Annotated in this window: 46 protein-coding genes (2 of these 46 cut by a window edge); 15 read left to right on the forward strand and 31 right to left on the reverse strand. The window is 56.1% G+C overall.

Annotated elements, in window-relative coordinates:
- The 7 genes from rfbC to KORM41_RS14715 all read left to right on the forward strand — a co-directional run.
- On the forward strand, positions 1-467 hold the 3' portion of the coding sequence (rfbC, locus tag KORM41_RS14685) for a dTDP-4-dehydrorhamnose 3,5-epimerase (RefSeq protein ID WP_068149689.1). It extends 103 nt beyond the left edge of the window; 467 of the gene's 570 nt are visible here — the last part of the coding sequence; the start codon falls outside the window, past its left edge; it ends in the stop codon at positions 465-467.
- A 12-nt stretch (positions 468-479) separates the two neighbouring features.
- A complete protein-coding gene (gene rfbB, locus KORM41_RS14690; RefSeq protein ID WP_068149692.1) occupies positions 480-1,535 on the forward strand; it encodes a dTDP-glucose 4,6-dehydratase in 1,056 nt (351 codons plus the stop codon).
- Between the two features lie 4 nt (positions 1,536-1,539).
- Complete coding sequence (gene rfbD / locus KORM41_RS14695; protein WP_068149696.1) at positions 1,540-2,448, forward strand: dTDP-4-dehydrorhamnose reductase; 909 nt, start codon at positions 1,540-1,542, stop codon at positions 2,446-2,448.
- 54 nt (positions 2,449-2,502) lie between these two features.
- Positions 2,503-3,384, forward strand: coding sequence for a glucose-1-phosphate thymidylyltransferase RfbA (gene rfbA, locus KORM41_RS14700; RefSeq protein ID WP_068149699.1), 882 nt, complete (start codon positions 2,503-2,505; stop codon positions 3,382-3,384).
- A gap of 30 nt (positions 3,385-3,414) precedes the next feature.
- Positions 3,415-5,781: a glycosyltransferase family 2 protein gene (locus KORM41_RS14705; RefSeq protein WP_068149702.1), complete on the forward strand. Its 2,367-nt coding sequence runs from the start codon at positions 3,415-3,417 to the stop codon at positions 5,779-5,781.
- Positions 5,782-5,857: 76 nt separating this feature from the next.
- Complete coding sequence (locus KORM41_RS14710) at positions 5,858-8,794, forward strand: rhamnosyltransferase WsaF family glycosyltransferase (protein ID WP_068149705.1); 2,937 nt, start codon at positions 5,858-5,860, stop codon at positions 8,792-8,794.
- A 23-nt stretch (positions 8,795-8,817) separates the two neighbouring features.
- The gene (locus tag KORM41_RS14715) at positions 8,818-9,648 is read left to right on the forward strand and encodes a sulfotransferase family 2 domain-containing protein (protein WP_068149707.1); all 831 of its coding nucleotides are present in this window, start codon (positions 8,818-8,820) and stop codon (positions 9,646-9,648) included.
- 23 nt (positions 9,649-9,671) lie between these two features.
- Here the strand turns inward: KORM41_RS14715 and KORM41_RS14720 are convergent, their stop codons facing one another.
- Positions 9,672-10,343, reverse strand: coding sequence for a sulfotransferase (locus tag KORM41_RS14720; protein ID WP_068149712.1), 672 nt, complete (start codon positions 10,341-10,343; stop codon positions 9,672-9,674).
- Between the two features lie 189 nt (positions 10,344-10,532).
- On the opposite strand from KORM41_RS14720, the gene KORM41_RS14725 reads away from it, so the two are divergent.
- Entirely contained in the window at positions 10,533-11,375 is an 843-nt protein-coding gene (locus KORM41_RS14725; RefSeq protein WP_082719960.1) for a sulfotransferase family protein, read from the forward strand.
- Here the strand turns inward: KORM41_RS14725 and KORM41_RS14730 are convergent.
- The 11 genes from KORM41_RS14730 to KORM41_RS14785 all read right to left on the reverse strand — a co-directional run bounded on the left by KORM41_RS14730 (position 11,372) and on the right by KORM41_RS14785 (position 28,192).
- Positions 11,372-12,052: a PglD-related sugar-binding protein gene (locus KORM41_RS14730; protein ID WP_068149718.1), complete on the reverse strand. Its 681-nt coding sequence runs from the start codon at positions 12,050-12,052 to the stop codon at positions 11,372-11,374. The two genes, KORM41_RS14725 and KORM41_RS14730, sit on opposite strands and share 4 nt — an antisense overlap.
- Positions 12,045-12,920, reverse strand: coding sequence for an HpcH/HpaI aldolase/citrate lyase family protein (locus KORM41_RS14735; RefSeq protein WP_068149721.1), 876 nt, complete (start codon positions 12,918-12,920; stop codon positions 12,045-12,047). The genes KORM41_RS14730 and KORM41_RS14735 overlap by 8 nt, the downstream gene beginning before the upstream one ends.
- A gap of 23 nt (positions 12,921-12,943) precedes the next feature.
- Positions 12,944-13,381, reverse strand: coding sequence for a MaoC family dehydratase (locus KORM41_RS14740; RefSeq protein ID WP_068149724.1), 438 nt, complete (start codon positions 13,379-13,381; stop codon positions 12,944-12,946).
- Between the two features lie 80 nt (positions 13,382-13,461).
- The gene (locus KORM41_RS14745) at positions 13,462-15,351 is read right to left on the reverse strand and encodes a tetratricopeptide repeat protein (protein WP_068149727.1); all 1,890 of its coding nucleotides are present in this window, start codon (positions 15,349-15,351) and stop codon (positions 13,462-13,464) included.
- The gene (locus KORM41_RS14750) at positions 15,348-16,475 is read right to left on the reverse strand and encodes a DegT/DnrJ/EryC1/StrS family aminotransferase (RefSeq protein WP_156431996.1); all 1,128 of its coding nucleotides are present in this window, start codon (positions 16,473-16,475) and stop codon (positions 15,348-15,350) included. Before KORM41_RS14750 ends, KORM41_RS14745 begins: the two co-directional genes overlap by 4 nt.
- Positions 16,476-16,584: 109 nt before the next feature.
- The gene (locus KORM41_RS14755) at positions 16,585-18,612 is read right to left on the reverse strand and encodes a glycosyltransferase family A protein (RefSeq protein WP_068149734.1); all 2,028 of its coding nucleotides are present in this window, start codon (positions 18,610-18,612) and stop codon (positions 16,585-16,587) included.
- The gene (locus KORM41_RS14760) at positions 18,605-20,743 is read right to left on the reverse strand and encodes a DUF6212 domain-containing protein (protein WP_231727285.1); all 2,139 of its coding nucleotides are present in this window, start codon (positions 20,741-20,743) and stop codon (positions 18,605-18,607) included. The genes KORM41_RS14755 and KORM41_RS14760 overlap by 8 nt, the downstream gene beginning before the upstream one ends.
- A 29-nt stretch (positions 20,744-20,772) precedes the next feature.
- On the reverse strand, positions 20,773-22,143 hold the full coding sequence (locus KORM41_RS14765) for an HlyD family type I secretion periplasmic adaptor subunit (protein ID WP_068149743.1): 1,371 nt from the start codon (positions 22,141-22,143) through the stop codon (positions 20,773-20,775).
- Positions 22,144-24,012 (reverse strand): type I secretion system permease/ATPase, encoded by a 1,869-nt coding sequence (locus KORM41_RS14770; RefSeq protein ID WP_068149744.1) that lies wholly within the window; start codon positions 24,010-24,012, stop codon positions 22,144-22,146.
- A 333-nt stretch (positions 24,013-24,345) separates the two neighbouring features.
- On the reverse strand, positions 24,346-26,724 hold the full coding sequence (locus tag KORM41_RS14780; protein ID WP_068149750.1) for a beta strand repeat-containing protein: 2,379 nt from the start codon (positions 26,722-26,724) through the stop codon (positions 24,346-24,348).
- A 250-nt stretch (positions 26,725-26,974) separates the two neighbouring features.
- Positions 26,975-28,192, reverse strand: coding sequence for a glycosyltransferase (locus tag KORM41_RS14785; protein ID WP_068149753.1), 1,218 nt, complete (start codon positions 28,190-28,192; stop codon positions 26,975-26,977).
- A 220-nt stretch (positions 28,193-28,412) separates the two neighbouring features.
- Here KORM41_RS14785 and galE point away from each other — a divergent pair, with 220 nt between their 5' ends.
- The 5 genes from galE to KORM41_RS14810 all read left to right on the forward strand — a co-directional run bounded on the left by galE (position 28,413) and on the right by KORM41_RS14810 (position 33,901).
- Positions 28,413-29,411 (forward strand): UDP-glucose 4-epimerase GalE, encoded by a 999-nt coding sequence (gene galE / locus KORM41_RS14790; RefSeq protein ID WP_068149756.1) that lies wholly within the window; start codon positions 28,413-28,415, stop codon positions 29,409-29,411.
- Positions 29,412-29,486: 75 nt separating this feature from the next.
- Entirely contained in the window at positions 29,487-30,308 is an 822-nt protein-coding gene (locus KORM41_RS14795; RefSeq protein ID WP_068149759.1) for a sulfotransferase, read from the forward strand.
- 19 nt (positions 30,309-30,327) lie between these two features.
- The gene (locus tag KORM41_RS14800; protein WP_068149762.1) at positions 30,328-31,470 is read left to right on the forward strand and encodes a glycosyltransferase; all 1,143 of its coding nucleotides are present in this window, start codon (positions 30,328-30,330) and stop codon (positions 31,468-31,470) included.
- On the forward strand, positions 31,467-33,314 hold the full coding sequence (locus KORM41_RS14805; RefSeq protein WP_068149765.1) for a hypothetical protein: 1,848 nt from the start codon (positions 31,467-31,469) through the stop codon (positions 33,312-33,314). Before KORM41_RS14800 ends, KORM41_RS14805 begins: the two co-directional genes overlap by 4 nt.
- Positions 33,311-33,901: a hypothetical protein gene (locus KORM41_RS14810; RefSeq protein WP_068149768.1), complete on the forward strand. Its 591-nt coding sequence runs from the start codon at positions 33,311-33,313 to the stop codon at positions 33,899-33,901. The genes KORM41_RS14805 and KORM41_RS14810 overlap by 4 nt, the downstream gene beginning before the upstream one ends.
- Positions 33,902-33,904: 3 nt before the next feature.
- Here KORM41_RS14810 and KORM41_RS14815 read toward each other — a convergent pair whose 3' ends face one another.
- The 7 genes from KORM41_RS14815 to KORM41_RS14845 are packed head-to-tail and all read right to left on the reverse strand — an operon-like array spanning position 33,905 to position 41,460.
- On the reverse strand, positions 33,905-35,059 hold the full coding sequence (locus tag KORM41_RS14815) for a hypothetical protein (protein WP_068149770.1): 1,155 nt from the start codon (positions 35,057-35,059) through the stop codon (positions 33,905-33,907).
- A 2-nt stretch (positions 35,060-35,061) separates the two neighbouring features.
- Complete coding sequence (locus KORM41_RS14820; protein WP_068149774.1) at positions 35,062-36,075, reverse strand: glycosyltransferase family 2 protein; 1,014 nt, start codon at positions 36,073-36,075, stop codon at positions 35,062-35,064.
- Between the two features lie 18 nt (positions 36,076-36,093).
- Positions 36,094-37,740: a polysaccharide biosynthesis/export family protein gene (locus tag KORM41_RS14825; RefSeq protein WP_231727286.1), complete on the reverse strand. Its 1,647-nt coding sequence runs from the start codon at positions 37,738-37,740 to the stop codon at positions 36,094-36,096.
- A gap of 7 nt (positions 37,741-37,747) precedes the next feature.
- The gene (locus tag KORM41_RS14830) at positions 37,748-38,944 is read right to left on the reverse strand and encodes a hypothetical protein (protein WP_068149776.1); all 1,197 of its coding nucleotides are present in this window, start codon (positions 38,942-38,944) and stop codon (positions 37,748-37,750) included.
- Positions 38,945-38,967: 23 nt separating this feature from the next.
- A complete protein-coding gene (locus KORM41_RS14835; protein ID WP_068149779.1) occupies positions 38,968-39,618 on the reverse strand; it encodes an ABC transporter ATP-binding protein in 651 nt (216 codons plus the stop codon).
- Positions 39,615-40,397 carry an ABC transporter permease gene (locus tag KORM41_RS14840; RefSeq protein WP_068149782.1) on the reverse strand — a complete coding sequence of 261 codons (783 nt, stop codon included), beginning with the start codon at positions 40,395-40,397 and terminating at the stop codon, positions 39,615-39,617. The genes KORM41_RS14835 and KORM41_RS14840 overlap by 4 nt, the downstream gene beginning before the upstream one ends.
- 43 nt (positions 40,398-40,440) lie before the next feature.
- Positions 40,441-41,460: a KpsF/GutQ family sugar-phosphate isomerase gene (locus KORM41_RS14845; protein WP_068149784.1), complete on the reverse strand. Its 1,020-nt coding sequence runs from the start codon at positions 41,458-41,460 to the stop codon at positions 40,441-40,443.
- A gap of 601 nt (positions 41,461-42,061) precedes the next feature.
- Between KORM41_RS14845 and KORM41_RS14850 the strand changes: the two genes are divergently transcribed.
- Entirely contained in the window at positions 42,062-43,357 is a 1,296-nt protein-coding gene (locus KORM41_RS14850; RefSeq protein WP_068149790.1) for a capsule biosynthesis protein, read from the forward strand.
- 67 nt (positions 43,358-43,424) lie between these two features.
- Entirely contained in the window at positions 43,425-44,993 is a 1,569-nt protein-coding gene (locus tag KORM41_RS14855) for an LTA synthase family protein (protein WP_068149793.1), read from the forward strand.
- Here KORM41_RS14855 and KORM41_RS14860 read toward each other — a convergent pair.
- The 12 genes from KORM41_RS14860 to KORM41_RS14915 all read right to left on the reverse strand — a co-directional run.
- Positions 44,965-45,864: an alpha/beta hydrolase gene (locus tag KORM41_RS14860; RefSeq protein ID WP_068149796.1), complete on the reverse strand. Its 900-nt coding sequence runs from the start codon at positions 45,862-45,864 to the stop codon at positions 44,965-44,967. The genes KORM41_RS14855 and KORM41_RS14860 overlap by 29 nt on opposite strands.
- A 58-nt stretch (positions 45,865-45,922) precedes the next feature.
- Positions 45,923-46,387, reverse strand: coding sequence for a DUF805 domain-containing protein (locus KORM41_RS14865; RefSeq protein WP_068149799.1), 465 nt, complete (start codon positions 46,385-46,387; stop codon positions 45,923-45,925).
- A gap of 193 nt (positions 46,388-46,580) precedes the next feature.
- The gene (gene cysN, locus KORM41_RS14870) at positions 46,581-48,503 is read right to left on the reverse strand and encodes a sulfate adenylyltransferase subunit CysN (protein WP_068149802.1); all 1,923 of its coding nucleotides are present in this window, start codon (positions 48,501-48,503) and stop codon (positions 46,581-46,583) included.
- Positions 48,503-49,408 carry a sulfate adenylyltransferase subunit CysD gene (cysD, locus tag KORM41_RS14875; protein WP_068149807.1) on the reverse strand — a complete coding sequence of 302 codons (906 nt, stop codon included), beginning with the start codon at positions 49,406-49,408 and terminating at the stop codon, positions 48,503-48,505. Before cysD ends, cysN begins: the two co-directional genes overlap by 1 nt.
- 194 nt (positions 49,409-49,602) lie before the next feature.
- A complete protein-coding gene (locus tag KORM41_RS14880) occupies positions 49,603-51,183 on the reverse strand; it encodes a sulfotransferase family 2 domain-containing protein (protein ID WP_068149810.1) in 1,581 nt (526 codons plus the stop codon).
- A 126-nt stretch (positions 51,184-51,309) separates the two neighbouring features.
- On the reverse strand, positions 51,310-53,403 hold the full coding sequence (locus tag KORM41_RS14885; protein ID WP_068149813.1) for a capsular polysaccharide biosynthesis protein: 2,094 nt from the start codon (positions 53,401-53,403) through the stop codon (positions 51,310-51,312).
- Complete coding sequence (gene kdsB, locus KORM41_RS14890; RefSeq protein ID WP_068149816.1) at positions 53,400-54,152, reverse strand: 3-deoxy-manno-octulosonate cytidylyltransferase; 753 nt, start codon at positions 54,150-54,152, stop codon at positions 53,400-53,402. The genes KORM41_RS14885 and kdsB overlap by 4 nt, the downstream gene beginning before the upstream one ends.
- Positions 54,153-54,155: 3 nt before the next feature.
- The gene (locus KORM41_RS14895; protein ID WP_068149819.1) at positions 54,156-54,662 is read right to left on the reverse strand and encodes a KdsC family phosphatase; all 507 of its coding nucleotides are present in this window, start codon (positions 54,660-54,662) and stop codon (positions 54,156-54,158) included.
- A gap of 6 nt (positions 54,663-54,668) precedes the next feature.
- The gene (gene kdsA / locus KORM41_RS14900; RefSeq protein ID WP_068149822.1) at positions 54,669-55,511 is read right to left on the reverse strand and encodes a 3-deoxy-8-phosphooctulonate synthase; all 843 of its coding nucleotides are present in this window, start codon (positions 55,509-55,511) and stop codon (positions 54,669-54,671) included.
- Between the two features lie 93 nt (positions 55,512-55,604).
- Positions 55,605-56,429, reverse strand: a complete 825-nt coding sequence (locus KORM41_RS14905) for a flagellin (protein ID WP_068149825.1) — start codon at positions 56,427-56,429, stop codon at positions 55,605-55,607.
- A 99-nt stretch (positions 56,430-56,528) separates the two neighbouring features.
- On the reverse strand, positions 56,529-57,356 hold the full coding sequence (locus KORM41_RS14910) for a flagellin (RefSeq protein ID WP_068149828.1): 828 nt from the start codon (positions 57,354-57,356) through the stop codon (positions 56,529-56,531).
- Positions 57,357-57,534: 178 nt separating this feature from the next.
- A protein-coding gene (locus KORM41_RS14915) for a 4'-phosphopantetheinyl transferase family protein (RefSeq protein WP_197421183.1) crosses the window boundary here: on the reverse strand, positions 57,535-57,671 show its final stretch. 613 nt of this gene lie beyond the right edge of the window; only the last 137 of its 750 coding nucleotides appear in the window; its start codon lies beyond the right edge, outside the window — the gene reads right to left on this strand; the stop codon is at positions 57,535-57,537.

The following is a 57,671-nucleotide window of genomic DNA, read 5'->3' on the forward strand; positions in this document are numbered from 1 at the left end:
TTGAAGAAGTGGTGCCTGGCATCACCTTTGTGCAGGACAATCATTCCCTTTCACGCGACCCGGGTGTGATCCGCGGCCTGCATTTTCAGAACCCACCCCATGCGCAGGGCAAGCTGGTGCGCGTCACCCGCGGCCGTGTGCTGGATGTAGCCGTGGATCTCCGCAAGGGATCCCCCACGTATGGGAGCCATGTGGCTGTGGAACTGAGCGCCGAGAACTGGAAACAATTCTGGGTACCCGCAGGTTTCGCCCACGGTTTCTGCACGCTCGAGCCGGACACAGAATTCCTTTATAAGGTGACCGACTATTACGCACCGGATTGCGACAGCGGCATCGCCTTTGACGACCCGGACCTAGGCATCGACTGGCCGTTTGATCGCGCAAGCGCCACCCTTTCCGGCAAGGATGCGGTTCTTCAGCCGTTCCGTGAATTCGATTCGCCCTTCACATATGACGACAAGGCATAAGGCAGCATTTCCATGAAAGTATTGGTAACAGGCGGCGCAGGTTTTATTGGTTCGGCGGTTTGCCGCTATCTGGTGGGCGAGCTGGGGCACACGGCGATCAATGTGGACAAGCTGACCTATGCGGGCAACCTTTCCACGCTCAAGGAAATTGAGGACAGCCCTAACTATCATTTCGAGAAAGTGGACATCTGTGACCGCGCAGCTTTGGATGACGTATTCAAGCGTCACAAGCCAGACGCTGTGATGCACCTGGCGGCGGAAAGCCATGTGGACCGGTCCATCACAGGCGCTGCAGACTTTATCCAGACCAATATCGTTGGCACTTTCCAGATGTTGGAGGCCGCGCGCGACCACTATGGGTCGCTGGATGACGCCGGCAAGAAAGCCTTCCGTTTCCTGCATGTATCGACAGATGAAGTTTATGGCTCGCTCGGCGCTGATGGCCTGTTTGAGGAAACCACGCCTTATGATCCGTCTTCGCCTTATTCAGCCTCCAAGGCATCGGCCGACCATCTGGCAAACGCCTGGTTTGAAACCTATGGTCTGCCGGTTGTGATTTCCAACTGTTCGAACAACTACGGACCTTACCACCTGCCTGAAAAGCTGATCCCGCTGATGATCCTGAACGCGCTGGACGGCAAACCATTGCCTGTCTATGGCGATGGCTCGAACGTGCGCGACTGGCTCTATGTGGATGACCACGCCAAGGCCCTGTTCACCATCATGACCACCGGACGGCTGGGCGAAAAATATAACGTGGGCGGCAGGAACGAGCGCACCAACCTGGAAGTAGTTGAGCGCATCTGCGATATTCTTGAAGAACTCCGCCCCAAGAACACGCCTTACAGCGAACAGATCACCTTCGTGACCGACCGCCCGGGCCATGATGCGCGCTATGCCATCGATGCCACCAAACTTGAGGACGAACTGGGCTGGAAGGCTGAAGAAAACTTCGAGAGCGGCATCAAGAAAACCATCCAGTGGTATCTTGATAACGAATGGTGGTGGGCGCCGCTTCGCGAGCACGCAGGCGAACGCAAGGGTGTGCTGGCTGCAAAGAAAGACTAAAGCTGTGGACCGTAAAGAACGCATATTTGTTATCGGCAGCGACGGACAGCTTGCCCTGTCGCTACTTGAGGCCGCATCGGCCCGTAACATAACGCTGGAGGCTTTCGGGCCGCCGTCGGTCGATCTGACAAATCCTTCTTCACTTGAAGCACCCATTCGAAACTTCAAGCCAACGGTGATCGTCAATGCCGCGGCCTACACGGCCGTGGATGCCGCGGAAGATAACGAAGACCTTGCCCGAAGCATCAACGCCACAGGACCGGAGGTTGCGGCACAAATCGCAGATGAGCTGGACATTCCTTTCATTCAGGTATCGACAGACTATGTTTTCGACGGAACCAAAAAGGACGCCTATGTCGAGGATGATCCGACCGGTCCTCAAGGCGCCTATGGCCGTACCAAACTTGAAGGTGAAGACCTGGTCCTGTCAGCAGCCAACAAGGCCATAGTTCTGCGCACTTCATGGGTCTACAGCCCGTTCGGGAAAAACTTCCTCAAGACCATGCTGATGCTCGCCAAGACGCGTGATGAGCTGGGCGTTGTCGCGGATCAGGTGGGCAACCCCACCTATGCCCCCGATATCGCGGAGGCTATTCTGGCGATTGTGGAACAAATTGCCCAAACCGGCTGGCGTGATGAGTTTCGCGGGGTGTTTCACCTTGCTGGGACCGGCACAGCCAGTTGGCATGAATTCGCGGAAGCGATTTTTGAGGCGGGTACAGCACATGGCCTGAAGCGCCCGCACGTGAAGGCGCTGACCACCGCAGACTATCCCACGCCTGCCAAGCGGCCAGCCAACTCGCGCCTCGACTGCAGCAAGCTGGCCGAGACATTTGGCGTACATCTGCCCTCGTGGGAGCAGAGCATGGTCATGTGCGTTAACAGGCTTTCCGAAGCCGGGGAACTGGGCTAGGCTCAGCGGGAAATACCCCGGCGCGGGGTAATGAGTAAAACACTGGGGGAAACCATGAAGGGTATCATTCTGGCAGGTGGCTTGGGCACACGCCTTTATCCAATCACCAAAGCTATCAGCAAGCAGCTGCTGCCGGTTTATGACAAGCCGATGATCTATTATCCGCTGACCACGCTGATGCTTTCTGGCATCCGCGAGATTCTGATCATCTCCAGCCCTGAACACTTGCCCCTATATAAAAGCCTTTTGGGCGATGGGTCGCAGTGGGGCATTGAGCTTCACTATGCCGAACAACCGGACCCAGGCGGGCTGGCCCAGGCCTTCCTGATTGGTGAAGACTTTGTGGGCGGGCAGCCATCCGCGCTGGCGCTGGGTGACAACATCTATTATGCCGCCGGTTTCTCCACTTACCTGAAGCAAGCAGGCAAAGTGGAAAAAGGCGCCTATGTGTTTGCCTACCCTGTGGGCAACCCGGAAGCCTTCGGTGTCGTGGAAATGAGCAAGGATGGCCGCGCGCTATCGATTGAGGAAAAGCCGGAAAACCCCAAAAGCAACCTGGCGGTTACGGGGCTTTACTTCTACGACAAGGATGTGGTGGATATCGCGAAATCCATCGAGCCTTCCGCCCGCGGCGAGCTGGAGATCACCAGCGTCAATGACGTGTACCTGCAGCGCGGGGACCTGAATGTTATCAAGCTGCAGCGCGGCACCGCCTGGCTTGACACCGGCACAGTGGACAGCCTGTTGCAGGCCAGCCATTTCGTGCAAACCATTGAAGCGCGCCAGGGCCTGAAAATCGCCTGCCCCGAAGAAGTGGCATGGCGTGGTGGCTTCATCACGGACGCGCAGCTTGAGGAAGTCGCCTCCGGCTACAAAAACAGTTACGGCACTTACCTAAAGGGTATCCTGAAATATGGTGCCGACGGCTATCTGTAGACCAGGGCCAACCTTTAACGGGAAACAATAATGGTGCGGCGCTGGTTCAAGAAAAAACCTGAGAAATGCAACAGGGAGGATGTGCGTTTCTTCCTTTTGCTGTGTAACGGCTGCGACCCGGACACCGACACAGACATTTCCCTGAGAGTGGGTGCCAGCCCCTTCACCCTGTGCAGAACATTGCTGTCCCTGGAGAGCTTTGGCCGAGATATTATCGAACCCCTGCTATTGGGCAGGCTTCCCGCTTTCTCGCCGTTCAGCACCGAACAACAGGCCACCCTGAAGCTGGGTTTCAAGCGTCACTTCGGCATATCGGCCGCTTCGCCAGAATTGGCGGACCGCCTTTCATGTATGCGGGTTGCAGTAAAAAGCGATCGCTTCCTGCGAGCCGTTGAGGGCTCAAGCATAGCCGTCTCTGGGTCATGGCTGCGCGAAAAGCTTGCAGACATTCCAGCCGCTCCAACCGCGACGCTTGTTGGTGCTGTTGAGAGCATCTCGGCTGGGCACGTGGCAGGATATGCCTTCAGCAAGGCAGATATCAACAAACGGCTGACCATCGAGATTTTTGTCAATGGTGAGTTCGTAGGAACCACCAGAACCGAAACGCAGCGCCGCGACATTCAGGAAGTTTTCGGGGGTGATGGCCTGTCGGGATTTCGTCTGGATTTTGACCTGCCCCAGCACCTTGCCAGTCAAGACAGCCTGAAGGTTCATGCGTTTGACTATGATAGCAAGGTCGCAATATGCAAGGGTCAGACGCTCCACAATTTCAGCGTACGGCACGAACACTATCTGAGCAGGCTGCTGGGAGAACTTGCCGCCATTCGCGCTAATCCTGAAGCAGGAACGGACTCTATCCTGTCCTGCCTGGATCGAATTGAGCAGCAACTGCCCAAGATAAAGCAGTTCGCAGCGCTTCCAATCGAAGACTACAGCCTTCATGCTCGTCTGTTCCGCCCCTCCACACAACCGCAATTGAACCAGCCCGCGCCAGTTGCCCTTGAAGTTGACCCGGCCGAAATTCAAGCACCAGTCGACGCCGATATCCTGGTATTTTCCGGGCCGGACGAAGAACTCGCCGATCATGCTGTGGAGCATATCAAGGCGGCTGCCCTTGCAGCCCCCGAGGCTGTCATATTTTTTGCCGACCATGACATCCGCACGCCGGCAGGGGATGTTGAAAACCCGACCTTCAAGGCAGCCTTTGACTATGACCTGTTGCTTGCCTGCCCGGGATATGCCGGTGCGTATGCCATCAAACGGGACGCTTTCGAAAAACTGGGGGGCTTTACCCTTGAAGCCGGTACAGCCATGCATCAAGACCTGTGGCTTCGCACGTATGAGGCATACGGGGCGCAAGGCTTTAGCCATGTCGACATGGTTCTGTGGCATCAGACACCGGGCCGATCTGCCCCGTCCATCACTGACTCCCAGGGTGTACTGGAACACCATTTCCGGCGGCTAAACATCCCTGCATTGGCCAGCCCCCATCAAGACCGCTGGGGCGGAGATGCAGCCGGGTTAATGCAGATCAATTGGCCAAAGGCTGAACCAACACCCAAACTGGCAGTGATCATTCCAACCCGGGATGCTTATGACCTTACAAGAAATTGCGTCGAAAGCCTGCATGCGACTCTCGCGTTCCCGGACCAGACCGAGATAATTGTGGTGGACAATGGCAGTACGGATGACGCCTTGCTGCAATGGCTGGATCGAGCCGATGCTGCTGGCGAAATCACCGTGATCCGGAGCGACATGGCTTTCAACTGGTCTGCTTTGAACAATCTTGCTGCCCGCCAGACCGATGCTGAATATCTGCTGTTCCTGAACAACGATACAGAAGCAACCGACGCGGGCTGGGACGCGGTTCTCAGGGGGCAATTGGCACGCGAAGGAGTTGGCACTGTTGGCGCCCGCCTGTTCTTCGAAGATGGCACAATCCAGTTCAGCGGCTATGTCTTTGAGCCAGACCGGATTGCGGTGAAGAAAAACTATGGCGAAAGCCCTCGAAGCGGCGGATACCTGCACCTTAGCCAACTTACCCATGAGTGTTCGGCCCTGATCGGCGCATTTCTCGCTTGCCGGCGGGCCACCTTTGACCAACTTGGCGGCTTCGATGAAGCTTTGGGTGTGGCTTTCAACGATATCGAATTTACAATTAGAACCAGTTCGCTGGGCCTGCGCAATCTCTACTGCCCTGAGATCAATTTCTACCACTATGAATCAAAGACACGCGGGTATGACGCAATGGACCCGGAAAAAAAGATGCGCGAGCAAAAAGAACGCGCGCTCCTGCTGGAGAAACATGGCGAGAAACTGGCGCGAGACCTTCATTATCCGAGAGCATTCATTTCTTGCGAACCCACATATACTCTGTTAGCACCTCCGAAAGAATAACCGATATTAACGTTGATCATTGGCCTGCAGGCGTCATCCAAATATTTCGCCTTCAATAGGATTTGCCGGTAGCGGAATGTTAAAGAAACTCAAATTCCTGCCTCGTACAGTAAAAGGCGATATCAAAGCGCTTCGAGAAACCGGTCTTTTCCAGGCTGACTGGTATGTCGCCACTTATGAAGATGTCGCAACATCCGGCTATTCGCCAATTGAGCATTTTGTTCGTGTTGGAGAAAAGAAGGGCTACAACCCAAACCCATATTTCGATCAGCTCTGGTACACGGGACGCTCACCTGCCGCAAGGCGATTTCCGGGCCCTGCCGCCGTCCACTATGCCAGGCACGCCTGGCGGAAAGACCGCAGTCCGTCCAAAGAGTTCTCGGTACCGCTTTATCTCAAATTCAATCCGGACGTAGCCAAGGCCAAGCGCGAACCCCTTCGGGAATTCCTTGAAGAAGGCCAGCAAAAAGGCCGTGTCGCCATGCCCCGCAGGTTCGAGCAGGAAAAATTCGCCGATATGGCGGCAGACATGGACCTGATCGCAAAGTCGGGACTGTTTTGCAGCGACTGGTACAAAAACTTCCACACTGATCTGTGGCACCAGCATCAGGACGCATTGATGCACTTCATGCTCCAGGGCGCAAAACAGGGCCGGAACCCCAACCCCTGTTTCCATACACGCTGGTATATGGACAATTACGGCGACCTTGTCGGCAAGGAAAACCCCCTGGCTTTCTATATTCGCAAGGGCGTGGCCATGGGCCATTGGCCCGCGCAGGACTTTTCGCCGGAAATCTACTTTGCTGAAAATGAGGACATTGAGCCGCAAAAGGTAGATCCGCTGTGGCATTATCTGAATGTCGGCATAAAGGAAAAGCGGCGTTACCCGGCACCGAGCGGTACCGTGGCGATCTCCGGCACGCAGGCCAAGGACACCAAACTGCCGCTGCCAAAACAATTGCGCAACATGGTGGATTTCGAGCGCCGCGCGCTGGCGCCAGAAAGCCTGGAGTTCAACTCCAGGGAAATGAACATCCATTGGGTGATCCCGGATTTTGCCGCCGGAGCAGGTGGCCATATGACCATCTTCCGCATGGCCCATTACCTGGAACTCAAGGGGCACAAGCAAACCATCTGGATCAACAATCCGACCATGCACGAAACGGCTGAAAGTGCCTATGACGACATCGTCAAACACTTCCAGCATTTTGCTGGTGAGGTACGCCTTCTGGATGACAGCTTCAAGGATGCCAAGGGCGATGCCATTATCGCCACCGATTGCTGGACAGTATGGCCAACGCTGACGCCCACAAACTTCAAACGGCGCTTCTACTTCGTGCAGGATTATGAACCCAGCTTCCACCCCATGGGGTCGTCTTACCTGGCCGCTGAAGCTACCTACCACGAGGACATGGACTGCATCTGCGCCGGGCCATGGCTGTCCGGCCTGATGCAGGAAAAGTATGGCCGCTGGGCAAGCCATTTCTGGCTGGCCGCCGACAAGAATATATACACACCGCCCACCGCGCCCCGGCAAAATGATGTGCCGCGCATCGCCTTTTACGCCCGCCATTTCACAGCCCGGCGAGCAGTTGAACTGGCGATGCTGGCGCTGGAAGAACTGGCGAAACGGGATGTTGCCTTCGAAGTTGATTTCTTTGGCGCCAAGCTAACATTCAGCTCGGCCCCCTTCCCGTTTGTCGACCACGGTGTGGCAACGCACCGTGAACTTGCCGGCATTTTCCAACGCGCGGATATTGGTGTGGTCTTTTCCGCTACCAACTATTCTCTGGTACCGCAGGAAATGATGGCCTGCGGCCTGCCGATCGTGGAACTGAAGGGGGAGAACACAAGCTGCATATTCCCGGATGCTACCGTGTCTCTGGCGGACCCCGATCCGGTGAAGATTGCAGACAGCATCGAAGCCCTGCTACGCGATGAAACCAAGCGCAAGGCACAAGCCGAAGCGGCACAGGAGTGGGTGACGCAATTCTCCTGGCCTGCGTCTGCTGACCTTGTTGAGGAAGCGCTGGTTGATCGCCTGCGCGAACACGGAACAGACACGGCCGACAGTGCCGCAAAAGATGCAGATACCGCCACCAAGGCGTCGGTGGTAATCCCAACCCTGAACGCAGGACCAATCCTGGACCGGGTGCTGGCTGCCACGTGTGCCCAGCGGGCACCCTGGCCATATGAAATTCTGGTCATTGACAGTGGCTCAACCGATGAAACGCTTGATATCGTCAGCCGTTATCCGGATGTGAAGCTGCACCAGATCGACAAGAAGGATTTCAACCACGGGGACACGCGTAACCTAGGGGTGGAACTGACGTCCGGCGAGTTTATCGCCTTTCTAACGCACGACGCCCTGCCCGCAAACGACCGCTGGCTGTTCAACCTTGTGACTTCAATTGAGCATTTCCCGAATGCTGCTGGCGCCTTTGGCAAACATTTGCCCTGGCCTGACGCCAGCCCCTTCACAAAACGAGACCTGAACGCGCATTTCGATATGCTGACAAGCCAGCCAATTTACCTGTCGCGCGACACAAACCGCTCCCGGTTCAGTGACAAGGACCCGCAATGGATGCAGCTTCTGCATTTCTACAGCGACAACAACAGCTGCATGCGCCGATCAGTTTGGAAAGATATCCCCTACAGGCGCACTAAGTTTGGCGAAGATCAGCTGTGGGCCTATGACATTATCGAAGCAGGCTACGGCAAAGTCTATGCGGCGCAGGCAGTTGTCTTCCACTCCCACGATTTCGGCCCGGAAGAGACTTATGAGCGCAACATGACGGAAAGCGCCTTCTTCAATCACTTTTTCGGCTATGAACTGATCAAGAATGAAAAGCATCTTGCGAAGACACTGGCCGCCATCAATAAGAACGACAGCCGCTGGGGTAAGGCCAACGGTGTGCCACAGGAAGCCATTGAGGAACGCCAACGCCTGAACGAAGCCAGGCTGAAGGGCTTTCTGGCCGGTGTCGAGGCAGACACCTCCACCATGTTTTAACGGCAGGATCTGAAAGTACCGCCATGTCCCGTCAAGCGTATGTCGACCACAAGAAAAAGCTTATTCTATTCTGGTCTCCGAAGGTGGCATGTACCAGCCTGGTGCATTGGTTCACCCATGGGGCGCTTGGGCTTGAGCCAGGCTATGTAAAAGAAAAAACACCCTACAAGGATGCCCGTGCCTGGTTGAAAGGCGAAGGCTATCATGTGGACCATGTTGTCGCCAAAAACATGATCGAACGGGGCGGTTACAAGTCTGTCGTGGTATCCCGTCACCCGGCGACGCGGGCGCTGAGCGCCTATATCAACAAATTTGTCCGCTACCAGAACCGCCAAATTGACGCGCCGATGAAGCTGGAGCATTTCTCCAAACAGGCCTACAAAACCTGGAAAGGCATCCCGCCACGCGCTGCCATCAAGAATTACGAAGGCCTCAGCTTTATCGAGTTCCTGACCCACATCCGCGACGACGTGGCCGAAGCCCGCGAGACAAAAGGCGAGCCGCAACTGAACAACCACTGGAACACCCAGGTTCCTTTCAGGTTCCTTGACTGGGACTTTAAGTATGACCATGCATTCCAGTTGGAGAGCTTCGGCAAGGCTATTGAATGGCTGAACAGGGAGTATGGCATGGCCGCCCCGGAGGCACGCACCAACGTGACCAAATATGGCACCGAGGCCAAGCCTGACGCAGCGCATTTGTCGTCAGTGGAACTGAGCCAACACGCAGAATGGCTGACCCCGGAAAACTTCCTGACAGATGAAGCCTTAGCCCTGGTCGCCGAAGCCTATGCCATCGATTATGACTATTTCGGTTATGACCCGAAGGACGTGAAAGCTGCGCCCAAAACCTGAACGGACTGGCAAACGCCTGAAGCCTAGTGCTTGAGGCGCCGTTCCGAAATTGCCTGCATTTTCTCAAGGTCAAACGGCTCACCCAGGAATTCAAAGAGGCCTTCGAACTGCTCGGGCTTGCCCGAATAGTCCTCATACCGCATCAGGTAGGACCGCTCAGGATGTTCTTCCGCGTAAGCCAGGAATTGACGGTCGTTCTTTTCCACCTCGCGCCGCACTTTTTCGGGTTCATAGTCTTTCCACCACCCTGACTGGGATACATCCTCCCACCGGCGCATGTTAAAAATGAACTTGGCGGGCTTGAAATGCTCAGCCATGAAATTCAGCAAATCGACAAACTCGATGGGGCCGGTTTCGTTGAAGCGAATTTCCTTGAAGCCCACCACGCGGGCATCCTTGGGTGGCTGGATAACTTCCTCAAGGAACACCTGCAGAAGTTTCTGCGCGTAACGGTCTGGGTTGAACTTGTCAGCGCCGAACCAGGGGCCGTGCTCCGGTATTTCACGGTAGCCATGCTCCTCAAGGGCACCCTTCACACGCTTGAAGCTGCGGAACAGGGGCAGGATGGCGTTATTGTTTTCACCACGGAAGAAGTAGCCGTCGATCGACTGAAGGACCGTCTGCAGTAGCGTCGAGCCCGAACGCCCGTATGTCACAACAAACACATATCCGTCTTTTGGCTGCCAACCTGCCATGGTTCTTTCCCCAACATCTAAGCTGGCGCCCTTATCGCGTATTTTGGCATGCCTGCCAAGGGCCTAATGTGCGCACGCCACCCGTCTCCCAAACAAGACCGGTGACGCATCAATCAACCAACGCGCGACAGTTGCACGAGGGGGCTATCGCTGCTAAGGAACCGGAAACAACAAGTCAGGTGACTGTTAATGGCATATATCTTCGTCGGTGGTTCCCAGCGTTCTGGCACGTCTCTTCTTGCGACATCGCTCTGTTCAGGCGAGGAAACCAATATGTATATTGGTGAATGCCGAAGCCTGCGACAATTATTGCTCGCGGTCCAATTTATGGAGCAGAATTTCGACGGCGAAAATGAACTCAGCTTCGGTTCAAAAGCCGCCATGAAGGAATATCACTCTACCATCATTCGCAGCTATTTGAGCCACACACTCGCGACAAATGCGCCCGCCACGTCTCTGGTTCTAAAGCAGCCGCACCTGACATTGTTGTTCCCAACCCTTTGGAACCTTGTGCCGGAAAGCAAGTTCGTCATAGCAATCCGGGACCCAAGAGACACAATTGCCTCCATGCTTGAAGTCGGTAAAAAGATGGCCGCGCAAGGACAAAATCATCCATTCAATACCCATTCAGTTCCTGAAATAGCCAAACATATGCGTGGTTTCTACAGCCAGGTCCTCCTCGCAAGCGACCTCAGCGAAGAATTCAAGGCAGCAACCAAATGGGTTAGATATGAAGAGTTGGTCTCACAGCCTGCTGTTGTGATGGAAGAATTACGCGCCTTTACCGGACTGAATCTGGTCGATTTTGACCCCGAGAGCCCAACCAAGAGAATTCACCCGACCCTGATGGCCGCCAGGACCAAGGACGAAGCACCGGTCCAGCCGTGGGTGTCTGATCTGATGCGCGGGGCCCCCATCACCACCAAACGCACAGGCTCCTATAAAGACCTGCTCACAAATGAGCAAATCAGTCAAATTGACGAATGTCTGGCGGAATTTATGGAACGCATAGGTTACGAGCCTGCAAATTAGGCGTCACCAGCGCTGTTCTTCCTGATCACACGCGCTGGGTTCCCAACCATAACGGAATAGGGCTCCACGGACTTCAGAATGACGCTGCCTGCGCCAATCATGGAACAATCGCCAATAGTGACAAATTCGCGCGTGGTCGAATTAGACCCCATATGAACGCCTGAACCAATTTCATTGCTGGCGCCCGCAACTGCATTGGTGGCGAAATGAGTGAAGGAGCCAACTGACGTATCATGGCCCACGAAACTGCCGACCATAAGGCAAACATGCGGGGCCAGCGTCACATCAGCCGACAAGGCTGCATGAGCGCACACAAGGCTGCCATAACCGATCTTGCAATAGCCTTCTGGCACTTCTGCCAGCGGGTGAATGAAAGTTGGGAAACGGTCTTCCGGAATTTCCAACGACCGCAACAGCTCCCATGTCCCGGCGGGGTTGGACATACCAAATATGGCAAAGAAAAAATCCACATCCGGCTGGTTCAGGAAGCCGGCATAATCCGCAATGCCGCCCAACACCGGAAACTGCTTGTTCTTGCCAACAAGGGTACCCTTTTCAAGCTTGTCATTCAGAAAGCCCAGGATTTCGTATTCGTAGAAGCGCTCGGCAATAGAGGCGGCAATCATTCCCGCGCCATTCCCGCCGAAGATAACCAGCTTACGTTTTGCGTCAGCCATTTTTCGGGCCCTTGTATCTTTCATATTTTTCGATCACGCGCTTCGCCTGCAGAACAATTGGGGGGCCAATGAACTTTTTATCCGCCATTTTTACCGGCGTGCCGTCGCTGGTGTCTTCACCCGCTTTCAGAATGGTAAGCGCCGCGTCATATTCCTCATCGGAAGGCGTCAGGATGTCATTGGCAATCTGCACCTGCTGGGGATTCAGGCAGAGCACACCATCAAGGCCATATTCCTTGGTCTTTGTGACAACTGTTTTGAAGCCATCATAGTCATGCACGGCGATATAGACTGTGTCGATTGCGATAATGCCTGCAGCCCGGCAGGCCAACAGCATGGAAAAGCGCGCATGGTCAATTACGTTGTAATAATGTGGGGATGCCACAGCGCCAAGTGCCGCCAACAGGTCTTCTGATCCAAGCGCCAAGCCCGTAACCCTTTCAGAGGCTCGGGCAATTTCATGCACATTGACAACGGAATCTGCGGTCTCGATAAGAGGCATCAATGCATAGGGCCGATCACAGCCCTTCCGCCGCTCAAACGAGGTCAGCATCTTTGCCACGGTCTCAACATCTTCGGCCCGGTAGGACTTTGGCACCATGAAGCCGTCAACGGCCGTACCGACGAAAAATTCAAGCTCGTCGAACATCAAGTTGGAATCGATATCATTGATGCGCACATAGACCTGGCTCTGGATATCCTGGCCAGACTCCTTGAGCAGGCGTGCGATATTTTCCCGGGCGTCTATCTTGCTTTGGCCGGCAGGAACAGAGTCTTCCAAGTCGAATACGATAATGTCCGGCGCCGTGGCTATGGCCTTGGCAAAATAGTTGTAGCGATGAGCCGGAACAAACAGAACACTGCGCATGGCACCCCCCTTTTCTTTGGCTGCTAGCCCGCTTTGAAAAGCGCGCTACGCTCAAAACTCAATACCATCACATCGTCCTGGTTCAGGACTTCCGTCTTGACCGAAACCACTGCATTTTCGGGATTTGAGCTACTAACACGGTTACCCGTTACGGTGGTTCGAGCCCGCAATGTATCGCCGATGAAAACCGGCCCATGGTGGATCACCTTGTCATAGCCAAGGTTCGCGATGCAATGATAGCTGAATTCCGGGACAGTGAAACCGACACCGAGGCTGAACACAAGCGTTCCAACAACCAGCACCTTGCCAAAAGGCGAGGCCTCGGCATGCACCACGTTGGTATGAACCGGGTGGTTGTTCATGGTCAGCAGGCAGAAAAGATTATTGTCACTTTCGAAGATCGTCTTCGAATTCGCGTGCTCGATAACAAGCCCTTCTGGAAAGTCAGATGCGTTTTTCATGGGCGCTCCCGAGTCCTGTTCCGCAACTTCCACTTTGGGCGGAAGCGCACATCTGCAGCCAGCAAGGCTCTCTACCGGGCCTAATTCTCGGCGGAAAGGCTTGCTTTCAACCGTTCGAACGACCAGCTGTGATCGTTCGACTGCTGAATGGCTTCATGGTTTTTATAAGCCGCGTTCACGACAGTTGCAAACTCTTCACTATGATCGTCATCAGGCACCAGCAGGCCAGCCTCGTGGTCGAAATTGGCAATAGCTTCACTGATGGCCACTCGCTCTTCGTCGTTGGTCACCAGCCGCACAACCGCCTTGATATAGTCTTCAACGGAATCCGTGCTCAACCATTCAGGTTGTTCGAATTTGGCAACAATGTCGGAATCGTTCCTGGCGTGGACTTCATCGCCCTTCAGATTCACCACCGGCAGCCCCTGCAGCGCGGCATCAATGATGCCATTGGTGGCTCCAAACGGAAAGGAACTGAGGAAAATGTCACAGTTGTTCAGGCGAGCGATATATTTATTGTAGCCTGTCCGTGGCCAGACCTTGGCTGGCAGCATTTCTTGGATCCGACGAGCCACTGCCTGAAAAAGTGGTCCCACCCCGTTGGGAAAGAAGTGGAACTCAACCGACCGGCCTGCAGCTTCGGATCGCTTTTTGATCTCGCCACAAGCCGCAAGGAACCGCGGTGTCACCTTGCGCGACCAAGCAGGGACCGCAATCCGAACAGGGCTTGGCTTCTTGCGGATATTGGGCGCGATATCCTCAGCATCGCGACGACGATGCCATCGCGGCGCAGATGGCCGATACAATATCGTCTCATTGATAACGTCTTCGGCCCCCAACTGACCTTCCACTAGAATGCTATAGTCAATGTGCGGGGAGAAAGTCGTGGCCGGATGCCCGAAAGTCATCATCTGGATCGGAGCAATACGCACGTTCGAGGCAAGAATGCTGACCAGACGCATGCCAATGCTTGGATAATAGACAATATCAGGGCGGTAGGATTTCATCTTATTGATGAAAACTTCAGGCTTCTTAAGGTCGAACTTGGTGTCATCCACCTTGTCGAACATCTCATGTATTGCCTTGTCGCACTCGCCTGTCGGTGACATGTAGATGGTCTTGAAATCACGCTTAAGCGAACGGATGGCGCCACCATAACAGCGGTGCATGGCATGATGGGAATCATAAAGTTCCGCCATCACGATAACCGTCGGACGCCGTTTGACCGCGCGGCGCTCCGCTGGCAGGTCTGCATCTGTCACGCCCCGACTTTCAAGATAGCTGCGCGTAATGCGGTTCATGGCGCGCTTGATCTCGTGCTTATGACGGGCGTCAGCATAACTGCACCCCATATAGGCAGGACCTAGATTACGAACATTTTGCACGGACCCTGGCATATCTTTCCAGATATCGCTCCAAGTCAACATTTCCGAACGGGCATTTTCGGCCTTCATGTCCCACAGCAACTGCTCTGACAAATAGCCGATCACCAATGGCCAGGAAATGTCCGGACTTTGGCGCTTCAGCAGCTGCAACAGGGGCGGCGTCAGTGAGTTGATAGACAAACCTGCAAACAATTTAGGTAGCTCAAAACCCTTGAAGCTGAATTTGCCATCCTGGTCCTTTGTTCCGATGACCTCAAGCATATGATCGGTGCCGCGATAGCCGCTCACCTCAAACACCTGCATAAGCGCCCGCTTGAACTGGGTGAAGAAACGGAATGTCATGTTGGTCATTTTGAAGTCTGCGTCCGCCAAAAGGGAGGTCACAGCAGACGCCAGAATGGTCGCTTCACGTTCCATCAAGGGACCACTTGCCACAATATCGCCGCCAAAGCCTTCCGACCCGCGTTCGACAATCTGCAGGATGCCTTCAAGCGCCCTGACGGCTTGGTCGAATTCCTTGTTCCGTACATTGCGGTCAAACTTCTTGATCCGGTCAATCAACTTCGGCTCAGGCTTGGTACTCACGCAGCTACCTCCGCGACAAGGTCGCAAATCTCTTCAATATCTTCGTTACTTAGAAACGCATGGAATGGCAGCCCCACAAGGCCGTTCCGCAACTCTTCGCTGGCTGGAAACGGTGTATCCGTTTCCTTGTCGGCATATGGCAGATGCGCAAGCGCAGGATGGTCATAAAGGGGCGGCAGATACCAGCGCCGGGTCTGAATGCTCGCTTGGTTCATGCGGGCGACAAGGGCCTCTGCCTTACCCGGTACATATACCGGAAAAACTGCAGGAATGAAGTCCCCGGTTCCCTGCTGCAATGTCACTGTGTTGCCAACCTTTTTCAGGCCTTCCAGATACTGATCCAGCACAGCTTGACGACGGCCCGACACTTCCTTCCAGCGCGCCGTCTGCACAAGGCCTACTGCGGCGAAATATTCAGCGAACTTGGCATTAGTCCCTGTCTGTTGAACGACACCGGCGGACCCTTGGAACCCAAAATTGGAAAGCGACCGACTTAGGGTGATCAGCGCCTCATCGCCGCTGACAAGCAAGCCGCCCTCGCCCACACCAAAAGGCTTTGTGGCGTGCAGGCTGAAGCAATAGGTCAGGTCTTTGTGAATATCCTGCTGTCCCAATGCGGCGGCTACATCCAGAATGACAGGCACGCCCGTCTCTTTCTGGAAGGCGGACCATACAACAGATTCCACAGGGCGGCCAAACGCAGCAACTGGAATGACAGCCGCATAGTCATCCTGCGCCAGTGCCGCGTTTGCAATTGCTGGTGATAGTTCCCAGGTTTCCCTGTCGACATCGGCCAAGACCGGGGTAAGGCCAGCGTTAATCACCACAAGGGCGGTTGCAGGAAAAGTAATCGCAGGTACCAGAACATTGGAACCGGCTGGCAGGTTCATGGCCTTCAGCGCCAACTCAAGCGCGGTGGTGGCAGAAGAAAAAGTTGCCACATGGCAGCCTTCGGCACCGTTTTCACGCTCAAGGAATGCCGTCAGTTCAGCCTCAAAGCGTTTCACCAATGGCCCGAAGTTTGAGTACCAGCGGTTTTCATGCATTTCCTGCAAGAACGGCAGAACTTCTTGCGGGGCAGGAAGGTCAGGCACAAGGCAATTTATACGGAAAGGTGTCGACAATGAAGTACCCTAAAAAAATGCCACGCCGGGCAAATAAGACCGACTCTCTATAAAAGCTATAGAGTGGCTTTTCAACATATGCCGGTTCATCTGATACGTCACACTGGCCTCACTGGCTTTCCAACATATCAAAGAATTCCTGCGGCTTGACAAACTTGGCTGGTGGGAAGCCCTGAGCCGATAGTGCTCCTGACATCGCATCATTGTCGCAGACGACCAGCTCTTCCGCATGCTCAAATGCCAGAATTTTTGCACTGTCTTCTGAATCAAGCGGCCCGGCATCAGCAAAAATGCTGTCAAAAAACACATAACCTTTAACACCGTGCTGCCTTGCATCCCCCAACACCTCAAGAAATGCGGCCGCTCCTATGGTGATAACCCGGTCCACGGTACGAGCCAGAATGGCGCCGTCTTCCTTGGATTTAAGTGTAAACAGGCTATAAATACGGCGCCCCAGATAGATGCGGTATTCAAGGCCGCTCGGCACCCGGTCCAGCATGACCAGGTCCTCGATGAGCGGCATCCACAGGTCTGGGTGCAGGCTTTCAAGATCCCGTTTGGTGCCGCGTTCAATAACAAGAAGAATGCTGTCTGTCGTGTCTCTGAGGCGCTTGAGAAGTTCGGCGAAGTGACCACATTTCGCACTGTCCGCGAGGGTATCCTGATCGACCGCCACAAGCGTACGACTGCTGTTCGTGGCCGTAGGAAACGGCTTCCGCTGTTCTTCGGCGCAGATGTCATTCACAAGAACATTGCGGCAAGCTAGTGCGCTGGGCCCCGCAAAACGTCGGCCAGCATGGCGCACCCGCGCGCGTTGCGGTAGCGCCTCCGCCACCAGCGCCTTAAGGCAATCAAACAGGCTTGCGTAGGCTTCCTTGCTGCCACCGGACAAAAGCGCCTCTGGTGTCTGGAAAACAGCTGGAACAAATTCAGGCAGCGCCGCGCCCTCGTCTGCAGCCGCGTCGCGTAACAGGTCCGCCAATCCTTCAGCCGTTACATGCAGGATGCTGTTCACCATATCTGGCGTATCTGCAGGCAGGCCTTCGAAATAAGGCCGCGGTCTGCTTTCAAACAGCCAGCGATGGATTGTGCCTGGCAACTCCTTGAGCGCCCAGAATAGCCAGCGAATATATTGTGGCTGTGCCTGCAATTGCTGCCACTGCGCTTGGGTCAGCACCACGATGCTGGCCGGGAAGAAAAACTCTCTCCGGTCATGATGCCAACGGCGAACAAGGGCATAAAATTCATTCCGTGCCAGATAATGCCCCTCTCCAAGCGGGTCGCTCGTCAGTATCACATCATCTGAATCAGCAAACAGAAGCGCAAAATAAGGCGCCTCAGAGTGCTCCAGCCTCATCACATGGCGCGGGGTGAAAAGAGCCGCATGCTTGCGGCGCATTTTCGAAATCAATTCGTCTTCCTGGCGACGGGAATCCGCGAGCATGCTTTCTGGCCGACGCCGATACAGGAAACCGGCATGCTGCACCCGACGGCCGACATACCCGGCACCAAGCGCAGTCAACCAGAAGTCCCAGTCTTCAAAGCCAAAACGCATGGTCTCATCAAAGAAGACACCCTGACGGAACATATCGATACGCACCAAAGAGCCCGCTTCAGAGATATTGCCGAGTAGATGCTTGAGCTTGCTGTACTGAGGCGCGGTTTCGCGGGTATCGAAACCCTCTTCGCCCCAAGTCAGGCCCATGAAGGAAATATCAGGGTATGCCCAGCCAACCAGCGGATCATCACCCAGCACCTCTCGATAACGCCGCAACGAATAAGGCGACAGGCGATTGTCTGCATCAAGAAAGAAGATAGCGTCCAGGTCGGACACAATAGACATCAGAAACCGAACACCAGCGTTTCTTGCCCCAGGCAGGCGCGTATTCTCCTGCCGCAGGTAATAGAGCACACCTGGGAAGCGTTCCATCAGGTTGGCAACCACCTTTCCCGTTTCAGGGAACCGGCAGCCATCGTCCACCACCACAACCTGCACGGGCTGGTCGATATCTTGCGTACAGGCACTGATAATCGCTTCCGACAGGAACTGGGGGTGGCCATACCCGGGGATCACAACACCAATGGTGCCATGCCGTGCTGGCGCCTCCGCCACATTATCTGCCGTAATGTCAGCCATTGTCCGCTTGACCGATCACGACTTGCGCCTCGGGCGCGGTTGTGATGTTCAGCGAATACCAGCGGCACCAGCCATAACTGACAGATTCCCCAGCCGGCTTGACGGCGAAAACCACATCGCCTGGCGCGTCAAGTTCAAGCGCCAGTTCAATCTCGATAGTCGCTGCCTGGCGGGCATACAGCACCATCGCCTGCCACTGCACCGTCTTGCGACTGTTAACACCTTGCCAGGTTGAGGGGTCCTGCGCATCAATGCGGGACATGACATTGCGAATAGCTCGTGCTTTTTCGCTCACGCTCGGGGACACGACCGCCAAAACATAAAGAAAAGCTGGCGCAGCATCGTGCGCAGTTTCAACCTCGCTGGCCACGCGAATTGCAGTCGTCGGAACCCCGCCCTCCAGCATCGCAGCAGAAAGCTGGTCCTGAAGTGGATGTGTTTGCAGACTACCGGTTTCCTCACTGACAAGCAGCGGTGAAAAGCCAAGGCTTTTCGTCAGCTCATCCAGTTTTTTCGCACCGGATACAAATTCAATCCGTCCTGCGAGAGCCGGGAATTTCAGTGACCGCAGGCGCAGGGCCGTTGACCCGCCCCCAAGGGCCGGGGCTAGGTCGCTATCCTGTTCCGGCCAGGGCAGGCCAATCTCAAGATCAGACCAACGGCACCAGCCAAATGCTGGGTTGCCGTCCGGGATTTCAACCACCAGATAGAGATCTGCCCGCCGCTCAAGAGGGCGTTCAAGCTGCAGTGTCAGCGAGAGTGCCTGCATGGGCGCGACAAGACGCTGCACAGCATGCACACCTGCAAGGTCACCATCCCCTGATAGAAATTCAAGAACCTTGCGGCTGCGTGCCTGGGCGTCTTCTCCGTCCAGATGTTCCACTGCCAGCACGGAATAGACAGCGGCAGGCCCCCTTTCGTGCGCGGTCTGCGCAGAAACGCTTACTTCAGCGACCCCGGCCAACAATGCGCCCGCAAACCTGGCGCCTGAAGGCCCTTTTTCGTGTGGATGGGTTTGAAGCCATCCTTCCCTCATGCCCATGGAAAGCAATGAACCGTCTGTAGGCAATTCGGCGATCAGGTCATCAAAAGCCCATGCCGCGCGGCGCTGCAACTCAATAGCCGAAACTGAATGCCGCAAAAGAGGAGATAGGCTGTAACCGCCTTCGCTTTCCGCGCCGTCGACGGGATCCGCAAAACCTTTCATCAGCCTGAGGGCCAGGGTGCGGCCATTATCATCACCGAACCGGTCCGCGGTCACATCAGCCAGCGCCAATAGCGGCGCGCCTGCCTCATTGCCGCTCCATGACACCTCCAAAAAGGCGTCGCCCATGATGGTACTGCAGGCGTCGCTGAGATCAAACTGCAGCCAGCCTTCCATGATGGAGTAGGACTTTGTGTCATGCGCAAGGCATAACCCGTCGCTCGCGCGCACCACGCGCACCTCGAGGCTTCCATCAGTACCACGAGTACTTTCCACAGATGCAACAGCATAAAGGGATACAGCCCACAAGCCTGCCGAATCTGCCGGCAATAGCTGCGTGAAATGGGTAGTATCAATGGTACCACCCGGCCCGATTGTCTCGTCCCCTACGGGTAATTCGGCGGCAATGTGCTGTAAGCCAAAGCCTGCACCGCGGATCATCCTGCGGGCTTTCTCCATATTGAGAAGCAGGCCTTCATTCTTGCGTCGCAAGTAAGACATACCAGCTTCTTTCTGGGCCATTTGGGCCTGGAGGTCAGCACTTTCCCGCGTCTTACAATCCAGCATGAAACGTACGGCATCAAGCCTGATCCGTCCCTTCATGCCTGACAGGGTCTTAATGGGGGCGGGTTCGAACATTTTCTGCTTGTGGGCATGGTCATCCCACGCCTTGGCGGCAGCGATCGTGTCACGGCCTGCCAGGATGCCACGAAGCCCAATGGCCATACCCACAGGGGCCCGGCGCGTGTCAAGGCCGCTTGGGTGCTCATTGGCTTCATAAATGCAGCCATCCGCCCCAAGGACCACAAACCGAACATCTGTGCCCAACACGTCTCTAACGGTGGGAAGGACGTCCTCGCCCACCAGGAACAGCGACGTTCCGGAATAGACAGTCTTGAACGCTGCGAGCGTCAGCTCAATCTTCACCAAAATTCTCCCCCAGTGCTCGCGCCAGATTAGCCTTTGAACATGCGGAACGTAAAGCGTGTGAACGGCCGTGAAATATGTTCCAGGAATGTCTTTGGTTCAGTCTTGATATAGACCTCCGCAAAGTTACCTGGAAGCAGATCTGTTGTGTCTTCACCCGGGTTGATCGTGATGTGAGCCACATAGCTGCCCATCGGATTCTGCTCGGACACGACAGCGTCAGCAGACAGATAAACCAGATGGCCGGGGATTGGCGTCATGCTTTTTTCCCGGTCAGACGGAAAGACCACTTGAACTTCCTGGCCGACCTGAACCTGTTCGATATCCTTAAGCTGCACCGATGCCTCGATGGTCAGTGCATCATTGTGTGGGAATATCTCCAGCATGGTTTCACCGGGACGCACAACAGCCCCCAGGGTCCGCGTTGCGATCCGGAAAATGGTGCCATCCACCGGTGACTTGATATCGCTACGGGCCGCCATGTCGCGTAGGCGCGTGATCTGGGCTTCGGTTTGGTTGATACGCTGCTGAATCTGCACCAGAATCGAGTTGGCCTCCTTGAGGTAGGACAGTCTCGTCTGGCGTTTTTCCCGGGTCAGGTTGTCGATGTTATTTCGCGCGTTCTCGATTTCGAGCTTGGCGTTGGCAAGTTGCGCTTCCACCTCAGCGACCTTACGTTCGGTGGCAAATACCTGGGTCCGTTTGATCAGGCCTTGTGTCAACAACTCACGGAAGTCCTTGAGCTCAAGTCGGTAAGACACCAGCTGCCGTTCATAGGCCTCAAGAATAGCCTGCGTCCCCTGAATATTGACATTCTGTCCGGCGATCTTAGTTTCCAGAATATCCATTTTCGCAAGGTAGAAGCGGCGCTGTGCATCAAATTCCTGCCGCTCACTTTCCACGGTCTCTTGGTAGCGCTCTGTGTTGCGGATGTGCTCCGGCACGTCGGGCGGAAACGCGATTGTTTCGGCAAACTGCGTTTCGGCGCGCCGACGCGCAAGCTGTGCATCAAAGACAGCCCGTTGCAGCTCTGCAGCGTTAAGCTGGGCCTTTATTTGCGTATCGTCGAGACGGGCGATAATATCCCCTGCCTGAACACGGTCGCCTTCGCGGACCATGAGTTCATCCAGGATGCCGCCTTCCAGATGCTGGACAACGCGGTTACGGTCTTTTGCGATCACGCGGCCACTGGCAATCACCGCGCCCCCGATATCTACTGAAACAGACCACAGGCCACCAAAACCGAAAACAATGATCAGCACCCACATGGCGCGTTTGAGGATGGGGGTCGGGTCAGTGTCGACCTGCTCATGCCAGGCTTGAAGTGCTGCCCGTTCGAAACGGTCTTGCGCAAGTGCTGGAACCTGGGCTCCTTTTGTGGGCGTAAGCTCTTGTGACATTTACGCCTCCTTTTTCTTTGCGCTATTGGGGTCGATCTTGACATCGACCTTACGCGCTTGTTGGGGCTGTTCCTTCAGTTTTTCGCTGTCTGCTTGCGTCGCGGTGGTCGGCTTGGCATCAGCCTTTGCTGCAGGCTTAGCCGCCGGAGCAGCTTTTACTGTCTGAGCAGGTTTCGCTGCCGGCTTGGCTGCGCCTTTGCCTGGCACCGCTTTCACGATACCGCTTTTCATCACTTCTTCTTTGGGACCGAATTCCTTGATCGCGCCGTCCTGCATTACCATCACCTTGGATACATGCTGCAAGACAGATGGACGCTGGGTAACGACAACTGTTGTGATGCCGCTTCTGGTCGCGGTGTGCAGTGCCCGGTGGAATACCTGTTCACCGGCTGTATCCAGCGATGCGTTAGGTTCATCCAGAACAAGCACAGCCGGGTTGCCATAAAAGGCACGGGCCAGCGCAATAAGTTGGGCCTGGCCACCAGACGGATAGAAGCCGTTTTTCGAAATCACAGTGTCGTAGCCTTGCGGCAGCTTCATCAGAAGCTCATGGACACCGCAGCGCTTGGCAGCTTCAATGGCAAGCTCTTCCGGGTCATTCTTACGAAGTCGGGCGATGTTTTCCCGTACCGTTGCCTCGAAAAAGGTGCTCGTCTGCGGCATGTAGCCCATATGAAGGCCTTTGGCGATTGGATCCCACACCTTGAGATCCTGACCGTCAAGAGCGACAACGCCGGCACTTGGCAGAAGGTAGCCGACGATCAGTCGAGCCAGTGTCGATTTACCTGCACCAGACGGCCCGATGATAGCAATGCTATCGCCCGCCTGAATCGTGCCATTAACGCCTTTGATGATAGGCGGTACACCCGGTTGAGGAACGTAAACCACGCGCTCCAGCTGAATATGGCCCTTGGGTCGGGGCAACAGTGTCCGGTTTTCCGGCAGGTCCATTTCCTCCAGACGCGTCATAAGGCGGCTGCGAGTGCCGTAGGCCTGCTTCAGAACGCGCCAGCCACCGACAATTTGTTCAACAGGCGACAAGGCCCGGCCACCAATCATCGAGGTGGCAAAAATCACACCAGCCGTTGCCTGGTCCGCCAGCACCAAAAGTGCGCCGGTGCCGATCATGATAACCTGAATCACCTGCCGTGTCGCTTTGGACGCCGAGCTGAAATTGGTCATCTGAAGCGTGGAGTTGATATATTTGTCCAGTTGCTTGCCCTGGTGCTGGCCCCAATGCTCCACCACTTCGCGGTACATACCCTGGGCACGAATGATTTCCTGGGAATTCATATGCATGTCCAGCACCTGATGTGACTTCACAAGAGCTTGCATGTGTTCCTGGTTCTGCGCGGCTGTCGCACGATCACCCCAAACCCCCATAAAGGCAAGGATACCGGCGCCCAATACCACGACCACGCCGAGAACCGGGTGGATCAGGAAAATCAAAATCATGAAAACTGGCATAAAGGGCAGGTCGAAAAGCGCACCAAAAGCCGGAGACGCAACCGCTTGCCTGATCGCAGAAAGGTCGCGCAGGCTTTGGGCGCTAGCGCCATGCTGCCGCGAAAGCTCGCCAGCCAGCAGCAGCCCTGAAACCTTCGCCTCCAGCTCTACGCCCGCCTTGGCCAGCAGGCTATTACGAACGGAGTCGAAAACACCATACGCCAGCAGGACAACGATGGCGAATATGGCCATCGCGATCAATGTTTCAAAACTGCGTGACTGCAGCACACGGTCATATACCTGGAACAAAAACATCGGCACAGCCAGCATGGTAAAGCTGGCGAGTACGGAATAGAGGCCGGCCTTTTTCAGCGACTTTTTCAGAATCGCTTCTTCGGCCTTATAGTCTTCAATAAGTGACATTCAGCAAAAACCTTGCTCTGGTCAAAAACCCAATCAGGGAAAAATCCAAAATGGTCTAAATCTCGCCCCCGCGCAACAGGGGTAATCCCGCAAGACCCCCCTCAAGGGCGAAGTGGTAGCATATGGCTACGACTGTGTCGATATTTTGATCAAATTCCCCGCAAGTCGAAATGCCGCAGCATGGCGCCTTTCCAGCATTTATGTATCTGACACAATAAATGATGCAGCCTACACCGCAGGCGCAAGCAGCCGCACATCCAGGAAACAGGCGAAATACCAAAAGAAAAGGGAGGCCAAAGCCTCCCTTTCCAACATTCTTTTGTCGCAGTCGACTTAGAGATCGATATCCGCTTTTGCGAAGTCGCCGAGCTCAACATTCTGCAGGAACAGGGACTGACCGCCACCAAGGTCGATCAGGACACCGTTAACCCCACCCTGAGATGTCTGAGTGGAAACCTCAAACACGTCTGGGATGCTGCCGAGGAAGGCTTGCAGGTCAAGCGTATCGTTATCAACGTCGAAGTCTGTGATCACGATATCGCTACCAGCGATGTCGTCGATTACGAAGGTGTCAGCACCGTCGCCACCAGTCAGAACGTCGTTACCAGTACCGGCATTGAGCACGTCGTTGCCTTCGCCACCGTCGACAGTGTCGTCGCCATCGCTATCAGCAATGTCGTCGTTGCCTGCACCGCCGTCGATCACATCGTCGCCGAGACCGCCATCGATGTCGTCGTTGCCGTCTTGACCGAAGATCACGTCGTCGCCAGCGTCACCGTTCATGGTGTCGTCGCCGTCACCGCCGCGGATGGTATCTTCGTTGTTACCACCGTCGATCACGTCAGCACCAGTACCGCCGTAGATCTCGTCGTTGCCGTCGCCACCGTCCATGGTGTCGTCGTCAGCGCCGCCGAACATAACGTCGTCACCAGCACCGCCAGTGATGTCATCGTCGTTAGCACCACCGAAGATCAGGTCATCGCCTGCGCCACCGTCGATAGTTTCGTTACCGTCAGCACCGGAGTAGATGGTGTCGTCACCGCTGTTACCGTTGATGCTGTCGTTGTCAGCACCGCCGCCGATAACGTCGTTGCCGCCACCGCCGAAGATGATGTCATTGCCAGAACCGGCCCAGAGTTGGTCAGCACCGTCGAGAGTGCTGTCGGAAGTACCACCAACATCGAATTCATCACCGTAGATGATGTCAACGCCAGAGCCACCGAAGATCACGTCGTCACCGCGTGAAGTGCCAGTCGTGTCTTTCACGCTAAGCTGGTCAGAACCGTCACCAACGAGGATGTCGTTACCGTCGCCACCGGCGATAGTATCGTCACCAGCGTCACCGGAAGACTGGTCAGCACCGTCGCCACCAGACCAGATCGCATCGTTGCCAGCGCCACCATGGGAGAAGTCGTCGCCGTTACCGCCTGTCAGCGTATCGTCGCCGTCACCACCAAGAAGGGTGTCGTTGCCATCGTTTGCTTTAACGCGGTCATTACCGTCGCCGCCAGTCATGCTGTCAGCACCGGAAGTACCAGTCAGCGTAGCACCTTCGTCACCAGCGAACACATCGCCGTCACCATCGTCTGTGTCCAGAGAAATGGTGATTTCCATCTGCTTGCCGGCGCTGTCTTCAATAACAACAACAATGTCGTCATCGCCGTCGCCGTTCATGTTGTAACCAAGCGAAGCATCTGGCGCATACGTCAGGTGAGCAGCGATATCAGTGGATTCAATCACACTGTCGTTAACAGTGATAACAGAACCAGTTGCCAGCGCAACAGTGTCGCCGTCCGCAGCAATTGCTGTACCTGCAACCGATACGATCGTCCAACCATCGTTGTTGTTACCGTCGTTAGCTTCAACGATGGCACCGTCGTAGTTGAAGATGTTGTCGCTCAGGTCGATGTCAGCAGTAGCGCCTTCATCAGCATCCAGAACTGTAGCAGAATCAGAAGCCGTGAACTCTTGACCAGCAGAGCTGGTAAGATCCAGCGTCACGTTGTCAAACTGCACAGTTTCAACGTTTGTCAGCAAGTCAGTGCCAGCCACTTCAGAGGTAGACGCTACAGAGTTACCTGCAAAATCAGTAGTAGCTGCGATCTCACCGGAAATTACGGCAGTATCGTCGTTCAAACCACCTTCAATGAGGTCACTACCAGCGGAACCGTACAGCAAGTCATCGCCTGCACCACCATCGATATCGGCAGTCGCAGAACCAGTAGCGTCGATCGTATCGTCGCCAGCATCGCCGTCAGCCTGATCGTTACCAGTGCCGTTCACACCAGTTGTGATCATGTCGTCGCCGCCATCACCGCCGATAATGTCATCGCCGTTGCCGCCGGTGATCGTATCGTCGTTAGCGCCACCGTCGATTTGGTCGTTGCCGTCACCACCAGAGAGGTCGTCGTTGCCGTCGCCGCCAGTGAGTACGTCGTTGCCAATACCGCCACGAGCTACGTCGTCGCCGTCTTCGCCGTTAAGGCTGTCGTCACCATCGTTACCGATCAGCAAGTCGTCGCCGTTACCGCCATCAAGGATGTCGTTTGCTGTGTTACCGACACCGGTACCAACACCGACACCGCCATTCAGCGTATCGTCACCATCACCGCCAGAAACGGTATCCTGACCACCACCAGCATTGATGAAATCATCCTGCTCCGTGCCCGGGATCGTCTCCGCCGCAGATGTACCAAAAATCTTGTCTGCCATAGCTTTCCTCCTGAAAAAGCAAACACATTGTCTAATTGTGAGGCACGAACGTAGGTCTTATAGCCCCCTGAGACACTCTCTAGCGAGAGAATGCCAATAATGTCAACCGCATAATTGAGCTACGCGCTTATATAGTCAAGATAAATAACTAAGTTTTGTCCGTACCTTTAACACAGCCGACAGAACACCATCATGGCGCCTACAATTCAACCGTGCTTTTTGTGTCTCCGCAATAAAAGCAAAGATGGGGCTAAATCTGTGACCCGTTTGCAACACTTTCTATCAGCTGCCAATACTGCGGCAAAAGATCTTTTACCGAATATTTGGCAACAATGTGGTCGCGGGCCGCTTTTTTGAGCTCCGCATAGTCCTGGCGGTTGTCCAGAATCCGGTTCAGCTGCTCTGCAATTACCTCTGGCTCCTTGAAGGGCACCAGCACGCCATTTTGCCCGTCGGTGATCAGTTCGCGGACCGGATCCGTGTCTGACCCCACAATCAAGGCCCCTGCCCCCATGGCCTCCAACATAGACCAGGAAAGAACGAAGGGCACTGTAAGGTATACGTGGGCTGACGTGATCTGCATCAATGAACGAAACACCTTGAGCGGCTGCAGCCCAAGGAAATGAAGCCGGTCCATGTCCGGCTGGAATTCTTCAAGCGCCCATTCTTTATAGGACTTGCCGTCTGCGCGTTCTGATCCATAAGCGACCCTGTCGTTGCCCAGCACAACAGCATGGACATTCGGGCGCATCTTCTGCAACCGCGAGACAGTCTCTATGAACTGTGGGAAACCGCGATAGGGCTCCATACCACGCGCGACATAGGTGATAACCTCATCCTCCGCCGTGAACGTATGTTTTCCGACCGAAACCTTGGCGCTTGGGTTCGGCTGGAAGAAATCAGTATCCACGCCGTCGTGCAAGACACTGATCCTGTCTTTAAAGATGTCAGGAAACTTGCTGTGCTGGAAACGGGTTGGGCACTGGCCCCAGTCCATCGCCGCCAGGTCCTGCAGGATCGGCGTATTCTTCATGCGGATGCGAAGCTGGCCATTAGCATCATAAGGCTCACCACGCAGGAAATCGCCATCAGAGAAGCGGCTGTGGTAATACCACTCATAATAAGTCAGCAATTTCGAATCCGGGAACAGGTCCTTGAGGAACATGTTCGAGCCCCAGCCCGAATGCGACAGGATGATATCAGGGCGATATCCTTTTTTCTGAAGTGGCATCAATGCTTTGTAAGCAGCCTGCCCCATCAGCACAGCCTTCTCCGTGGAATGAATCGCCGGATGGATCTTGTTCGACGGTTCCCGGTGCGGCTTGAAGTTCACTCTCTTTGGCCGGAACTGCTGCTGATTACTCGCCAGTGTCGCTGCGACCATCTGCAGGCCAGGCTTGTCTTTAATATGGTCGACAATGCGCCGGTACTGCCCGGGAAAGTTATTGTGCATGAAAAGGATACGCATATGTATGACAAGTCCCCAAAAATACGATTTCACTGCTGTTAGCCAAAAAAAGAGGCAGATGCAAGAAAGCGTTCCCCGAACAAAAGAGCTTAGGCAGCAAGACACCCTATCGCTTGACACAAGCTGAGAAGACTTTAACAGAAAACGGTAAGAGCCGAGCACCGCACAGGCAGGGTCGGCACCATCAACAATGCCGGAGCATAGGCAATCGGGGGCAACCATGGCGAAAACAATCCTGGTACCAGGCGGCGCGGGTTTTATCGGCAGCCACACCCTGTTGGCTTTAAAAGCCGCAGGATACCAGCCGCTGGTGCTGGACAACCTGTCTAACGGGCACCGGGATGCGGTGCTGGAGGCCAGCTTCATCCAGGGCGACATCCGCGATGAGGCCCTTCTGGACCAACTGTTCCAGGACTATCCCATAGATGCCGTCGTGCATTTCGCCGCCTTTATCGAGGCTGGCGAAAGCGTGCGTGACCCGATGAAATTCTACGACAACAATGTCGCCGGCAGCTTGAACCTTATCAGGGCGATGGTCCGGCACGGTGTCCGCAAGATGGTATTTTCGTCCACTGCAGCGGTTTATGGCGATTCGACCGATGCGGCACTTACGGAAGACCTGCCCAAGGTCCCCATCAATCCCTATGGCCAGACCAAATGGGCTGTGGAATGCATGCTAAGGGACACGGCGGCGGCGGAAGGCCTTCAGGCCATCGCGCTCAGGTATTTCAACGCGGCAGGCGCTGACGCGGAAGGCCGCCTGGGCGAACGCCACGACCCAGAGACACACTTGATCCCACTGGTACTGCAGGCGGCAAGCGGCCAGCGCGATGCCATCAGCATCTTCGGGACCGACTACGGTACGCGTGACGGCACTTGCATTCGTGATTATATCCACGTCGCCGACCTTGCGACCGCCCATGTGAAAGCGCTGCAGCATCTTTTTGACATGGACGATTCGGACACGCCTTCCGAAGCCGGCTTTTACGATGCCTTCAACCTGGGGAACGGACAGGGATTTTCCGTCCGTGAAGTGGTTGAAGCCGCGAAACAGGTGACGGGTGTCGATTTTGCTGTAAAAGAAGAGGAAAGGCGCCCCGGTGACCCGGCTGTACTGGTTGCCGATGCAAGCAAGGCGCGCGATAGATTGGACTGGAAACCGGAAACGCCAGCCCTCATAGATATGGTGGCGCATGCCTGGCGCTTCATGAACAGGTAAAGCGAGATACAGCCACCTGGTGGCTAGCAGTAAAACTGCACTAGCAGTAAAACGCAGAAGAACAGAGACAGACTTATGAGCTTTCGGTGTAAAAAGATTTTTGTCGGTGGCTACACGAAAAGTGGCACTACATTTGTCGGCCGCGCTTTCGACATCATCAATGGTGTCTACGCCAAAGGTGAAGAGGACTATTTCCGGCTGATGTTTCACGGCGTGCATGACCTGGCACGCAGGTTCAACGCCAACATCGAAGTTGTGAACAAGGAAGTATATGACGGCTTCGGCAGTATTCCGCCGATAGACCGGAACTCGCTTCGGATTCTCCAGCAGAATATCTTCTATCACATCTTTTTTGGCAGCAAGCCGATGCCGGAAGACTGTGTGGTCACGGTGGAAAAATCACCTCACAATATCTTCCGCCTTAGGGAAATCAACTATACCTTCCCGGACGCAATCAATGTCTGTGTTTATCGTCCCGCGATTCCTGTCTTCTCATCGCTGATCCGCCATATGCGGGACCACCGCGACATCGGTTACGATGACCCAAAGAACCAGAACCGTATCAGTATACTGGAGAACTTCTGCAAACGCTGGCAGGAGTATGTGGAAATCATCGAACAAAATCGCGCGAAGCTGAAGATGGTGCAATATCAGTCGGTAGCAGACGACACCGCAGGTTTCCTGGACTTCGCCCAGTCGGACATTATTGGCCAAAAGCTTGGCCTTTCCGCGCCGGTCGAAACCCTGACCAAGGAACATTATCTATCCACCCTGCCGCCCGAAGCGCGGGAAAAAAGCCTGGTTCAAACCAGTGCCAACAAGGTCAAGCTGACGGACGCCGAGAAGAAAATGATTACTGATCATTGTCGCGATCCTGACATCACCTTTGATTTCTAGAAGGAAGCCATAGGCAGTCATGCATGCGCTTGTCACAGCCCCGATCCCCAGTCACCCGCAAAACCACGGCAACCGCGCCCGGGTTTACAGTGTGTGCCGGGAAATCCAGGCGCGGGGCTATCAGCTGCATTATGTCTATACCGGCCTGGAAGGCCTGAGCGAGGAACAGGAACAAGCCATGCGCGAGGCATGGGAGCATGTCTACATCCTGCCGCGTGAGAAGGTGATCAAGAAACGGTCCAGGCGCCGCCACCATCTGATTGATGACTGGCATTCGCCTGATGTGACCAAACTGACCAGCCGTATTCTCGACATCTGGGATATCAGGCTGTGCCTTGCCAACTATGTCTGGCAAAGCGCATGGCTTGAGGCTGTACCAAAGGATATCCCGCGTTATATCGATACCCACGACGTGTTCGGCAACAGGCACAAGACACTGAAGCGGGACGGCATTGAACCATCCTGGTTTTACACCACCCCTAAAGAGGAAGCGAAAGCCCTTGCCCGCGCAAGCCGCGTCATCGCCATCCAGGACGAAGAAGCCAAAACCTTCCGCGGCCTTACCGACACGCCTGTAAGCACCCTTGGCTTCTTTGATCCGCCACAGTTCCTGAAGGGGAGGAAGATGCCCGGCCAAGCCAAGCTGAAGGTGGGCTATATCGCCAGCGATAACCCGATCAATGTGAATGCCTTGAAGGGCCTCAGCATTGCCCTGAAGGAACGCCCGGCCCTTCATGACCAGTGCGAGTTGTTCCTGGCCGGGCCGATCTGTAACACAGCACCCGCGGATGAGCCCTTTTATGAGCGCCTGGGCTTTGTCCCCAGTGTGGAAGGCTTTTATTCAGACATGGATATCGTGCTGAACCCCAATGTGGGCGGCACAGGGCTTAAGATCAAATCGGTTGAGGCGCTCAGGTTTGGGCGCCCTCTTTTGGCAACCCGCGATGCGATGATCGGCATACCTACCGAACACCCGCTTCATGCCTGCGCCACCATCGGCGCATTGTGCGACGGCCTTGCCACACTGGCGGCAGACCGGAAAGAGTTGGATGTGCTGCAGCAGTCGGGCCAGGAAATATATGGTGCCTACCTCAAGGCACAATATGAAACACTGGATCTCCTCTTTCCGCGCCTGACGAAGGCGGAGGACAGCGCGGCATGACAAAAGAAAACGCCACCCTGATCATTGGCTCCTTGCCCCCGTTCCGGAGTGCGGCAGCAGCCCTTGGCCTGAGCACGGCGGAGACGCTGGCCGTCAGCCAGGATGTGACTTTCGTGATTGATGACATGGCGCCTGAACCACCTGAGGGGCTGCCGTTTGTCGTCATCCGCCTCAGGGACTTGCAGGCAAACTGGGGCACCTACCAAGGGCACCAAAGGCTTTATATTCCCGGGTCGGAAGGCGACAGCCTGTTCCCGCTGGAATTGCTGCACATGGCGCCGGGCGTGGTGATGCCTGCTACGCTGTCATTGTTTCCGCTGGCCGAATCGACCTGCCGCGCGGGCGGCACCTGGCCCGATGCCTATTGGCGATGGCTGAAGGACAGGACTGGCCAACATGCGAGCACGCTTTATACCGCGCGGGTGCATCACCGGCGGGAATCAAAGACACAGGCCGCCATCACCCCGGCGCTCGACCTACTGCTGTCACCCGCAACCGGGCTGATAGCTGCCAGCCCCGCCATGGCCCGCATGCTGACGGCATCCGGAATGACCCCAAACCTGGTACTGGACCAACCGCCCGTGATCGCTGAACCGCACACCAGCGACCACAAGCCACCGGCAGTTCTATATGTCGCGCAGGAAGGTGTCGCGGCGCAGGCCTGCCGCAAGAGCCTGTCCGTCTTCGATGCATTTAAGGACGTGTCGCACCTGAGCATCCACCCGGCAGCACGACATCTTTCAGCTGCCATTGCAGAGGCTGACATCGTTGCCTTCCTGGATGGCCATGACCAAGCCTGCAGCCCAGGCCTTGCATCTGCCATTCAGGCCCAAAAGCGGATCCTTACGGCGGGCCAACCCTGGACCCGACACTTGTCGGAGGGCAGTCACATCGCCCTGCCCCACGGCAAGGCCCATGCCACGCTGGCCACCAGTGTCGCAGCCGTCCTTTCTGACAAAATACTGGCAGCGCACCTGGCAAAGCATCAAACAACCAAAGGCGCGGACTCTGCCCATGCGCTGTCAACCTTGTTGCAGGCAACGGATATTGCGCAGGCAGACTTGTCCCAGCCCGCAGAGGAACCCGCAAGTGCGCCAACCGAAGCCGGCCCCAAGGTAGCAGCGAACATAAAGACCGCCGCACTGATCGGCGCGGTGCCACCGCCAGCGGTCCTCAGGGAGCTGTTACCAAGCCTTGACATTGAGCGGTCCCCGCATTTCTGCACCCCCGCCCTGGCAGCCCGGCTTGCGACACTGACCGGCGAAAAAGCTGCAAGCCTGCTGGCCAAAATCGGGTATGAGGCGCCCCTTATCCTTGATTCCGGGCACACACCCGGCAATCACCGGCAGCCAGTGACTTTCGAGAGCGTCAGGAAAGGCCTGAAAGCTCAGAAAGCCATCAGCTTCGGATGCAGCGTTGAAGGCGCGGCAGATGGCGACAGACTTCTTGAGGGCGCGGGCATCGCACCGAAACTAACCCTGCGAATCGATTTTGTTGAGACAGACAGAAACGCACCCACTGAGGGCTTCCTTCCAGACTGCGGGCTCTTTTGGCGCCACGACACGGTCCGGCATGCTTTGCAGTGCGTGCTGGTTGTCGGCCACAGGCGTGGCTCGTTCCTCCTGAAGGCCGGGGCGCCAGACGCCCGCTATATGATTGCAGGCACGGGCGTCAGCTGCGCCATCAGCGGCGGTACGGCTGCGACGCTTTCATCCGATTCTCTCGGGCTTCTGGAATTTCGCCTGATGGCCCTTGATAATACGGTCGGCACACCGCTTGGGTCCATTGACCTTCGAAAACAGCTTGCGCAAGCGGGCCTGATACTGGAATGGTCAGCACTATGACAAAGAAATCCACATCCAACACCCAATCCGACCTGCCGCTGAAGGGGCCGGAAAGCCGTTTTCCGAAAGCCGCTGTCGACTATATCGACGCGCTTTTGGACGTGGAGCGGATGCGGTTTGAAAAAGAACTGGCTGCACAGGGCTCCACAGGAGAGCAACCTTCCTGGCCCGCGCGGTCGCGCCAGTTGCAGCTTCTTGCTGAAGGCGATGAATTCGTGGGCTCTGGCTGGGGTAAGCTTGACCACACCAAAAAAGGCATCGGTCGTCGCTGGATGGCCCGCATCGGCACGCTCTTGCTGCCCGTAGACGCATCGGCTGGCGGAACACTCAAGCTCACAGGCACGGGATATTTGCGGCGACGCTTTGTGGACGAACTGACAGTTTGGCTGGACCATCTACCGGTTGAAGGCGTGGCTGTCAGGAAAGGCCTGAACGGCTGGACATTCGAAGGACGAGTGCCCGCACTGGCGGGGCGCCCGTTTCATATCCTGCGTTTGCAGTCAGGCGGCATTCGCCCTTTCGACAAAGGCCCGGACACGCATGCGAGCGTCGCTCTCAGTGACGTGAATTTCGTAGCGGCGGAATAAGGCCTATATCGCCTTCTTGCCATTTCCTTTGATCAGCGCGTCTGTATAAGTCACCAGCGATCCGGCTGCGTTCACATGCAGACCAAGGCGGTCAATAAGCTCGTGGCGGAATTTGACAGCATCAGACCAAAGTCTAGGCAGTGCTTGATAGGGCTCGCGGTAGTCAGGCACAGCAAAGGCGCTTGGGGTCTTTTCTTCCAGAAAGATCGTCAGCGCCTTAAGAACCTCAACCGGCCGCTCCACCAGTTCTTCAAGCGTTACAGACCGGAAATCTTCCACCTGATTCTGCAAGAAATCCTCTAGCGCAGCTTCCTGTGTCAGCGCGTTCTGAAGCCATGCGTTGCTTTCGGCAAATCCCAGGGTTGGCGGACTGAAGTTGCTACGCTGGGCTGGTGTCATGTCCCATACGGACCGAAATCGGGAATCGTCCAACGCACCAGCGAAACCGGCCTGGGCCATCTTGTCCCGTCGCGTGAAATAGATAACCCTGGCATCATGGCGCCGTATCCAGTCCAGGAGCGTTTTCCATCCCACCCTGCTGTTCTCAAACAAAGCCTGCATCACATCGGTGTGCAGGATCATGTCGAACACGCCGTCCTTGCGATAAAGCTTGTCGAGCAAATCCATATATCTGGCAGCCTGGAAATCTTTCTGAAGCATCAGCCAGCTCCCCAGCGTCCGGTCAAAATATTCCCTCGGGTTGCCGAAACCGTTCTGTCGGATAATTTCGGCCAGATATTCAGTATCGGAATATGGCGCACCCAGAATCACAATAGGCCGCTTCTTTTCAGCTGCATCAATTTCCAGCTTTTGCAGCAGTTTCGGGCGTTCGAACAGGCTTTTGGGCGCCAACTCGTAGGTCAGCGAAATGACCCGTTTGCGCGGAAAGGTTTTCTGCAACCGGCGGACCAGTGCCAGTTCCCCTTCGCGGCACAGAACAAAGATCCGCTTAACCGTCTTGTCGATTGCATTATCAACCGTTTTCGGAGTTGCTGTTGCGCACAGGAAGCCATCGATCTGCTTCTCGAACTCGCGCAACAGATCGCTATCCATCACGATCAGGGAGTTTTCCCGCAGCCCACGGAAAAAAGCTGGCCACGACCAATTTTTCGCCTGGCGCACGAAACGCTCGATCCGCACTTTCGACTGCGACTTCATGGCTATCCTCTCGCTGTCTGTGGCAGGCTGGCATCCAGCTCCACCACCTGGGTCAGGTCATCGTCGTTGCAGCCCTTCAACATCTCTGCGGGCACATCGAAAGGCCTTTTGATCGCAGGAAAGGAAACCGAGAGCTTGGTACGGTCGCCACCACAGGCGCTGTGCCAACTGGTGAAGGCATCATAATAGGCCGCGCGATTGCCGCCCACGGCCCGCTGGTGGCTGTTGCCCTTGCGCTGCCAGTCGAACCCGGAGCCTACATCGGTGGTCAGCGACCCATCGCGCAAAAGCCCAGTATATAGGCACTGGCGAAGGTGGCGCACCCCTTTCCAGCCGAAGATTTCCTTCAACCGGCGAATATATTCCGTGTCTGCGGCAATCCGCACGGTATCGAAGAAACCAGCCTGTTCCAGAACCGGCGCGCGGCGGATCATCAGGCTGATGGCAGCCATGCGTTCTTCCGCGCCGTCAATCAGTTGCAGGGCGCCGTCTTCATCCACCCGCCGCCAGCGGCATGTGCAGGCCATCAGTCCGGAATCGTCCAGAAGCGACCCCATCTGCACCACCAGCCGGTCAGGGTCGGAATAGTCGTCGCTGTCATGGAAGGCGACGAATTCCCCGGTGGCTTTGGTCAGGCACCAGTTTTTGGACCAATAGGTGCCGTGATTGGCCGGTGAAGAAAATACCCGAAGGCGTCCATCCTCTGCGGCCATGCGCGCTAGGATGGCCGCTGTGTCGTCACTGCTGGCATCATCGATCACCATCAGCTCGAGGTTCCTGTGGCTTTGCGCCAGCACGGACCGGACAGCACGCTCGATCAGATGGCCTGTATTAAAGGCCGTCATGATCACCGTGATCTTGCGGTCGGCAGCGGCTTGCCCAAGCTTCCGGAACCGATCAGTTTCTTTCGCGTAAAGCCGCTTCCCCAAGGCCCTCAAGGGGCCATGGGCACTATCCAGCAGATACCCGACCGGGTCCCTGCCTAGCTTGCGCATTCTGCGAATGAAAAGAGTCATCGGTGTCTCCTGCCAGCTCTAAAGCCGCAGTACCACGCCAGCAGACAGTGCAAGCTGATAGAAGATACTGATGATATCGGATGCGATCTGGATATGCTTGGTTGCCACACGTGGCAGCACGAAAATCTCATCACCTGGGCGCATCTGCACCCGCCTGCTGTCCAGATCGCCGCTCTTCACCTTTTGGAAGCTGCCGTCACGATGCAACAACAGCACGTTGGTGTTGCGGCGCGACTGGGTAAAGCCGCCAGCCTGCTCGATATATTCCTCAACCGTGCGACCGTCCTGGAAGGCCATCGCACTTGGGAAAAGTACATCGCCATGCACCATCACAAGCTTGCTGGTGCGTGGAATACGGATCACATCACCAGGCTCCAAGAGGATATCGTTCACGGACGAAGCGCCCGCAAGCGCTACCTGGCCGTTCGGCTCCACATTGCGAGCGCGCTCAACCCATTTCAGGATCAGCTCTGCCTCGCTTTTTCTGAGTTCCGCTTCCTTGGCGGTGTTCGACCGGGCGGTCAGCACGCTACTTTCCAGCGCCCGGAGCTGGGCATCCAGCATTTCTTTCTGCCTGAGCTTCACGCTCTTGCGCATCAGCTGGATGGCATCACGCTGGGCGTTCTGGCCGAAGTCGATCTGGGCAATCAGGTCCCCCAGCTTGGCGCCATACGGCAGGATAAACTCACGCGCGGAATCTGTTTCGCCTTCAACGCGCACCGAAATGGTGCCGTTTGTTTTGTCTGACATCACATGCAGCACGTCACCTGGAAATACCGGCACTTCAGCAGCTTCAGAAAGTGGGATATATTCAACTTCGGACTTGGCCTGGCTGTTGCGGCTGATGCGCACATGGGTTGCCTGTGGCTGCGGCCGGGCGAGCCCCAGCAGTTTCCCGGCTTCGACGGTATTGGTTGCAAACTCGAACAGGTTCCTGTTCTGCACGTCACCCAGAACACCAGCCTGAGCCTTAACCGGAGCAACCACAATGGTGTCCCCGTCCGACAACTGGAACACAGGCATGACGCCAGTCAGGATAAAGTCATACAGATTGACAGTGCGATAGACCTGGCCGCCACGCAGCACCTTGATTTCAAGGAACGAGCCACGGCGCTGGTCAACACCACCGGCCTGATCCAGGAAAAAGAGTACGCTGTCGGATGCATGACCGGCATAAAGGCCAGGCTGGTCAACAAAACCGGTGACGAAAATCTTGACTGGCTCTGCGCCGTCAAGGCTTGCGTAAACGCCCACATTCTTCTTGAATACGCGCTTAACCGCCTCGGTCACCACCTCATTGAGATCTTCATTCCTGACGCCCTGCACTTCAACGGGACCAACTTCCGGCAAGAAGACATTGCCTTGCGCATCAACGATCAGGTCACCCGTGAACTCGAACCCACCCCACATCTTGAGGCTGATCTTGTCGCCTACCGCGATCTCATAGGATGGGTTGAACCCAACGAATGACTGGTTGGCAAACTGACCACCAAAAATCCAGTTTCCGAACGCTTCCTGCCGATCGATAACCTCATTGGCGCTTTCATTCACAGGCTGTGCATTTTGTGCAAGCGGCGGAGCGGCCTGTGCGAAAACCCCACTTGAGACGCCCATGAGCGCAAGGGCCGCGAGCCCAGCTTTCAGCGCTTCGACTGGCTTGTTCATCAAAGCATTAAACATCGCGGTGCTCCCGAATGGTTGCGAGTGTCATGGTGACAATCCCGTAGGCCAGGCTCAACAAGACGAAGAGCGTGATCAGATTATATAGTTTTCGTGGCGCAAGCGCCTCATCAGGCAGCTTCGGCGCCTGCAACACCACCAGATGCTTCAGCTTGTGATAGCTGTCCACCCGCGCCTGTTCCAAGCCCTGAAGAGCAACCTGATAAAGCTTGGTGGCGAATTCGAATTCCAGCTTCATCTGCTCAAAGCGGGCATTCACATCATTGATTGCGTCTGTGTCCTGGTTGGCAATCTTCTTGCGTTCTTCATCCAGCTGCGCCTGCACGCTGTCAATCCGGCTCTGGACCGACACCAACTGGGGAGCGCTGCTATTCAGGTAGCTTGAAAGCACTTTCTTCTCGGTCTCCAGCTCCACCAGGCGGCGTTCCAGCTCGTTCACAACAGACTGCAGGGCCGCGCCAGAGGCGGCTGGGTCCAGAAGCTGGTTCTCATTCTGGAACGTCAGCATCCTGTCCCGGGCCTCATTCACCCGGTCGCGGGCATTTTCCAGTTCACTGCTCACGAACTTGATTTCTTCCGTGGCTATCTTCTGGCTGACGCTGTTGATGAAGCGTTCTGATTCAGTGAGGATCGCACCCACCATTCGTTGGGAATATTCCGGCGAGAATGCCTCGCCTGAAACAGTCAAAATCCCGGACTCCGGGTCGATGGAAACATGGACCTTGCCGCGGTAATAGCTCAGGAACTCCTCTTCCGTCGGTTCGCTGCCGAGCCGGGCGATCATGTCCCACTGGCTATCGATGAAATGGTCTTTCAGGGCAATTTCACTGTTGAGGTACCGCATCATATCCGATGAATGGATATAGGACTTGAGCAGCAAAGCATCGCGCGCCTCGCTGCCGCCGCCTGCCAGAAGCGACAGTTGCGTCAGCGCGCCGGCACCATTTTTGGTGGATTTCACATAGAGCTGGGCTTCGGTGATATAGCGGTCAGACGCAAACAGGCCATAATATACCGCTGCCAGAAACGTGATCACCAGCACCCACCGGTAGCTGCCGAAATTGACCGTCGCCGAGCGGACATCCGTGTACGCAACCGACAGCTTGCCTTGCTGCTGTGTGACCAGGTCTTTACGCTGGTCCAGGCGCCTGGATACTGCGCCCCTTAGTTTTTCCAAAATCTGTTTCATGCTTCCCCGAGCAACCGCTAACCCTATAGGCTTTGGTATCTAAAAATGGCGCGGTCCACACTTTCGTAAAATTCCGCCCGACCATATGCAAGCAAAATTGCGGCATTACAATGCTTTCTGATCGTGCTCATATTGTGTGAAACCAGAATGATATTTGCGTTTTCGCGTTTTTCTGAAATGGCCTTTTCGCACTTTTTCCGGAACCCTTCATCCCCCACCGACATGATCTCGTCGATCAGATAGGTATCGAAGTCGAAGCCCATGGAAACTGCGAAGGAGTATTTGGACCGCATCCCGCTTGAATAGCTGTTGACCGGCAACTCATACATGTCGCCAAGTTCACTGAATTCCTTGACGAAGTCCTCGATTTCACCGGTGCCGCGCACACCATGTATCCGGCAGATAAAGCGCACATTCTCGCGCCCAGTCATATTGCCCTGAAATCCGCTGGAGAGCGCCAGCGGCCAGGAAATAAACCGATCAGACCGGATGCGCCCGGATGACGGAAAATCGATCCCGCCGATTAGCCGCAGCAGTGTGGATTTGCCCGCCCCGTTCACGCCCAGCATGGCCACGTCGCGGTCATCCGGAATATCGATATTCAGGTTCTTCAGCGCGTATTTCGGGCCAAAACGCGTAGGATAATATTTTGATACATTCTCAAGCCGGATCATTGCGCCAGTATCCTCTGCCAGGACAGCCGGTAGCTTGAGATAGCCAGGGCCATGGCGCCAATCGCCCAAAGGAACAGGTAGAAACCGTCTGCGACTGGGCTCTCATAAACCGGGAACCAGGCTTCGCGGATCAGCTCCATCGCATGCACGAGCGGATTCCAGGCCAATATGCTGCGATAGGGTTCCGGGATGATGGTCATCGGAAAGAACACCGCTGATGTGAACAGCAGCGGCATCTGGATCATGTTGATGACTTTCTCGATCTCGCGCGCGAACTGGGACACCACACAAGCCAGGATGCCAACTGAAGCCGCAAAGAGCCACAAGATGGCACACCAGCCCAGGAGCAACAGCGGGTCACGTGGCGTTGCATCAAAGCCAAACCAGTAGAGTCCCAGGCCCATCAGCACGCCCACAACAAGGAACAGGCAACCTTCAAGGAAGCTATGGGCCAGAAAGATATCAAACAGCCTGACCTGCCGGAAGCCCATCAGCCCGCGAGCGCCGGCAAGCGCCGACATATTCCGCCGCATGGTCAGTTGCCATAGAATCTTGAACGGCAGAAAGCCCGCAAAAACGAAAATGGGTGGCGCAACATAGCCGAATTCGCCCCGGCCACGCAGGCCAAAAAGGATGATGAACATGACCATCATCAAGAGGGGCTCGAGCACCAGCCAGATGTTACCAAACGTGTAGGAGCTGAACCTGGCGTTCATCTCCCTCACGAGAATGGCAAAGATAACATCCTTCTGGATGGAAAATGCGGAACGGGCCCTCATGCGCCGGCTCTATCTCCTGTCGAGCGCCTGTGGCATCTGCCGCCTAGGCGTCCTCGTGTTTGTAGATCCCCGCGTAACGCCCTTCGCTGTCCACCGCAACCAGGAATTTTACCTCGTCACCGCGCATCATGCTTTCCGCCTCATCAACAATGACATCCTTGCGGATAACGGAAAATTCCTTGCTCATGCACTGGTGGGCCGAAACCTCACGGACACGGCGCGTCACCCGCAGGGCCACACCAAGCTGCCCTTTGGTGACAACACCGATCGGCTTCTTGTCTTCATCAACCACCACAGCAACACCTGCTGCACCGCCAGCCATTTCGGCTGCCAGTTCAAGGAGCACCATGTTGGGCGTTACCACCGGAACGCTGGAGGTCAGCATCACGTCGGACACTTTCATCAGCAGCCGACGGCCAAGCGAACCGCCAGGATGATAGCGCGCGAAATCGCGGGCATGGAAATTACGGAGCGTCATCAGCGAAATGGCAAGCGCATCGCCCATCGCAACGGTCACGACGATCGAGGTGGTCGGCACCAGATTGTTGGGGCAAACCTCTTCCGCGATCGGGATTTCCAGGACCACATCGGACGCGCGTCCAAGGGTCGAGGACTTCGCGCCTGTGATGGCGATGATCTTGTTACCGAAAGACTTCAGGGACGGCAAAAGCTGTACAATCTCCTGCGTCTCGCCGGAATAGGAAATAAGCAACAGCGTATCGCCCGGTGTCACCATACCAAGGTCACCGTGCGATGCCTCTGCCGGATGCAGGAAGAAAGACGGTGTGCCGGTGGATGCCAGCGTTGCCGAAATCTTGCGTGCCACGTGGCCCGATTTGCCCATACCTATGACAATCAGGTGCCCGCGGGTCTGAAGCGCAATTCGAATAGCTTCAGCATAGGCATCATGGTCATAGGTTTGGGAAAGTCGTTCCAGCGCCTGCCCCTGCTTGAGGAAGCTGCTGCCAATATTCTCTAAAGTCTCACTTAGGTCGGCCTTCACACTGTTGGGAAGGTCAAGGATATTTTCGCGAGCTGCCTGCTCGTCCGCCGTGCTTTTCATATAGTATCCCCAAAGCTACGTCGTTGTTATTATGTGAACCACCTGTACCAAGCCCCTGAACTAAAGACCGAATTATGGCATTTTTGGTGCAAACAAGTTCGCAGTCATAAAATCGCGGCAAGCTAGCACAAGCGCCAGCGCTTCTCAATAAACCCGTAACATTTGAAGCATGCCCCCGTTTCAGTGCATGCCGCACTTCTGTCCGCTAAAAATCCAAAGGCCTGCGAGCCCAAGTTTTCAGCATCATACATGAATTTACGTCAACAACCGGATTATCCTTCGTCAAAGTATCTTCATGATTAGTCTGCCTTTTTCCGTTCGTCAAATTTGTAAACAAATTATTAGCTCATTTTCTGGGCCATCAGAACGCAAAAACACTGGCATCGGATAAAGGCTTGAAGATGAACCCTTGGTTAATAGACGCCGCCAAACGAGAATACCCGCACCTCAAAAGCGAATTATTTCACCTAAAAAGCATTTGAATGCGCGGGGGGCATTTGCTACTTCAAAATTCTGTTTCCCTTCGAAAGGATTGGAAGGGAATGCCGGATTAGCCGAAAAACAAGCGCAGTGGCTGAACGCACAAGCAGGCGAAATCACCATGGAAAATGGCTCATCGGCCTTTGATACAAAGCATTCAGTCGCGGCAACAGAGAGGCCGCTTTCCGGCCGAAATATCCTTTTTCTTCAAGGCCTTGCCACGCCGTTCTTCGCCACACTCGCTGCGAAACTGGCGCAAGAGGGTGCGACTGTTCACCGGGTGCATTTCTGTGGCGGTGACTGGACATTCAGGGGCAAGCCCACCCCCCGCGTCACGCACCACGCATATCGTGACACGGTTGATCGCCTGGCCGATTATTACGACCGACTGGTCAAGGAAAATGAGATCGATACGATCATCCTTTTTGGTGATTGCAGGCCCATTCACGAGACGGCACGCAAGATTGCATCAGATAATGGCGTCAAACTTTTTGCCATGGATGAGGGATATATTCGCCCCGGCTTTGTGACCATGGAAATTGACGGCACCAACGGTTATTCCCGCATGCTTCGCGTAAAGGAGGCCATCGGGGCGCTGTGCCAGGCCGCACCCGACCTTGCCCCCTACACCCCGATCAAGACCAACATGGGCCGCCGGGCGCGGATGGACCTGCTGGCCCACGGCGCCAACATCATGTACCGATGGAAATTCCCCCATTATCGCGGCCATCGCCCGGCATCCATCTGGCAGGAAGCCGGGGGCTGGATTAAGCGTGGCTTCAGAACGCTTATGCATGGCGGCAAAAACAAAGCCACCATTGCCCGCATTGAAAGGGCGGAGGCACCCTATTTCCTGGTACCCCTGCAGCTGAACAGCGATTACCAGATCCGCATCCATTCTGATTTCAGCGGCATGCCCGCCTTCATTGATGAAGTGATGCAGTCTTTCGCCAAACACGCGCCAGCGGGCACTGAGCTCTTTTTCAAGAACCATCCGCTGGATAACGGCATGATCGATTATCGCGGCATCATCGAAGGAAAAGCCGCTGAGCTTGGCATCACGGACCGGGTGTCTTTCGCATCAGGCGGTGACCTGGACCATATCATCAAGCGCGCTGAAGGCGTGGTGCTGGTGAACAGCACGGTGGGCTTTGCCACGCTTCGGCTGGGTCGCCCCCTGAAGGCGCTTGGCACGGCGGTCTATGACATCCCCGGGCTGACAGACCAACAACCGCTCGATGCCTTCTGGCAAAATCCCGAAGCGCCGCAACAAAGGCTTGCAGAGGAATTCCTCACCGTTGTAGAGACATATACGCAAGTCAGGGGGGATCTGTTCTCGGAGGCTGGCATTGAACGCGCAAGCCAGGAGGCCGCCCGCGTCATCAGTGGCGCCCTGCCCCGCCTGCCCGCAGCCTGAAACCAGAGCGGTCGCCGAAGCGGCCTGTCAGGCCAACTCGAACAACGGATGACCGGCGCCCTTGGCTATGTTCCTGATACCTGCAATTATTTTGCTGCTGCCCTTCCTTCTGGAAGCGATGGTCACCATCGGATTCACGCGGCCTGAGGCGAAGCGCCATGGGCTTTTCTACATACTGACACCCATAGTTTCCGCGCTGGTTTACATCAGCTGGGCTGTACTTCTGGGCCATCCCTATATCGCCCTTGGCGGCTGGTTTCTTGTTTATGGCGGCTTCACCATTGTATCCAATGTGAAAAACAAGGTGCTTGGGGAACCCCTTAATGCACCAGACCTTGAGACCGCCCGCCACCTGTTCATCTATCCGGAATTCTATGTTGCCTATGTCGGCGCCGGGCGATTGATGGTCGTGGTTGTCACTTTCCTGACGGCCCTGGTCGCAGGCCTTGTGCTTGAGACTTCCTTCGCCAGCCAGCAACAGATTTTACCAGTGCCTGCCGCCTGGGCGCTTGGTCTTATTGTGTGGGTGCTGTTCCTTTGGTTCCTGGCCCATGCCGCCGCAGCGATCTTCACGCAGGACCGCGCGCGCAAGATGGGCATGATGTTCGACACCAACACAGACACGGCCCGTTTCGGCCTCTTTCCCCTGATGCCGCTTTATGCGGTGCTGTTGATGGACAAGGCAGAAAACCCGGCACTGAAGGTCAGGCGTCCGGCCCTTGAGCCGCCAACCGTGAAACCGGACCTGATCGCCATCCAGGCGGAAAGCTATTTCGATATCGACCGGCTTTACCGAAACCTTGATGGGCACCACAACCACATTTGGGAACCGCTCGCAGCCCTGCGCGACAAGGGTGCGGCCGCTGGCACGCTCGAAGTCCCAGCCTGGGGCGCATCCACGATGCAGAGCGAGTTCGCCTTCCTTTCAGGGACGCGTAACGAAGACCTGGGCATTGATTGCATCAACCCTTATCAGCGCGCAGCACACACCGGCGTTGAAACACTGGCCACGCGCCTCAAAGCGGCGGGCTACCGCACCATCTGCATCCATCCGGCCAAAAAGGAATTCTTCCGCCGCAATACGGTGATCCCAAAGCTGGGGTTTGATGACTTCATCGGGCTTGAGGCATTCGAGGACGCCGAGCGTTTCGGCCTTTATGTCTCAGACAAGGCGCTTGGGGACGTGATCGAACAGACGATTGCCGACCATAAAGCCGCAAGCGACCAGCCCCTGTTCCTGTTCGTGATCTCCATTGAAAGCCACGGCCCCTGGCAGCCAGGGCGGCTTGCAAGCTGGATTGATGAAGAAAAGGCACAGGCGGAAGACCCAACGAAGGACCGATCCTTCGCGCTATACCGTCAGCATATGGACCATCTGCTGGAGCTGTTTGACCGGCTGGGGCCACAGGCCAAAGAGACGCTCGACCGCCCGCGGGCAATCAGCTTCTATGGCGATCACCTGCCTGCTTTCCACGAACTGTTCAGCCAGCACGGCATTGAAGGCAAAGCCGTGGATTATTTGCTGTGGTCAAGCGAAGGCCCGCTTGAAAGCGCAGACGGCAAGCGGGTGGAAAACCTGGGCGACGATATGCTCAAGGCCGCGGGCTTTAAGGACGGCCCTTCATCAGGCGAATGATCGACGCCCGCGCACGGTGGGCTTCCGGCATATTCACAAGTGGCCAGCAGTGGAACATGCCCGGCTCCTGATGATAACTCATCATTTGCCCAGCCTCCGCCAGCCGGTCAGCGAAGCGCTTGCAGTCTGGCATCAGGATATCACGCGTTCCAATGAAGATATGGCAGGGCGGCAGGCCATCCACCGGGCCATGAATGGGGCTGACCCGCGGGTCATCGATCGGCAGGCCGTTCGCATACATGCGCCCCGCTTCCTGCAGGCCACCAATGGAAAGCCACGGGTCTGCGGGGTCAATGAGCTCTATTTCCGGCCGGTCCAGCGCCACATCAAGCCAGGGCGATATCATAAACAGGTTTTCCGGCAGGCGCGCGCCAATTGCCATCAGCTTCTGCGTCAGCGCAAGGCCAAGCCCGCCACCGGCGCTGTCACCCATCAAATGGATGGACTTGTCGCCCACACGGGCTTCGAACGCCTTCCAGGCGGCTTCCGTATGGTCAAGGGCGGCAAGCACATCATGCTCGGGCGCGAGCGGATAGATGGGCACCATGACGGTGGCATTCGCCTTATGGGCAAAGTCTGCGATGAAAGACCAGTGCGGCGGGATGATTTCGAACACATATGCGCCGCCGTGCAGGTAGAAAACATGATGATCGGGCGTTTTGCCTTTTGGGCTGACCACATAGGTGGGGAAGCCGCCGATATCCATTTCCTCGATATCCAACCGCTTGTGGATTTTCTCACCGGGGCGATAGTCAACGCTGGCGCGCCGCTTCTTGATGGTCTCGCGGATCGTGGGGCCGTCCTTCAGCCCGCCTTTCCGGTCCAGAAGCTTCAGGATCAGTACAAACAAATGTGACTTCAAACTCGCCATACATCCTCCCCAATGGCTGTGCCCGGTACACTATGGCGCGAAAAGGGTGAAAGCAAGGTTAAGGGTCCGCCCTATCTGGCGAAGTTGCCAAAGGGGACCGACCATGACGGTTTTCAGCCTTCATCCCGCGAAGAAAGGCCGATGGCAGGACAAATGCCAAAACAATTCCCCAAAGCCAAAAGGTTGTATCTATATGCTCACCCACGAGAGGAAAGATCTTCAGCACCCACGGCAAAGAAAAAGCTAAGACCCACCAACCGGACAGATCAAAGTCGTGCAAACGCCGCACCTGAAGCGCCAGCATCAACGCAATGGCCGCCTTCTGAAAAATTGGTTCCCAATAGGTCACCGCCGGCACTGGATAGACTTTACCCATCGCGGCCTGCCACGCCAGCTCGTCTCGCCAGCCAATCAGGCGGTCACACACCAACAGAAAACCGCAAAAAATGAGATACTCCGCACGACCAGCCCGTCCATTGAAGTCCAGAACATGCTTGAGTGAATAAAAAATAGACGCCCACATTACTTTGCTCCCCCAACAAAAAAGGCCGGGAACATCCCAGCCTTTTTCGGTGTTGATTTCAAGCTTTGATCGTCATGCTGAACTTGGTTGGCGTACCGCCAGCTTCGCAAACAGCATCCATTAAATTGCTCCACCACCCATTCAGATGGCCCCATGGACCCTGAATCAAGTTCAGGGTGACATTTACCAACAATTACCGTTGGCCGCCCCCATTGGCGTTCAGATAGCCGTTTTCCTCAAGATAGGCGATGATCACATCGGCGCAGTCTTCGGCGCTCATCTTTTCCGTGTTCACATGGATGTCGGCACGTTCAGGCGCTTCATAGGGGCTGTCATAGCCCGTGAAGTTCTTGATCTCGCCCGCTTTGGCCTTTTTATACAGGCCCTTGGGGTCACGCTCTGCGCACACCTCAATCGGCGTGTCCACATAGACTTCGATAAACTCGCCCTCGTCCATCAGGTCATGCACCATGCGGCGCTCTGCCCGGAACGGGGAGATAAAGCTGGTCATCACCACAAGGCCCGCGTCCACCATCAGTTTGGCAACCTCGCCCACGCGGCGGATGTTTTCCACCCGGTCGGCGTCGGTGAAGCCCAGGTCCTGGTTAAGGCCATGGCGCACGTTGTCGCCGTCCAGCGTGTAGGTGTGGCGGCCGCGTGCGAACAGGCGTTTTTCAACGATGTTGGCGATGGTGGATTTGCCGGAACCGGAAAGCCCAGTGAACCACAGCACCGCCGGGCGCTGGTGTTTCATGTCCGCGCGGGCAATCTTGTCCACGTCCAATGCCTGCCAGTGGATGTTCGACGCACGGCGAAGCGCGAAGTCGATCATGCCCACACCAACGGTCGAGTTGGTGATGCGGTCGATGATGATGAAGGCGCCGGTGTCGCGGTTGATGCCATAAGGGTCAAACGCGATACGGCTGTCGAGCGCGATGTTACAGATACCGATCTCGTTCAGCTCAAGCTTCTTCGCGGCAGTGTGCTCAAGCGTGTTCACATTCACCTTGTGCTTCAGGTCTGTCACCAGGCCGGGAATGGTTTTGTTCGCAGTCTTGAACAGGTATGGGCGGCCCGGCAGCATCTGTTCTTCGGCCATCCAGATGATTTTGGCTTCGAACTGGTCGGCCACCTCACACGGATGATCCTTGCCCGCGATCACGTCCCCGCGGGAGATATCAATCTCGTCATTCAGCGTCAGCGTAATGGCTTCGCCCGCAACCGCCTCATCCAGTTCACCATCATAGGTGACGATGGATTTCACCGTGCTTTCAACCGCACTTGGCAGCACCTTGATCGGGTCGCCCGGGCGGATGGTGCCGCTTGCGATAGTGCCGGAAAAGCCGCGGAAGTCCAGGTTCGGGCGGTTAACCCACTGAACCGGCAGGCGGAAGTCCGCCGCCTGGCGCGCATCACCCACTGGAACAGTTTCCAGGTAATTCATCAGGGTTGGGCCGTCATACCAAGGCGTGTTTTCTGATTTCGTCAGGATATTGTCGCCCTTCAGCGCGGAAAGCGGGATGGATACGATCTCTGCGAAACCGAAGTCCTTCGCGAACTCGCGGTACTCGACTTCAATATCGTTCAGCACCTTCTGGCTATAGTCCACAAGGTCCATCTTGTTGACGGCCAGCACAATGCGCTTGATACCCAGAAGCGAGCAGATGAAGCTATGGCGGCGGGTCTGGGTGAGCACACCGCGGCGCGCATCGATCAGCAGGATGGCGACGTCGGCTGTAGAGGCGCCCGTGGCCATATTGCGGGTATATTGCTCGTGCCCCGGCGTGTCGGCCACGATGAACTTGCGCTTGTCGGTTGAGAAGAAGCGGTAAGCCACATCGATGGTGATGCCCTGCTCGCGCTCGGCCGCGAGGCCATCCACCAGAAGCGCAAAGTCAATCTCCTGGCCTTGGGTGCCCATCTTCTTGCTGTCGGCCTCAAGGGCGCTCAGCTGGTCTTCAAAGATCAGCTTGCTGTCATAAAGCAGGCGACCGATGAGGGTGGATTTACCGTCATCCACGCTGCCGCACGTGATAAAGCGCAGCATGGATTTTTCTTCCTGGGCCTTCAGGTAGGCCGAGATATCTTCAGCAATGAGGTCAGACTGGTGCGACATTAGAAATACCCCTCTTGCTTTTTCTTCTCCATGGATGCCGCGGCGTCATGGTCGATCACCCGGCCCTGGCGCTCGGAACTGGTGGTCAGCAGCATTTCCTGGATCACTTCTTCAAGCGTGTCAGCCTCAGATTCCACAGCACCGGTCAGCGGGTAGCAGCCCAGCGTACGGAAACGCACGGACTTCATCATCGGCTCTTCGCCTTCCTTTAGCGGGAAGCGGTCGTCATCCACCATGAACAGCTGGCCGTCGCGTTCCACAACAGGGCGCTTCTTCGACAGATACAGGCCGGGGATTGGAATATTTTCCAGGTGGATATATTGCCAGATATCCAGCTCGGTCCAGTTCGAAAGCGGGAACACGCGGATGCTTTCACCCTTGTTCTTGCGGGCGTTATAAAGGTTCCACAGTTCCGGGCGCTGGTTCTTCGGGTCCCAGCGGTGCTGGGCGGAGCGGAAGGAAAATACGCGTTCTTTCGCACGGGACTTTTCCTCGTCCCGGCGCGCGCCACCGAAGGCTGCGTCAAAACCGTATTTATCCAGCGCCGCCTTGAGCGCCTGGGTTTTCATCACATCGGTATGAACCTGGCTACCGTGGGTGAATGGGCCGATGCCCTCATTGACACCTTCCTCATTGATATGAACAATCAGGTCGAGGCCCAGCTCCTTGGTCAGATTATCCCGAAATTCGATCATCTCGCGGAACTTCCAGGTAGTATCCACATGCATGACTGGGAACGGCGGTTTGGAAGGATAGAATGCCTTCATCGCCAGGTGCAGCATCACCGCGCTGTCCTTGCCGACAGAATAAAGCATCACCGGGTTTTCAGCTTCCGCCGCAACCTCGCGCATGATGTGGATGCTTTCGGCTTCCAGTCGTTTCAAATGGGTAAGTGTTTTTGTCATCAAAAATCCGCCAACAGCTTGCTTTGAGCCCTTAAACCTCAAGGCTTTTAAAGATGGTGCGGGTGTAGCGCAAGCACAAGCAGTAAAGAAAATGATTTTTTCTTTTTTCCAACCCTAGGGGGGCTATTTTGGAATATTTTTCCAATTACCCACCATCGCCATCAGCCACACTTACCCGACAGCTAAACCCAACCTTAGAGCTTCATCAAGGATGCTCGCCTGCCCGAAACACTGAGATCAGGTTGCTCTTCAATGTCCCTTTCCGCCAGAAAGTCCTCCAGAACCTTTTGCAGGACGCCCGCATTCCTGAGCTCCCCCGCCGGATTGTGGCCAGCGCCTGTTAACACCATGATCCGCGTGTCGTCCACCAGGGTTTTCGCATACAGCGCATGTCGCATATCAAGGTCATCCTGATTGCCCACAATGATATGGACAGGATGCCTGATCTGGTCCGCAACCTCTGTTACCGAAAGGTGGCTGTCGCTTTCAATCTGTGAAATCAGCCGGTGCCAGCGGCGATCGGTCAGAAGGTTTCGGGTGTCTGCATCGATAAACACCTGCGGCCCGAACAAAAGGGTCGCCTTGGGTTTGATGAAGGCGCTGAACATGAGGGCCGCAAAGCCCCCGGCTGAACTGCCAAGCGTGTAAAGCTCCGTGTCTGCCAGGTGGCCGATCAGGGATTTGATCCGGTTGCCTTTTTCCTCGAAGGTCGCGCCAAATTCCTTGATATCGGCATGATACCAGGACCGGTGAACATCCCGGAAAAACACCAGATTGCAGTCAAGGCTGGACAAGGCCTTGCGAAACTCGAACACCGGCATGCCCAACTGGAGCCCCAAACCACCGAAGGCCACGATGGTCTTTTTGGCGCCATTGTCGTGAATTTCGAAAGGCGGTGCATTTTCAATCTCTTCTTTCGAGGCCTCGGGCGCGCGCTGGCCTTCAGGCTTCATGCCCGCGTGAACATCCGGCACCATGGTGATATCGAAAGGGTCGTAACCGAACTTGTCATAATCGATCCGATAGATGCGGGCGATCTGCTCGAGAATATCCTTATGAAGGAAGTTTTCCTTGTTCAGATATTCCGGATGGGCCGCCAGCTCAAAAGACGGCATGTCGGCTGCATCAATGGTTACGGCGGTATCATCATATTTGGTGCGATTGATCGCCGGCTTTCTGTAGTTGATACCGAAGTGTTCATTCAGCCAGTCAAACGCATAGTCCGCATCTTCAAGGTAAAGCAGCTTCTTGTACTTGAAGCCGCTACGGCCATAAGCAATCGGCACCTGCGTGTTCCAGTGGCCGTCAAGCTGCGGTTCACCCTGCGTCACATTGTTTACGCGCGCTTCAATCTGGTCCAGGAACTGGCGAAAGGAAATCCCCGCGAACCCTTCACCGCCGGGCTCGGCAAAGCCCCAGTTGATAAGGCTGCGGCGAATTGCTGCTTCATGCTTTTCCCAGGCGTCAATCGGCTTGCGCTGGTAGACAACAAATTTGTTTAGAAAGGCGCTCAGGACCCGTGTAGCGGGATGGCGCACAAGCGCAATAGCCGAATAGCCATTCTTGTTGACCAGCTTCCGGGCGTCGCGAAAATGGCTGAAATAGCCCTCGCCACGCAACCAGGCGCGGGCGTCGGAATAATCCTTGCGCACCTCTTCCTGGCGAACGCCCAGATACCCATAGACAAACCATTGAACAAGGCTGGTACATCCGGATTTCGGAGACCAGAAAAGAAGGTTTTTCCCTTCCTGGTCTACATAGGCTTGCCTGGTCATTTTATCCCCCAACAAAATACATTTTAATCGCTGATCCGATTAACGCAGTTTAGCTGCCCGCTCCAGCCTATAATTGGACCAACCGCCGCTACATTCGGAACCATCCACAGGCAGGGTCACATGCCGTTACCGGCGCAGCGCCTCCGCGATATACATGGCTTTGCGCGCCAGCTTGGCAACCGAGGCAACAGGCCCGCCGGAGATCACGCTGCCGCCGCGTTCCATAACGGCAATGTCCGCCACCAGCGCTTCCGGGCCATAGCTTTTGCCGCCCGGCCACTGAACATAGCGCGCATAGACACACAAAAGGCCATAAACAAGCGCGTCCAGCGGTAGGTCGCGCCCGCGACGCTCGCTCAGGCGAGCGCCCAATTGGTCGGTCGTCAGGCCCCAGCCGGCATAAAACGGCATGCCGTAGGTTGTCACCTTAATGCCCCGCAGAATGGCCTCAAAACCCGTCAGGCTCGTCATGGTATGCACTTGATCGACAGCCTCAAGGCAATCGATGATATCTGCGTCTATCACCACTTCGCTTGCGCAGCGCTCGAGCACATCCTGAGGCACCGCCCCTTCCCGGTTGCCCGACACCACATCAGGGTGCGGCTTATAGATGATATAGGCTTCCGGATTGGATTGATGCGCGGCCTCCAGAAGGGCGGCGTTGGTCTTGACCTCGGGTGACCCCAGCTGGATCGAGGCATCGGCTTCCACCTGCCCCGGCACCAGGATCACCGGCTTGCCACCCGCCTTGGCCCTGAAGTCCAGCTTGCCCGCCGACCCCACATTATATTTGGAAACACGCGCGCCCAGAACCGCTTCACGCAGGGCCTTGCCACGCGCCAGGTCGTGGCGGTCAAAATCATGCTTCTTCAGGAAGGTCTCCAGGTCGCTTGGGCCGCGGCCATCATAATAGATGCCCGTCCGGTCCAGCACCAGAGAGGACGGCCTGCGAAGATCGCTCCCCAGCCCCACAGACCGCAGAAAACCATCCTCCATGCGCCAGACCGGGATATGATCCGGCACAGCTTCGGCTTCCTTGTCGTGCTTTCGCCCCCACAAAATGACAATATCGCCGTCCCTGTATTCATAGCCGTCCAGCATCTGGGGTTTGATGAAGACAGTATTCTTTTCACCCACCCCCACGAACTCGGGGATGAAGCCCCGCTTCCACAAGCTGAAGCCCACCGCCAGCGCCCGCTTGCCGCGTGGCCGCACCATCTGGCGTTCCGCGGTCAGGATATCCAGAACGCGTTCCAGCTCACATGCTTCACCCGTGAAGGGGTCGACATAGCGGCTGTAGACGATGAAAGCGGCCGCGAACAGCTCTTCCAGGCTTCGGTTGGCGATGCGGGCTTCGCAAAGCTGCCGGTCATGCGTCAGGCCCCAGCCCGCGTAAAACGGCAGACCAAAGCAGGATACCTTCTTGCCTGCAATCAAGCCTTCAAGGCCCATCTGGCTGGTCACCACATAGACATGGTCGACCCGTTCCATCAGTGCCTGAGGCGCCACATCGTCGGCAATGAACATCACCCGCTCGTGTGTGCGCTCCAGGTCGAAATGCCCGCGCTTGCTGCCTGCCAGCACGTCTGGGTGCACCTTCACCAGCACAAGCGACGTGGGATTTTCCTCCAGCGCAGTTTTCAGCATTTCCATGAACATGCTGTCATCCGCCATGCCGTATTTGATCGACTGATCGGCGAACGTCTGGTCCACCACCAGAACCTTCGGTCCCTTGAAGGCGTTCAACTTTTCCCTGAGCTCAGGCGAGATATCGAAGGGCGCGTGGTTATATTTCGACAGCCGCCAGCGCCGGATGCGCGCCATGGCATCGCGCGAGCGGGCCAGAAGCTCATCCGTGATCCAGTCATCCCGGTTCAGCAACCCTTCAAGGTCGCTTGGGGTATGGGCGTCATAATAGATACCGCTTTTGTCCACCACGAGCGACAGGCGGCGCCCGTCCATGGATGGGTGGCTCAAATACCCTAGGAAGCCGTCCTCCAGGCGCCAATATTCCAGGTTACGGCGCTTGGCATAGGCCCGTGCCTTTTCCGTATTTTCCTTCTGGCCCCAGCCCACAACCACATCGCCATCACGGGCGCCAGACAAGCCCTTGCGGACCTCGCGCCCCAGAAGCGCGGACAAAAGCGGATCGCCTGCGATGCCGCCAGAGGTTGTCAGCGCGCGGGGGGCTTGGGTCTTCTCTGTGCTTGTTTCGGTCATTGCGAAAGCCCCATCATGGCGCGCACGGCGGCCAGGTCCTTTTCGGTATCCACGCCAGCGGGTGGTGCATCCGCCACTTCCGCCACCATGATCTTCATGCCGTGGTAAAGCGCGCGCAGCTGTTCCAGCGCCTCCAACTCTTCAAGCGGCGCAGGCGGCAGCAATGTCAGCTGCCGAAGCGTCCCCGCCCGGTAAGCATAAATGCCGATATGGCGCTGGTAGGCGAAGCGCTGCAGGTCAGGCCGCTCGGCGCCGCGCTCGTGCGGGATGGCGCTGCGGGAGAAATAGCAGGCGCTGCCTGTCTTGTCGGTCACCACCTTAACCACATTGGGGTTCAGAAGGTCATCCATGCTGGCGATAGGGTGGCTGGCTGTCGCGAGCGCCGCATCTGCGCTTTCGGCCAGAAGGTCCGCCACCGTGCGCACCAGCGCCGGCGGCATCATGGGTTCATCCCCCTGCACATTGACGATGATCTCATCGTCCGCGCAGCCCAGGATATCCACCACCTCTGCTATCCTGTCCGTGCCGGAGGCATGGTCCGCAGCCGTCATAACCGCCTGGGCCCCGAATTCCTGTGCGGTGTCAAACACTCGAGCGTCGTCTGTGGCCACAACCACATCCGCTGCACCCGTTTCCTTGCAGCGCTCCCATACATGCTGGATCATCGGCTTGCCGCCAATGTCTGCAAGCGGCTTGCCCGGCAGACGGGAAGACGCGTAGCGCGCAGGGATAACGATCCTGAAGGTCATGCCCTAGTCCTCCTCGGGCGTGACATAATAGTCAGCGAAGCGGATGCCCTTGAGGGCTGCCAGATAGTCGCACACCTCCCGCACCGCACCATGCCCACCTGGGCGTTCTGTCACATGATGCGCGGCCTTCAGCACATCCGGCACCGCGTTTGGCGGGGCAACGGCAAAGCGCACTGCGCGCATCACCTTGAGGTCAATCAGGTCGTCGCCCATGAAGGCCACCTGGTCGAACATGCAGCCCACTTCGTCGCAGATATCCTCAAGCGCGGCCACTTTGTCCTTGCATTTGAAGCGGCGGTGAAAGATGCCCAGATCATCCAGCCGCCTTTCAAGCGGCGCACTGCCCCGGCCAGAGATCACAGCGACCTCGAAACCGGACTGCATCAGAAGCTTGATGCCCAGGCCGTCCTGCACATTGAAGGCTTTCAGCTCCTCGCCCTCAGCGGAATAATAGATGGTGCCGTCGGTCAGCACCCCATCCACATCCAGAACCAGCAGCCGGATATCCATAGCCGTCTACTCCGTCACCAGCGCGGGGAAGCTTTTCGCCAGCGCGTCCACGGCTTTCATCTGCGCCAGATACGGCTCAAGCTTATCCAGCGGCAACGCACAGGGGCCATCGCACAGCGCTTCATCCGGGTTCGGATGCGCTTCAATGAAAAGTCCCGCGATCCCAAGCGCCATGCCAGACCGCGCAAGGGCCGCGGCCTGCGCGCGCCTGCCGCCTGCACTGTCGCTGCGGCCACCGGGGCGCTGCAGCGCGTGGGTGGCATCAAACACAACAGGCGCATACTCTTTCATCACGTCCATACCCAGCATGTCGACAATCAGGTTATTGTAGCCGAAGCAGCTGCCGCGTTCGCACAGCATGATTTTGTCGTTACCACTTTCCTTGAATTTCCTGATGATATGGCGCATTTCCTCAGGCGCCAGGAACTGCGGTTTCTTCACGTTGATCGCGGCTTTGGTTTGCGCCATTGCGGTGACAAGGTCTGTCTGGCGGGCCAGAAAAGCCGGCAGTTGGATCACATCCGCCACCTCAGCCGCTGGGGCAGCCTGATGAGGTTCATGCACATCGGTGATAATCGGCACGTCAAACTTGGATTTGATATCGGCCAGAAGCTGCAGGCCTTGATCAAGGCCCGGACCGCGAAAAGAATGCACGCTGGAGCGGTTCGCCTTGTCGAACGATGCCTTGAATACATAGGGGATATCAAGCCTTTTGGTGACATCCACAAAGGCTTCTGCGACCTCAAAAGCCAGTTCGCTGCTTTCAAGAACATTCATGCCGCCAAACAGAACGAATGGCGCGTCATTCGCGACCGTTATATCTCGCCCGAGTGAGATAGATCGAGCCATAGCTACCCCCGATAGTTGTCCTATAGTGCCATGGCTAGCGCGGGCGGCACGAAAGCGCAAGGCTGCAGTGGCCCCCGCGACAGAAAAGGCCGGTTATTTCAGAAGCGACAGGATTGCCTGCGGCCGCTGGTTGGCGATCGGCAGGGGTTGAACACCCAGTGCCTGCTTCACCTGCAGCGCCTGCAGATTGGCGGTCTCGCTTTCAAGGCTTGTCTCAACCAGGTTGCCGACGCCGGCTTCAATGGTTGCCGAAAGTTTACCGATGAACGACTGCTGCGCATCAATGCTTTCGCTGCCGGCTTCAAATACCGCCTGCACCTTGTCCACATTCGCCCGCGACGCCACAACGGCCTCCAGCGTATCTGCTGCGGCAGTGACACTTTCCAGTCCCTGTTTCGGCTTGAGCGTGACATTGGGGCCGCCCAGCGCAAGGTCCTGCGCTGGCACTTCAACCGCCCGGCGACCATTGGCGCTTGTGAGAGCCGCAATGGACTGCCCGCCCCGCGCAATCGCATTGATGCCGTCAAAGCTGGCATCACGGATCACGTCGCCGATCAGGTCCCGTTCAGTTGCAAAAGCTTCATTGAGCACCGCGCGCGATCCCTCATCCAGGTCAGGGTCAAGCCCGCGCTCTGCTTTTTCCTGCAGTTGCGACAGCAGGTCGGATACCTTGCGCGCTGCGGCAGACGCCACATCCAGCGCAGACGCCGCCCGCCCAAGCGATGCTTTTACTGCTTCCAGCCCGCTGGCGTCACCTTCCAGCTGACCTTCCAGGGTCACAGCGCTATCCGCATGCCGCTCATCTGTCTTGCCCGCCTGGTCAGCTTTTGCCTGAGCCTCGGCCAGACTCTTGCCTGTTTGTTTCTTGTTCTGCAGAACAGCAAAAGCGCCTGCATTTGGATCCACGGTGAAAACCATGTAACGCACCCTTCTGGTTAAACTATGCCAGCATCCCCATGCCAGCTACCTCAATCTCAAACGCCCAGCCCAACTATATCACGACCAGACCCCGGCCCGTCACTGGAAAAGTGTCAGGACGGCACTTGGTGAATTATTGGCGATCGACAAAGCCTGCAATCCAAGTTGCTGCTTCACCTGCAAGGCCTGCAGGTTCGCCGATTCTTTCGCCAGATCGGCATCTACAAGATTGCCAATACCCACTTCAATGGTATCTGACAGTTTGCCGACAAACTCCCGCTGGATTTCAAGCCGCGTAGAGCCCGCGCCCAAAGTCGACAGGGCCGTTGTTACATTGGCAGCGGACGTGGAGATCGTATCCACGGCAGCGGAGGCCAGCGCAGTCGTTGATATTTCCTGCGTATCAGACAAGGTCACCACCGCGCCCCCCAGGGTCAAGTCCTGCGACGCGATCGAAATTGTATTGGTGCCGGTGTCATCGGTGATGGCGATGATATCCGTACCGCTGCCATCCACCGCGTTTGCGCCATTGAATTCGGCATTCTCAACAATGCTGGTGATCTGGTCCCGAAGCTCTACGAACTCGTCATTCAAGGCATCACGGCTGGCACTATCGATGCCGGTATCTTTCGCGGCAACAGCCTTTTCCTTCAGTTCTGTCAGAAGGTCAGACACCGCCTCACCGGCTGCGATTGCCACATCAAGCGTTGAGATAGCCCGGTCAAGGGAGCCCTTAACTGCGTTCAGCCCGGCTATATCACCGCGCAAATTCTGCGCGATGGCATAGGTCGCAGCATTGTCCTTGGCGCTTTCCACCTTGAGACCAGTGTTGATGCGCCGCTGCGTCGTTTCCAGTTGGCTGTTTGTTTGATTAAGACTCTGGAGCGCGAGAAAGGCACCCGCGTTCGTATTTACGGAAAAAGCCATTTTGCCTTCTCCACCATATTTTCAGACACAGTCGGCGTCCTTTTGACGTCTTATACCGTTCCGGCACGGCACGCCCTTCAAGCGATGCGCCTGTGATTTCTTCTGAAATTTATCCGGTCACCCGCCCACTTTATACCACAGGCGTGCGGCTTCGCCAAATAGGACCGAGGTCACGCCTTCAGTCCACGCGGTTACGCAGCGGGTCCGGGCGTCGGTGGATGGGCTGGATATCAAGGTCGAGGTCAATCCGAACAGGTTTTTCGGCGACTGCTGCGATCATCAGGTTATGATCCGGATTGAAATCGAAATAGATGA

This window comes from Kordiimonas lipolytica (assembly GCF_001550065.1).

Coding starts and splice junctions, on each gene's coding strand:
- KORM41_RS14735 (WP_068149721.1), bottom strand. CDS start 12,920: ATGCGCAGTGTTCTGTTTGTTCCGGCTCATCGCTACAACTATTTTGCC.
- KORM41_RS14705 (WP_068149702.1), top strand. CDS start 3,415: ATGGTGCGGCGCTGGTTCAAGAAAAAACCTGAGAAATGCAACAGGGAG.
- KORM41_RS14715 (WP_068149707.1), top strand. CDS start 8,818: ATGTCCCGTCAAGCGTATGTCGACCACAAGAAAAAGCTTATTCTATTC.
- KORM41_RS14800 (WP_068149762.1), top strand. CDS start 30,328: ATGCATGCGCTTGTCACAGCCCCGATCCCCAGTCACCCGCAAAACCAC.
- KORM41_RS14845 (WP_068149784.1), bottom strand. CDS start 41,460: ATGAAAAGCACGGCGGACGAGCAGGCAGCTCGCGAAAATATCCTTGAC.
- KORM41_RS14820 (WP_068149774.1), bottom strand. CDS start 36,075: ATGACTCTTTTCATTCGCAGAATGCGCAAGCTAGGCAGGGACCCGGTC.
- KORM41_RS14770 (WP_068149744.1), bottom strand. CDS start 24,012: ATGTCACTTATTGAAGACTATAAGGCCGAAGAAGCGATTCTGAAAAAG.
- KORM41_RS14835 (WP_068149779.1), bottom strand. CDS start 39,618: ATGATCCGGCTTGAGAATGTATCAAAATATTATCCTACGCGTTTTGGC.
- KORM41_RS14815 (WP_068149770.1), bottom strand. CDS start 35,059: ATGAAGTCGCAGTCGAAAGTGCGGATCGAGCGTTTCGTGCGCCAGGCG.
- KORM41_RS14905 (WP_068149825.1), bottom strand. CDS start 56,429: ATGGTTTTCACCGTGGATCCAAATGCAGGCGCTTTTGCTGTTCTGCAG.
- cysD (WP_068149807.1), bottom strand. CDS start 49,408: ATGACAAAAACACTTACCCATTTGAAACGACTGGAAGCCGAAAGCATC.
- KORM41_RS14865 (WP_068149799.1), bottom strand. CDS start 46,387: ATGTGGGCGTCTATTTTTTATTCACTCAAGCATGTTCTGGACTTCAAT.
- KORM41_RS14740 (WP_068149724.1), bottom strand. CDS start 13,381: ATGAAAAACGCATCTGACTTTCCAGAAGGGCTTGTTATCGAGCACGCG.
- KORM41_RS14730 (WP_068149718.1), bottom strand. CDS start 12,052: ATGGCTGACGCAAAACGTAAGCTGGTTATCTTCGGCGGGAATGGCGCG.
- KORM41_RS14795 (WP_068149759.1), top strand. CDS start 29,487: ATGAGCTTTCGGTGTAAAAAGATTTTTGTCGGTGGCTACACGAAAAGT.
- KORM41_RS14910 (WP_068149828.1), bottom strand. CDS start 57,356: ATGGCTTTTTCCGTAAATACGAACGCGGGTGCCTTTCTCGCGCTCCAG.
- KORM41_RS14860 (WP_068149796.1), bottom strand. CDS start 45,864: ATGGCGAGTTTGAAGTCACATTTGTTTGTACTGATCCTGAAGCTTCTG.
- KORM41_RS14895 (WP_068149819.1), bottom strand. CDS start 54,662: ATGGATATCCGGCTGCTGGTTCTGGATGTGGATGGGGTGCTGACCGAC.
- KORM41_RS14785 (WP_068149753.1), bottom strand. CDS start 28,192: ATGCGTATCCTTTTCATGCACAATAACTTTCCCGGGCAGTACCGGCGC.
- KORM41_RS14720 (WP_068149712.1), bottom strand. CDS start 10,343: ATGGCAGGTTGGCAGCCAAAAGACGGATATGTGTTTGTTGTGACATAC.
- KORM41_RS14825 (WP_231727286.1), bottom strand. CDS start 37,740: ATGAACAAGCCAGTCGAAGCGCTGAAAGCTGGGCTCGCGGCCCTTGCG.
- cysN (WP_068149802.1), bottom strand. CDS start 48,503: ATGTCGCACCAGTCTGACCTCATTGCTGAAGATATCTCGGCCTACCTG.
- KORM41_RS14765 (WP_068149743.1), bottom strand. CDS start 22,143: ATGTCACAAGAGCTTACGCCCACAAAAGGAGCCCAGGTTCCAGCACTT.
- kdsA (WP_068149822.1), bottom strand. CDS start 55,511: ATGGCTCGATCTATCTCACTCGGGCGAGATATAACGGTCGCGAATGAC.
- KORM41_RS14880 (WP_068149810.1), bottom strand. CDS start 51,183: ATGACCAGGCAAGCCTATGTAGACCAGGAAGGGAAAAACCTTCTTTTC.
- KORM41_RS14855 (WP_068149793.1), top strand. CDS start 43,425: ATGTTCCTGATACCTGCAATTATTTTGCTGCTGCCCTTCCTTCTGGAA.
- KORM41_RS14755 (WP_068149734.1), bottom strand. CDS start 18,612: ATGGCTGACATTACGGCAGATAATGTGGCGGAGGCGCCAGCACGGCAT.
- KORM41_RS14850 (WP_068149790.1), top strand. CDS start 42,062: ATGGAAAATGGCTCATCGGCCTTTGATACAAAGCATTCAGTCGCGGCA.
- kdsB (WP_068149816.1), bottom strand. CDS start 54,152: ATGACCTTCAGGATCGTTATCCCTGCGCGCTACGCGTCTTCCCGTCTG.
- rfbB (WP_068149692.1), top strand. CDS start 480: ATGAAAGTATTGGTAACAGGCGGCGCAGGTTTTATTGGTTCGGCGGTT.
- KORM41_RS14830 (WP_068149776.1), bottom strand. CDS start 38,944: ATGAAACAGATTTTGGAAAAACTAAGGGGCGCAGTATCCAGGCGCCTG.
- KORM41_RS14840 (WP_068149782.1), bottom strand. CDS start 40,397: ATGAGGGCCCGTTCCGCATTTTCCATCCAGAAGGATGTTATCTTTGCC.
- rfbA (WP_068149699.1), top strand. CDS start 2,503: ATGAAGGGTATCATTCTGGCAGGTGGCTTGGGCACACGCCTTTATCCA.
- KORM41_RS14710 (WP_068149705.1), top strand. CDS start 5,858: ATGTTAAAGAAACTCAAATTCCTGCCTCGTACAGTAAAAGGCGATATC.
- KORM41_RS14810 (WP_068149768.1), top strand. CDS start 33,311: ATGACAAAGAAATCCACATCCAACACCCAATCCGACCTGCCGCTGAAG.
- KORM41_RS14780 (WP_068149750.1), bottom strand. CDS start 26,724: ATGGCAGACAAGATTTTTGGTACATCTGCGGCGGAGACGATCCCGGGC.
- KORM41_RS14805 (WP_068149765.1), top strand. CDS start 31,467: ATGACAAAAGAAAACGCCACCCTGATCATTGGCTCCTTGCCCCCGTTC.
- KORM41_RS14725 (WP_082719960.1), top strand. CDS start 10,533: ATGGCATATATCTTCGTCGGTGGTTCCCAGCGTTCTGGCACGTCTCTT.
- KORM41_RS14885 (WP_068149813.1), bottom strand. CDS start 53,403: ATGACCGAAACAAGCACAGAGAAGACCCAAGCCCCCCGCGCGCTGACA.
- galE (WP_068149756.1), top strand. CDS start 28,413: ATGGCGAAAACAATCCTGGTACCAGGCGGCGCGGGTTTTATCGGCAGC.